Source organism: Xenorhabdus aichiensis, from assembly GCF_028598775.1.
Classification (GTDB): Bacteria; Pseudomonadota; Gammaproteobacteria; order Enterobacterales; family Enterobacteriaceae; genus Xenorhabdus; species Xenorhabdus bovienii.
In genome coordinates this window covers 57,672-110,838 of record NZ_JAQRFO010000010.1, presented here as the reverse complement: position 1 = coordinate 110,838, position 53,167 = coordinate 57,672, and the positions used below count along the sequence as shown (strand labels likewise).

At 46.3% G+C, this 53,167-nt stretch carries 60 protein-coding genes and 2 pseudogenes (1 of these 62 running past the window's edge); 13 read left to right on the top strand and 49 right to left on the bottom strand.

Annotated elements, in window-relative coordinates; translation table 11 throughout:
- From PSI22_RS06985 to PSI22_RS06965, 5 genes and pseudogenes are all read right to left on the bottom strand, one after another.
- Positions 1-872, bottom strand: a pseudogene (locus PSI22_RS06985) (phage tail protein); the annotation flags it as partial.
- Positions 865-984 (bottom strand): GpE family phage tail protein, encoded by a 120-nt coding sequence (locus PSI22_RS06980; protein ID WP_010845423.1) that lies wholly within the window; start codon positions 982-984, stop codon positions 865-867. The pseudogene PSI22_RS06985 and the gene PSI22_RS06980, both read right to left, overlap by 8 nt.
- Positions 985-998: 14 nt before the next feature.
- Positions 999-1,316: a phage tail assembly protein gene (locus PSI22_RS06975; protein ID WP_012987900.1), complete on the bottom strand. Its 318-nt coding sequence runs from the start codon at positions 1,314-1,316 to the stop codon at positions 999-1,001.
- 105 nt (positions 1,317-1,421) lie between these two features.
- A complete protein-coding gene (locus PSI22_RS06970; RefSeq protein WP_012987901.1) occupies positions 1,422-1,940 on the bottom strand; it encodes a phage major tail tube protein in 519 nt (172 codons plus the stop codon).
- An 11-nt stretch (positions 1,941-1,951) separates the two neighbouring features.
- The gene (locus PSI22_RS06965) at positions 1,952-3,124 is read right to left on the bottom strand and encodes a phage tail sheath protein (RefSeq protein WP_038201953.1); all 1,173 of its coding nucleotides are present in this window, start codon (positions 3,122-3,124) and stop codon (positions 1,952-1,954) included.
- A 365-nt stretch (positions 3,125-3,489) separates the two neighbouring features.
- Between PSI22_RS06965 and PSI22_RS06960 the strand changes: the two genes are divergently transcribed.
- Together PSI22_RS06960 and PSI22_RS06955 are read left to right on the top strand one after the other, a co-directional pair.
- Entirely contained in the window at positions 3,490-5,133 is a 1,644-nt protein-coding gene (locus tag PSI22_RS06960) for a tail fiber protein (RefSeq protein ID WP_273579130.1), read from the top strand.
- A gap of 2 nt (positions 5,134-5,135) precedes the next feature.
- Positions 5,136-5,564 (top strand): tail fiber assembly protein, encoded by a 429-nt coding sequence (locus tag PSI22_RS06955; RefSeq protein WP_273579129.1) that lies wholly within the window; start codon positions 5,136-5,138, stop codon positions 5,562-5,564.
- Positions 5,565-5,590: 26 nt separating this feature from the next.
- On the opposite strand, the gene PSI22_RS06950 is transcribed toward PSI22_RS06955, so the two are convergent.
- The 15 genes and pseudogenes from PSI22_RS06950 to PSI22_RS06880 all read right to left on the bottom strand — a co-directional run bounded on the left by PSI22_RS06950 (position 5,591) and on the right by PSI22_RS06880 (position 16,081).
- Positions 5,591-6,208, bottom strand: coding sequence for a tail fiber assembly protein (locus tag PSI22_RS06950; protein WP_273579128.1), 618 nt, complete (start codon positions 6,206-6,208; stop codon positions 5,591-5,593).
- Positions 6,208-7,809, bottom strand: a complete 1,602-nt coding sequence (locus PSI22_RS06945; RefSeq protein WP_370689009.1) for a phage tail protein — start codon at positions 7,807-7,809, stop codon at positions 6,208-6,210. The genes PSI22_RS06950 and PSI22_RS06945 overlap by 1 nt, the downstream gene beginning before the upstream one ends.
- A pseudogene (locus PSI22_RS06940) lies at positions 7,804-8,670 on the bottom strand (phage tail protein); the annotation flags it as partial. The pseudogene PSI22_RS06940 and the gene PSI22_RS06945, both read right to left, overlap by 6 nt.
- Entirely contained in the window at positions 8,667-9,275 is a 609-nt protein-coding gene (locus PSI22_RS06935) for a phage tail protein I (protein ID WP_038201971.1), read from the bottom strand. The pseudogene PSI22_RS06940 and the gene PSI22_RS06935, both read right to left, overlap by 4 nt.
- Positions 9,268-10,176: a baseplate assembly protein gene (locus tag PSI22_RS06930; protein ID WP_038201973.1), complete on the bottom strand. Its 909-nt coding sequence runs from the start codon at positions 10,174-10,176 to the stop codon at positions 9,268-9,270. Before PSI22_RS06930 ends, PSI22_RS06935 begins: the two co-directional genes overlap by 8 nt.
- An 8-nt stretch (positions 10,177-10,184) precedes the next feature.
- Positions 10,185-10,535: a GPW/gp25 family protein gene (locus PSI22_RS06925; protein WP_038185717.1), complete on the bottom strand. Its 351-nt coding sequence runs from the start codon at positions 10,533-10,535 to the stop codon at positions 10,185-10,187.
- Positions 10,532-11,167, bottom strand: a complete 636-nt coding sequence (locus PSI22_RS06920; protein WP_038201976.1) for a phage baseplate assembly protein V — start codon at positions 11,165-11,167, stop codon at positions 10,532-10,534. The genes PSI22_RS06925 and PSI22_RS06920 overlap by 4 nt, the downstream gene beginning before the upstream one ends.
- Before the next feature lie 169 nt (positions 11,168-11,336).
- Positions 11,337-11,837 carry a lysis system i-spanin subunit Rz gene (locus PSI22_RS06915; protein WP_038201979.1) on the bottom strand — a complete coding sequence of 167 codons (501 nt, stop codon included), beginning with the start codon at positions 11,835-11,837 and terminating at the stop codon, positions 11,337-11,339.
- On the bottom strand, positions 11,834-12,373 hold the full coding sequence (locus tag PSI22_RS06910; protein ID WP_038197092.1) for a lysozyme: 540 nt from the start codon (positions 12,371-12,373) through the stop codon (positions 11,834-11,836). The genes PSI22_RS06915 and PSI22_RS06910 overlap by 4 nt, the downstream gene beginning before the upstream one ends.
- A gap of 1 nt (position 12,374) precedes the next feature.
- Positions 12,375-12,650 carry a hypothetical protein gene (locus PSI22_RS06905; RefSeq protein WP_038197093.1) on the bottom strand — a complete coding sequence of 92 codons (276 nt, stop codon included), beginning with the start codon at positions 12,648-12,650 and terminating at the stop codon, positions 12,375-12,377.
- A gap of 9 nt (positions 12,651-12,659) precedes the next feature.
- Positions 12,660-12,863 carry a tail protein X gene (locus PSI22_RS06900; protein ID WP_273579127.1) on the bottom strand — a complete coding sequence of 68 codons (204 nt, stop codon included), beginning with the start codon at positions 12,861-12,863 and terminating at the stop codon, positions 12,660-12,662.
- A gap of 235 nt (positions 12,864-13,098) precedes the next feature.
- Positions 13,099-13,335, bottom strand: coding sequence for a DinI-like family protein (locus tag PSI22_RS06895; RefSeq protein ID WP_038197096.1), 237 nt, complete (start codon positions 13,333-13,335; stop codon positions 13,099-13,101).
- A gap of 18 nt (positions 13,336-13,353) precedes the next feature.
- Positions 13,354-13,566, bottom strand: a complete 213-nt coding sequence (locus PSI22_RS06890) for a hypothetical protein (RefSeq protein WP_273579126.1) — start codon at positions 13,564-13,566, stop codon at positions 13,354-13,356.
- Between the two features lie 114 nt (positions 13,567-13,680).
- Positions 13,681-15,663, bottom strand: a complete 1,983-nt coding sequence (locus tag PSI22_RS06885; protein WP_273579125.1) for a replication endonuclease — start codon at positions 15,661-15,663, stop codon at positions 13,681-13,683.
- A gap of 82 nt (positions 15,664-15,745) precedes the next feature.
- Positions 15,746-16,081 (bottom strand): DUF5347 family protein, encoded by a 336-nt coding sequence (locus tag PSI22_RS06880; protein ID WP_273579124.1) that lies wholly within the window; start codon positions 16,079-16,081, stop codon positions 15,746-15,748.
- Between the two features lie 209 nt (positions 16,082-16,290).
- On the opposite strand from PSI22_RS06880, the gene PSI22_RS06875 reads away from it, so the two are divergent.
- The gene (locus PSI22_RS06875; protein ID WP_273579123.1) at positions 16,291-16,908 is read left to right on the top strand and encodes a phage repressor protein CI; all 618 of its coding nucleotides are present in this window, start codon (positions 16,291-16,293) and stop codon (positions 16,906-16,908) included.
- A gap of 81 nt (positions 16,909-16,989) precedes the next feature.
- Here the strand turns inward: PSI22_RS06875 and PSI22_RS06870 are convergent, their stop codons facing one another.
- A complete protein-coding gene (locus tag PSI22_RS06870) occupies positions 16,990-17,532 on the bottom strand; it encodes a GNAT family N-acetyltransferase (RefSeq protein WP_273579122.1) in 543 nt (180 codons plus the stop codon).
- A 111-nt stretch (positions 17,533-17,643) separates the two neighbouring features.
- Positions 17,644-18,135, bottom strand: a complete 492-nt coding sequence (locus PSI22_RS06865; protein ID WP_273579121.1) for a bactofilin family protein — start codon at positions 18,133-18,135, stop codon at positions 17,644-17,646.
- Positions 18,136-19,656: 1,521 nt separating this feature from the next.
- On the opposite strand from PSI22_RS06865, the gene PSI22_RS06860 reads away from it, so the two are divergent.
- Positions 19,657-20,472, top strand: a complete 816-nt coding sequence (locus PSI22_RS06860) for a helix-turn-helix transcriptional regulator (protein WP_273579120.1) — start codon at positions 19,657-19,659, stop codon at positions 20,470-20,472.
- Between the two features lie 365 nt (positions 20,473-20,837).
- On the opposite strand, the gene PSI22_RS06855 is transcribed toward PSI22_RS06860, so the two are convergent.
- Both PSI22_RS06855 and PSI22_RS06850 read right to left on the bottom strand, forming a co-directional pair.
- The gene (locus tag PSI22_RS06855) at positions 20,838-21,518 is read right to left on the bottom strand and encodes an epoxyqueuosine reductase QueH (RefSeq protein WP_273579119.1); all 681 of its coding nucleotides are present in this window, start codon (positions 21,516-21,518) and stop codon (positions 20,838-20,840) included.
- Positions 21,519-21,664: 146 nt separating this feature from the next.
- On the bottom strand, positions 21,665-22,414 hold the full coding sequence (locus PSI22_RS06850; protein WP_273579118.1) for an SDR family oxidoreductase: 750 nt from the start codon (positions 22,412-22,414) through the stop codon (positions 21,665-21,667).
- Positions 22,415-22,698: 284 nt separating this feature from the next.
- Between PSI22_RS06850 and PSI22_RS06845 the strand changes: the two genes are divergently transcribed.
- Both PSI22_RS06845 and PSI22_RS06840 read left to right on the top strand, forming a co-directional pair.
- A complete protein-coding gene (locus PSI22_RS06845; protein ID WP_273579117.1) occupies positions 22,699-24,309 on the top strand; it encodes an AMP-binding protein in 1,611 nt (536 codons plus the stop codon).
- 568 nt (positions 24,310-24,877) lie between these two features.
- Entirely contained in the window at positions 24,878-25,624 is a 747-nt protein-coding gene (locus PSI22_RS06840) for a phosphoribosyltransferase (RefSeq protein WP_273579116.1), read from the top strand.
- Between the two features lie 202 nt (positions 25,625-25,826).
- On the opposite strand, the gene PSI22_RS06835 is transcribed toward PSI22_RS06840, so the two are convergent.
- The 22 genes from PSI22_RS06835 to PSI22_RS06730 are packed head-to-tail and all read right to left on the bottom strand — an operon-like array spanning position 25,827 to position 43,393.
- Positions 25,827-25,934 (bottom strand): recombinase family protein, encoded by a 108-nt coding sequence (locus PSI22_RS06835; RefSeq protein ID WP_273579134.1) that lies wholly within the window; start codon positions 25,932-25,934, stop codon positions 25,827-25,829.
- Between the two features lie 40 nt (positions 25,935-25,974).
- A complete protein-coding gene (gene cobT, locus PSI22_RS06830; protein WP_273579133.1) occupies positions 25,975-27,036 on the bottom strand; it encodes a nicotinate-nucleotide--dimethylbenzimidazole phosphoribosyltransferase in 1,062 nt (353 codons plus the stop codon).
- Positions 27,037-27,050: 14 nt separating this feature from the next.
- Positions 27,051-27,653 (bottom strand): adenosylcobalamin/alpha-ribazole phosphatase, encoded by a 603-nt coding sequence (locus PSI22_RS06825; RefSeq protein WP_273579115.1) that lies wholly within the window; start codon positions 27,651-27,653, stop codon positions 27,051-27,053.
- A 31-nt stretch (positions 27,654-27,684) separates the two neighbouring features.
- Positions 27,685-28,443, bottom strand: coding sequence for an adenosylcobinamide-GDP ribazoletransferase (gene cobS / locus PSI22_RS06820; RefSeq protein WP_273579114.1), 759 nt, complete (start codon positions 28,441-28,443; stop codon positions 27,685-27,687).
- Positions 28,440-28,985, bottom strand: a complete 546-nt coding sequence (cobU, locus tag PSI22_RS06815; RefSeq protein WP_273579113.1) for a bifunctional adenosylcobinamide kinase/adenosylcobinamide-phosphate guanylyltransferase — start codon at positions 28,983-28,985, stop codon at positions 28,440-28,442. The genes cobS and cobU overlap by 4 nt, the downstream gene beginning before the upstream one ends.
- Before the next feature lie 59 nt (positions 28,986-29,044).
- The gene (locus PSI22_RS06810) at positions 29,045-30,586 is read right to left on the bottom strand and encodes a cobyric acid synthase (protein ID WP_273579112.1); all 1,542 of its coding nucleotides are present in this window, start codon (positions 30,584-30,586) and stop codon (positions 29,045-29,047) included.
- A complete protein-coding gene (locus tag PSI22_RS06805) occupies positions 30,583-31,395 on the bottom strand; it encodes an ATP-binding cassette domain-containing protein (protein WP_273579111.1) in 813 nt (270 codons plus the stop codon). Before PSI22_RS06805 ends, PSI22_RS06810 begins: the two co-directional genes overlap by 4 nt.
- A 36-nt stretch (positions 31,396-31,431) precedes the next feature.
- Complete coding sequence (locus PSI22_RS06800; protein ID WP_038243719.1) at positions 31,432-32,109, bottom strand: energy-coupling factor ABC transporter transmembrane protein; 678 nt, start codon at positions 32,107-32,109, stop codon at positions 31,432-31,434.
- Positions 32,096-32,377: an energy-coupling factor ABC transporter substrate-binding protein gene (locus PSI22_RS06795; protein WP_273579110.1), complete on the bottom strand. Its 282-nt coding sequence runs from the start codon at positions 32,375-32,377 to the stop codon at positions 32,096-32,098. Before PSI22_RS06795 ends, PSI22_RS06800 begins: the two co-directional genes overlap by 14 nt.
- Before the next feature lie 12 nt (positions 32,378-32,389).
- A complete protein-coding gene (locus tag PSI22_RS06790; RefSeq protein WP_273579109.1) occupies positions 32,390-33,121 on the bottom strand; it encodes an energy-coupling factor ABC transporter permease in 732 nt (243 codons plus the stop codon).
- A 3-nt stretch (positions 33,122-33,124) separates the two neighbouring features.
- Positions 33,125-33,838 (bottom strand): cobalt-factor II C(20)-methyltransferase, encoded by a 714-nt coding sequence (locus tag PSI22_RS06785; RefSeq protein ID WP_273579108.1) that lies wholly within the window; start codon positions 33,836-33,838, stop codon positions 33,125-33,127.
- Entirely contained in the window at positions 33,838-34,632 is a 795-nt protein-coding gene (cbiK, locus tag PSI22_RS06780; RefSeq protein WP_273579107.1) for a sirohydrochlorin cobaltochelatase, read from the bottom strand. The genes PSI22_RS06785 and cbiK overlap by 1 nt, the downstream gene beginning before the upstream one ends.
- A 14-nt stretch (positions 34,633-34,646) precedes the next feature.
- Positions 34,647-35,441 (bottom strand): cobalt-precorrin-6A reductase, encoded by a 795-nt coding sequence (locus PSI22_RS06775; RefSeq protein ID WP_273579106.1) that lies wholly within the window; start codon positions 35,439-35,441, stop codon positions 34,647-34,649.
- Entirely contained in the window at positions 35,438-36,163 is a 726-nt protein-coding gene (locus tag PSI22_RS06770; protein ID WP_038185795.1) for a precorrin-3B C(17)-methyltransferase, read from the bottom strand. Before PSI22_RS06770 ends, PSI22_RS06775 begins: the two co-directional genes overlap by 4 nt.
- A complete protein-coding gene (cbiG, locus tag PSI22_RS06765; RefSeq protein WP_273579105.1) occupies positions 36,157-37,221 on the bottom strand; it encodes a cobalt-precorrin 5A hydrolase in 1,065 nt (354 codons plus the stop codon). The genes PSI22_RS06770 and cbiG overlap by 7 nt, the downstream gene beginning before the upstream one ends.
- Positions 37,202-37,996, bottom strand: coding sequence for a cobalt-precorrin-4 methyltransferase (locus PSI22_RS06760; RefSeq protein WP_273579104.1), 795 nt, complete (start codon positions 37,994-37,996; stop codon positions 37,202-37,204). The genes cbiG and PSI22_RS06760 overlap by 20 nt, the downstream gene beginning before the upstream one ends.
- The gene (locus tag PSI22_RS06755) at positions 37,989-38,585 is read right to left on the bottom strand and encodes a decarboxylating cobalt-precorrin-6B (C(15))-methyltransferase (protein ID WP_273579103.1); all 597 of its coding nucleotides are present in this window, start codon (positions 38,583-38,585) and stop codon (positions 37,989-37,991) included. Before PSI22_RS06755 ends, PSI22_RS06760 begins: the two co-directional genes overlap by 8 nt.
- A complete protein-coding gene (locus tag PSI22_RS06750; RefSeq protein WP_273579102.1) occupies positions 38,575-39,195 on the bottom strand; it encodes a cobalt-precorrin-7 (C(5))-methyltransferase in 621 nt (206 codons plus the stop codon). The genes PSI22_RS06755 and PSI22_RS06750 overlap by 11 nt, the downstream gene beginning before the upstream one ends.
- The gene (cbiD, locus tag PSI22_RS06745) at positions 39,192-40,367 is read right to left on the bottom strand and encodes a cobalt-precorrin-5B (C(1))-methyltransferase CbiD (RefSeq protein WP_370689008.1); all 1,176 of its coding nucleotides are present in this window, start codon (positions 40,365-40,367) and stop codon (positions 39,192-39,194) included. The genes PSI22_RS06750 and cbiD overlap by 4 nt, the downstream gene beginning before the upstream one ends.
- Positions 40,360-41,013 carry a cobalt-precorrin-8 methylmutase gene (locus tag PSI22_RS06740; protein WP_273579101.1) on the bottom strand — a complete coding sequence of 218 codons (654 nt, stop codon included), beginning with the start codon at positions 41,011-41,013 and terminating at the stop codon, positions 40,360-40,362. The genes cbiD and PSI22_RS06740 overlap by 8 nt, the downstream gene beginning before the upstream one ends.
- Positions 41,014-41,027: 14 nt before the next feature.
- Positions 41,028-42,002, bottom strand: coding sequence for an adenosylcobinamide-phosphate synthase CbiB (gene cbiB, locus PSI22_RS06735; RefSeq protein ID WP_273579100.1), 975 nt, complete (start codon positions 42,000-42,002; stop codon positions 41,028-41,030).
- Positions 41,999-43,393 (bottom strand): cobyrinic acid a,c-diamide synthase CobB, encoded by a 1,395-nt coding sequence (locus tag PSI22_RS06730; protein WP_273579099.1) that lies wholly within the window; start codon positions 43,391-43,393, stop codon positions 41,999-42,001. The genes cbiB and PSI22_RS06730 overlap by 4 nt, the downstream gene beginning before the upstream one ends.
- A gap of 795 nt (positions 43,394-44,188) precedes the next feature.
- Between PSI22_RS06730 and cobA the strand changes: the two genes are divergently transcribed.
- From cobA to PSI22_RS06695, 7 genes are all read left to right on the top strand, one after another.
- A complete protein-coding gene (gene cobA / locus PSI22_RS06725) occupies positions 44,189-44,989 on the top strand; it encodes a uroporphyrinogen-III C-methyltransferase (protein WP_273579098.1) in 801 nt (266 codons plus the stop codon).
- A complete protein-coding gene (cobD, locus tag PSI22_RS06720; RefSeq protein WP_273579097.1) occupies positions 44,989-46,062 on the top strand; it encodes a threonine-phosphate decarboxylase CobD in 1,074 nt (357 codons plus the stop codon). Before cobA ends, cobD begins: the two co-directional genes overlap by 1 nt.
- A complete protein-coding gene (locus tag PSI22_RS06715; protein WP_273579096.1) occupies positions 46,055-46,915 on the top strand; it encodes a GHMP family kinase ATP-binding protein in 861 nt (286 codons plus the stop codon). The genes cobD and PSI22_RS06715 overlap by 8 nt, the downstream gene beginning before the upstream one ends.
- 129 nt (positions 46,916-47,044) lie before the next feature.
- Positions 47,045-47,398 carry a tRNA-binding protein gene (locus PSI22_RS06710; protein WP_038195605.1) on the top strand — a complete coding sequence of 118 codons (354 nt, stop codon included), beginning with the start codon at positions 47,045-47,047 and terminating at the stop codon, positions 47,396-47,398.
- Between the two features lie 69 nt (positions 47,399-47,467).
- Complete coding sequence (locus PSI22_RS06705) at positions 47,468-47,872, top strand: VOC family protein (RefSeq protein ID WP_273579095.1); 405 nt, start codon at positions 47,468-47,470, stop codon at positions 47,870-47,872.
- 193 nt (positions 47,873-48,065) lie between these two features.
- Entirely contained in the window at positions 48,066-48,344 is a 279-nt protein-coding gene (locus tag PSI22_RS06700) for a type II toxin-antitoxin system RelE/ParE family toxin (RefSeq protein ID WP_038185829.1), read from the top strand.
- Positions 48,344-48,637 (top strand): HigA family addiction module antitoxin, encoded by a 294-nt coding sequence (locus PSI22_RS06695; RefSeq protein WP_238100352.1) that lies wholly within the window; start codon positions 48,344-48,346, stop codon positions 48,635-48,637. The genes PSI22_RS06700 and PSI22_RS06695 overlap by 1 nt, the downstream gene beginning before the upstream one ends.
- Before the next feature lie 443 nt (positions 48,638-49,080).
- On the opposite strand, the gene PSI22_RS06690 is transcribed toward PSI22_RS06695, so the two are convergent.
- The 3 genes from PSI22_RS06690 to PSI22_RS06680 form a co-directional block, all read right to left on the bottom strand.
- Complete coding sequence (locus tag PSI22_RS06690) at positions 49,081-51,912, bottom strand: RHS repeat domain-containing protein (RefSeq protein WP_273579094.1); 2,832 nt, start codon at positions 51,910-51,912, stop codon at positions 49,081-49,083.
- Positions 51,913-52,739: 827 nt separating this feature from the next.
- Positions 52,740-53,141: an SMI1/KNR4 family protein gene (locus PSI22_RS06685; protein WP_273579093.1), complete on the bottom strand. Its 402-nt coding sequence runs from the start codon at positions 53,139-53,141 to the stop codon at positions 52,740-52,742.
- Between the two features lies 1 nt (position 53,142).
- On the bottom strand, positions 53,143-53,167 hold the end of the coding sequence (locus PSI22_RS06680) for an RHS repeat-associated core domain-containing protein (RefSeq protein ID WP_273579092.1). It continues 4,493 nt past the right edge of the window; only the last 25 of its 4,518 coding nucleotides appear in the window; its start codon lies off the right edge, out of view; it ends in the stop codon at positions 53,143-53,145.

The window sequence follows — 53,167 nt, the reverse complement described above, 5'->3', positions numbered from 1 at the left end:
GCAAATACATCCAGGGGAGCGGTTAATTTATTCAGGGCCTGAATTCCCAACTGCACAAATGCATCCAGTGTGGATTTTAATTTATCCAGAGCCTGAACACCTAATTGTGCAAAGAAATTCAGACTGGCTTTTAATTCTTCAAAAGCTTTAAGCCCCAACTGTGCAAATGCATCCAGACTGGATTTTAATTTATCCAGCGCCTGGATTCCCAACTGCGCAAAAATATTCAGACTCACTTTTAAAGATACAAAAGCCTGAATACCCAACTGCGTAAATATATTCAAACTGACTCTTAACGAGTCGAATGTTTTTATACCAACATTTCCAAATAGTTGTATATAACCAACCAGAGTTTGAAATACTACTTTTACTGCACCAGTAGTTACATTCAAAACCGCATTAATTTTATTCAGAATACTAAATAAAATTGTTATCTTTGGATTGATATTAATGACCAACTTATCTAACAATGTAAAATTGTTAGTCATATTCCCCGTTACACCAAGATTAAATTCGCTTTTTTTACTGGATGAATTTTCCTGTTTGATAATCTGGGTAGTTTGAATAATATTAGCTGATTGACTGGCAGCACTAACCTGCATCGTTCTTGTCGAATTCTGCCGCACAGATAAAGATTGTTTAATTGTTTGATTATAGGCTTTAAGATCGGTGCGTATACGCGCAGTTTCCTGCGCATAACCCACGATAGGCTTTAAGCTCTCAACGGTCTTATTGAGTTTTTTGAACTGGTTATGAATTTTATCGACTGAATTTTCCAGCTTTTTATGATGCCGTTGAAAAGATTTAAAGGAACCGGTCAGCTTTCCAACGGTACTCAGCACCTTGTTTAGCTGTGACTGTATATTACTCATTTTCTGCACCACTTCTTAAAATGGCCCGATGTCGCCAATCCAACAGTTCCGACAATGACATTTCATCTGTCACTGCCGGTGACCAGTGAAAAACGGTGGCGATATCCGCCACCAATTCATCAACGGTTAATTGTTCTGGGAATCGGACTTGACCGACTTCGGCAACAAAAAATTGACCACCTCCACACTGAGATTAATCAGATCACCAGGTGACATCATCATTAGGTCATTTTTGGTCAATACAGGAGTGGTAACACGCGGCAGGACAAGCAGCATAGAATCCACATCCATTTCCAGCAGCGCCTGTAAACGTGCACCGCGCAACGCACCACTGGTAGGTTTGCGTACCATCACTTCCGTGATTTCGCCGTTACCTCGCGCCAATGGAGCTTCCAATTCGATGGTGCGCAGATCGTCATTTTGAGTGTTCAGTGTTTCTGTCATGGTTCAACCTTGTTTATCCGATTAAAAACCTGTCCCAGCAGGCATGATTCAAACTCCAATGAGACAGGAAATAAGTTTTAAAAAATCTAATTGCTAAAAAAGCGATTAAAAAAGACCGATATTGCGGCGATGCTGCTCCAGACGATCTTCTCCGCCCACTTTCTCAACCATGTTGATGGTGTCGATTTCAATCAGCTCTTCGCCATCCCATGTCAGTTTGAAATAAGTGTTTTTCGCGGTGATTTTGGTCTGAGAGTTATCACCTTGTTTATAAGTGCCGTGATCAAACTCCTGGAAGCGACCACGCATCACAACTTCAACCGCAACCACATCACCGGTATCTTCGCGCTCAAAAGAGCCAGCAAAGCGCAACATAACGCCATCTGCTGTCGCAATGCCCCACTGCTTATACAGTTGAGATTCAATACCGCCCAGAGTGAATTCCGCATCCAATGCGCCTTCATCCAGACCCAGATCCACCATTGCGCTGCCGTTCATGCCGGCGCCACGATAAGCTTCCAGCTTGCGGCTTAACTTAGGAAGAGTCAGTTCTTCCACGATCCCCTGATAGTTGTTGCCATCATTGAACAAATTCAGGTATTTAAGTTTGCGAGGTAATGCCATCAGTTAGCCCCTTATTTATTGATACTTTTAGCGAAATTCATCAGGTAACTATCTGTAATGCGCTGGCGTAACATCATGTTTTCCAGTGGCGGTACAGGTGTATAGTCGTAATCGATGGTCAGTTTGCCTGCTTTCAGCGTGTCTTTGTCGTTGGCTTTTTCGTCATACCAGCAACGGCCATCGATGATGTAACCACCAGATTTCAGTTCGCGGAACTTGGCATTAATACCTTCGATAATGTCGCGTACCAGTGATGGTGTCAGTGGTTTGTCGATTGCCCACATATGTGCATCAGCCATGGTGTCAGCCAGAACTTGAGCGGTACGGGTATAGCTTTCGAACTGGAACAGTGTGTCATCAGAGCAAGTACGGGAGCCCCAGAAACGGAAGCCGTTTTTGCGGATCAGCGTAGTGATGCCACTCTTGTTCAACAGATCAGCGTCAGTTGCGGTATCTTGCAGATCCCAGAAGACATCAGCAGACAGACCGGTGACACCGTTAACACCCACGTTGGACAGTGTTTTGTGCCAGCCAGTTTCCTCGTCGATTTTGGCACGCAGGCCCAGAGCACGAGCGGTCGCATAAGCGATAGACTCGCTATTGGAAACAGTATCCCAGCTCAAGAAATCCGGCCAAATCAGCATCAGCTCACGCTGATTGAAGTTGTCGCGGTATTTGATGACTTCAGAGATATTTTTGCTGCCATAAGCGCTGACATAAGCCATTGCTTTCAGTTTCTGGGCAACGCTGGCCAGTTCAATTGCAACCGCTTTTGAATCCAGACCCGGAACACCCAGAATACGAGGCTTAACACCGAGCTGGCTTTGTGCTGCCAATAGTGCCTGCATACCCGTTTTCTTACCTGCATCAGTGACACCACCGATGATGTTAGAAACGGTTACTTCTTCAGATTCGCCCTCAGCCACACGAACAACGACGGTGACAGGCTGAGCCTGATCAGCAATCGCTTTCAGTGATGAGTACAAAGTTCCCTTTTTCCCTGCTTTGCCACTGGCGCTCATAACGTCAGTAATCAAAACTGGAGTGTTTAATGGAAATGTTTTTTCGTCTGCGTCAGGACCAGTACAAACCATACCCACGATAGCTGTGCTAACTGTGGTGATGGTGCGAGTACCTTCATTGATTTCCTGTACACGGACACCGTGATGATAATCTTGTGCCATTTTAGCGTTCTCCTGTTAAGGTGTGCCGCTATATTGACGGATTGGGTAGGGGAAATCATTCGATGGGAAATGTGTGGTAGTGGATACAAATGCGTTTTGGTATTTTTGTTTTAAATCAATTAGTTAAATGAATAAATATTAATTCTCAGGATGTTTTTGAGGATATTTACAGGTGCTATTGGATAGAAATCCAAATTACTCAAATAACACACTCAAATTGATTACTTTTCACACGCCAATTAGTTCATTATTTATACTTATCCACATTTTTATAGGCAAATTGCTATTTTGGTTATTTTTTGATAGCCAAAAGTGGCTTATTTGAGACGTTGTTTTTTGGTTTTCAAGGTGTGTGGGAGGTGATTTTGGCGTCGGATCGTCGGGATCAAGGGATTGTAGAAAACCTCGGTTTGGCGGAAACCAAAAACCAAGCACAAAATGCGTTGCCACGCAGTGGGGGCGAAGTCACCGGTGATATCACGATTTCTACTGACAGTGAGATATCTTGGCGCAGAAATACAGATATGGCCGCAATTGGTTTTAAAAACACCGGAGATGGTGATACCGATTCTTATATGTGGTTTAAAACCGCAGATAATGGTAACGAGTATTTCAAATGGCAGCATAGCCTCTCTGGGGGAGGAACCAATGAGTGGATGAGCCTGAAATCAGATAATCTCCGTGTGAAAGGGCATCAGGTCTATCATGAAGGACATAAGCCAACTGCTGAGGCAATTCAGGCCGAACCGCGTTTTAATACAACGATTGACCTGACTGGATTGAGCAGTGATCGCTATTACCCGGTATGGTGGCGATTTCCATCGAATGATGGAGCGAATTCTTGGCTGACTATGCATCGCTACTATGCAGAAGACAGAGAAAAAGAGCCATTTGGGAAAGGAGTGACTCACCTTGCTGGACTGTCGTTGCAGATTGAAGGAGGCGATACTCCATGGGGAGGTGATGCTCATTATCTAAATATTAAACGTATTCATCAAAGATACCGTAATACAGTAAAAAATATTCGTTATGGCATGATGAGCATTGCCAGACCGATTGAGGGTAAATATCCACTCTATCAAGATGCAAAGTCCGGGGATATTGTTGAATGCTATACTCTTAGTGGCTGTTATTTACGAGGTGGTTTAACTTACCATGTGACAAGTAATTTTTCCGGTATTCGTTATTCTCGTAATGAAGAGGAAGTTGAAATCGATAGTTCCTTGCAGTCCTATAATAACTTTGAAATCAAATGGATGGCAAAATCCTATGCGATTGATGATCCTATATTAGGAAAAGAGTATGACGATACCGTTCTACCTTATGCACATGATTACGCAGAAACTATCAATTTGGCTACTAAGAATGCCGTGTCTAAATCAGCGATCACTCAGTTTTCAGGAAATTCGGCTGAGCAGGTAATGAGTCAAAAAGTAGTGACATCTCTGATTAGTGAACGGATCACGAAATCAGAAGCTGATGACAAATACCTGCCTAGATATAGTAAACTTGACACACAAGTTGGACTTTTAAGTATTAATAATGGAAGTAACTGGCCAGGATTGGTTTATGTTGCTGAAAATGGTCACCGTATAGGTATAGAAGGAAGTCAAGGTAAAATTCTCACAATCTGGGCTAATGATCCTGCTGATAATCGGCTCTACAATTTACAGACTCCACAAAAAAGTGGAACACTTGCAACATTGGATGATATTGTTGCCACAAAAAATACGTCTAAGAAAGATCCTAATGGGTGGTGGAAATGTGGTGATACAGGTCTAATCATTCAGTGGGGAATTGTAGAAAATGAAATTGGAGCAGGTACTATTGATGTTCCTTTGTCTATTAATTTTCCAACAAGAGGGTTATGGGCAATCGGTTATGTAAATGATGCTATAGATTACGAAAGGGATAATTGCTCATCCTCTGCAAAACTGTTAAACAATGAAAAAATAAGAGTTACTGTTGATAATAGTCTTCCTTCAGTTTGGCTCGCAATGGGGTATTAATCATGTATTTCTATAGTGCTAAAAAAAATGCATTTTTTCCAAAAGTATTAATGCAGGATTATATCAATGCAGGTTCATGGCCAGATGATGGTATTGACGTTAGCGATGATGTTTATTCGGAATTTGTAGGTAATATACCCCCTAAAGGTAAGATACGTATTGCTGGTAAGGATGGCTTACCGGCATGGGAAGATATTCCTCCTCTAACCCAAGAAGAACTATATAGGCAAGCAGAAGTAAAGAGAAAACAATTAATGATTTACGCCAAAGATATAATTGCTCCTCTTCAGGATGCTGTTGATCTAGGTATTAATACGAGTATAGAAGAGTCGGCGTTAAGTGAATGGCGAAAATATAGAGTAAGACTTAATCGGATTGATTGTAGTATTGCCCCAAATATCGAATGGCCTAAACAACCAAAAATAAAATAATTACAGGGGCATTATGCCCCTTATTGTTATTCCGGTTTTTTAGGCCAACCAAATTCTTTGATATTTGAAATATCAACATCGATCAATTTAACACTATAAATTTCCCACTCGCGCAATAGTGAAGTTTCCTCATTTGATGCCATATCAAGTCTAGTTTTACGTTCCAACTGAATAATTCTTTGTTCAGCTTCATGTAACAGTGATTGCTTTTGACTCTCCAATTGCTGTAATTCATGTTGTTTCTGTGCATTAATATCTGTCACCCATTGTTTACCGTTCCATTTATCGAATGATGATTTAGGCTCTAGCAGAGTTAATTCAGAAGGTAATTCTCCAACTGACTGTATTTTATGGGATTGTCTGGTTTTTATATGATAAGCATTTTTCCCACGATAATCCGGTATATTAATCCATGACTTTCCATCAATACTACGACAAACAGCGATATCTACCGATTCTGGTAGTTCTGGAGCATCTGGATAAGCCCCAGCAGACAAGCTAACGCCAACGACAGTGCGCTCCATATCTGCACAGGTATATTCTCTTGTTTCGGTATTAGTCCGATAAACCATTACCCAGCCATTAGAAGTTGCAAAACCATTTTTATCAAATTTTGGTGTTTTAATATCAGTTGTATATTTCATTATGCTGCTCTCACTATATATATAAATGCGACATTACGGGGACGAGCTGATACATAAGCCCACCAGTCATAACGTTGAGATAAATTAGGGGAAGAAATCCATTTTTTTTCTTTAATACTTGCCCATTGTGCGTCAGTCATGGGATCTCCAAATACAACGCCGGGAGAACCAACAAAACTAATATCCCCTGTATCGTTATCATCTAAACCTGAAATGATAGTACCTTCTTGGTGCGTTAATATTCCCCTATTTGGATCTGCGTTCCGTCCATTATCCAGTCCACGAACAAACTCACCACGTAAATCTGGTACAGTGCCGGAAGGATATGCCATTGCCAATTTTGGGTATTGTGATTTATCAAACTGTTGACCATTACATTCAAAATAACCTTCAGGTGGATTAGTATGAGACCAAGGTAGGGGGACACCAACAGGAATATTAGTTAATGGATTGATATCTTCTTCGGTTAAAATACGCTTACTTCCTCTGAAATTACCTTGGTCATCAAAAGCATATGTAGATAACCTAAAATAACCTGAATATCCTCCATAAGAAAAAGAAATTCCTCTTGCATGTTGAGCACTTTGTTCATTAGGATGAGCTATATGAATTGCCAATGCACCAAGCCCCTCTAATCCCTCATTAGGTCTTAAAAATCCTGATAATCCTAAATTGCGTGAATTCGTATCTTCAGCATAGTTTGCGGCTTTAGATAAAATATAACCTGTTGTTTTTGTATTTGTATTCAGCTGAATATATCTACCATCAAAATTCCCATAGTCACCCGGTACAACCTGTCGTCCTACTTGCAGCCCCTCTCGGACATAACACCCACCTAATGTATCGATATTTGTAATACCCTGTCCACGTAGATAGTGGCTAAACGCTGGCTTTGACGGAGTTCCATGGTTATAGCCTAAATAGGTTAATGCATCACCTATATTGTTATCGTCTGACCGAGTAAAAACACTAATTGCTCCAGTACCATTCTTCGTTCCATAAAATGTAACTGGTTGTTGAATCTCTCCACCGGAATTTTTATTAAGCGCATTCTTGGCTAGATTGATAGTTTCCTTATAATGTGAATCAAAATTTGAATAATCTTTCAAATCAATCTTAGCAACGTCTAGCGTACCATTAGGGAATAGATTCAACGCTCGCTCATTATTAATATTGATTCCGTAGCCCAAAATATCTGTATCACCACCACGAACAACCCCAGTTTGAACTGAATTAGTATACCACTCGTATTGGGAGTATGATGCGAGTTCTCTTGCTGGTCTTCCTTCTTTGCCTGCTAAAGACACTAACATGGCTTTATTCTGTTCTGTTGGTACAGTTTCTACCTGTCCAAATGAGAAATTTCCCATATATCGACCACCGTTGGCTGATACAGCATTCTTGGCTTTTTCGACGGTTTCCGCCAAACCGAGGTTTTCTACAAACTTCGGCTTGTTCGGAATATCTGCACCATTCTGGTTTTTCTCCAAACGAGTATTCGCATTATTATTTGCATTAGCCGCATTCTGGTTTGCAGTATTAGCCAACGCTTTTGCTTCATCAACCCGAATATCTGTCTCGCCTTTGGAATATGCACCCACATCCCCAGAATTCAGCGCAATATCCGCATTCAGCGCTTTACCATTAACCTTACGTCCCGTTGGAACGCGGCCATCGGCATTATCATTCGCAGCTTTCGCCTGCGCTTTGGCATCATTCACCCGTGCATCGGTTTCAGTTTTGTTATATGCATCTACATCAGAAGCCTTAAGATGGATGTCTTCCGACAATGCTTTCCCATTCACCTTGCGACCAGATGGCACTCGACCGTTGGCATTATTATTCGCCGCATTAGCAAAGTCATACGCCGCCTTCACCGCTTTCGGTGTTGCCGCATGGGTTTCGCTGTTGCTATCCACTGCGCTGCTCAGGATCACAAATCCCTTCTCTTTCAGCGTCGCGTCAGGATGATTACGGCTGTTCGAATGCTTCTGAATGGAGTCATCAACATATTCGCGAGTTGCCAGAACCACAGACGGGTCAACTTTCAAGGTCACCGACTCGGTACTACTGACAATCAAAATCATGCGGATTGTCTGGGTACGGCCGGAACCTTCCTGTAATTGTGGTTTGTAGCTTTCCGCGCAGTTCCCGACAGCAATCAGAATGCCATCTTTGTCAAACAGGCCGATTTCACGGATCCACCAGCCACCTTCGCTTTCAGGAATAACCTGTTCAGAGATGATCTGGTTAGTGTTTTTGGGATCGATGCTCAACGTATTGATCGCTGCACGACGCTTTTCATTAATCAGTTTGGTCTGCTTAGTATCTGGTGTTGGCAGGCTGCCACCACCATCACCGACGGCCATATGGGTGATTTCAATTTTTGTACCCAATGCCGCAGCATTCGCCAACTTATCTGCGCCTAGCTGCGTCAGCAGCGCAAAATATTTGGTACTCATGGTCTAATCCTCATGTCATCAATAATATGTATGCCCATACCCACAACGTCTGAGCCGGATACTGTTACTTGTTCTGGGAAATAGGGGTAAACCGTCAGCTCGTCACCGCTGTAACTGGCTGCCGAGTAGTAATACTCACCGCGTGTATCCAGATTGATGTCTAACCCAATCAAATGACGGCTGACTGGCTTGGCATCAGAAATCAGTTTTTCCAGTTCTTCGAACATTTCATGGGTGATGCCGTTTTCCAGTACACCAATATCCAGCCGGAAGGTGCCTGGTACATCATTGGTCTGCCACCATTCCTTTACTCGAATGAGATACCCCAGCGGTTCAACGACCCGCCGAATTGCACCAATCGTTCCTTTATGTTTATGCAGGAATAGCGAGCTTTTGATCACTTCTCTTTTGATGCTCTCAGACCAGTGTTCGTCCCAGCGATCCACTGACCACGCCCATGCCAGATAAGGCAGCAACGTTGCCGGACAGGTGTCTGGGTTCCACAGTTCACGCAGCGGCACTTTAATCTTCTGCAACTCGGCACAGGCTTTGGCCGCAGCAAGTTCTAGCTGGGTTGAGCCCATCGGCAGAAGGCGATCATTCATCTGAACCTCCCATCATCAGTGTGGTTTTGGTGCAGTAAGACACCTGAGTTTTATCCAGCACCACATCTTTCAGCGGGGCTTTCAGCTCCACACGCTGGATGCCTTCCACATGCAATGCGGCATAAATTGCCGACAAGCGAATGTCACGCCCCAGACGATGCTGTGCTTCAACGTAGTATTTCAGCTTCTGCTCAGCCGCTTTGCGGATCGGTTCTGATTCCGGTGTCGGGAAGATATACAGCACCGCATCAATTTCATATTCCACAATACTCGCCGACTGGACTTGCAGGCGATCCGCCACCGGACGTACGTTTTCGTCGTTCAGCGCTTTTTCGACTTTATCCAGCAGCTCTTTCGATGCCACGCCTTTATCTTCACGGGACATAATGGTCACGGTGACATTGGCTGGTGACGGGCTGATAGCCGAAGCATCAGCAACCCGACCGTCCGCACTGCGGGCATGGAATTCATAGGAACCCACTGGCCCAGCCACACTCAAACCTTCAAAAGCCTGTGGGATGCGAACACGGTAGTCGTTGTCAGATTCCATTAGCGCTGGTGTCGGTGGTACGGTGGAGTTATCCGCAGGGCTCAAAACCATTCGGGCTACGTTATTGTTCACACCTAATTGATCCAGATCGCTACCTGTCGAATAGGCCACCATCACCGCACGGGCGGCTTCGTTGACGCGTTGACGCAAGAGCAATTCGCGATAAACGTTCTCTTCCAGCAATTTGACCAAAGGTTCTGATTCCAGTTGCAGAGTTCGTGCAATCGCATCCTGCTGTTCTTCTGGATAGAGCGAGATCAATCCTTCTTTGCGCTCTTCCAGCAGTTGTTCATAATCTAGTGGTTCCACCACATCCGGTGGTGGCAACTGGCTTAAATCGATTGTTGGCATGACTTACCTCACCGGGAATGGCTCACCGGAATAGAAAGTGAAAATTCTTTGGCGGATTGATGATAAGTTCCCGCAATATCCACCACCATTTCACCGTTCTGCCGGGTCTCCATTGTGATTGACGTAAGCATCACACGTGGCTCCCAACGGCTGATGGCGGTATAGCTGGCCGCCATGACCTGAAGCCGGAGCGCCGGGTTCTGTGGCCAATCGATCAGTTCTGGCAGCAACGAACCGTAAGTACGGCGTGCTATGCGGCTGCCCACGGAAGTTAATAAAATATCGCTGACAGATTGCCGGACGTGAGCCAGATCTGTCAGTTCTCGGCCCGTTTGCCGATTCATTCCCAGATACATCATACGGGGCCTCCTGATGTGTCACCGCCTGACCTGACGCCGGTGTGTTTATGGGAATCCACGACCACGCCGTTGGAACTGAATGTGCCGCCGGTGTGTTCAATATTGCCCGTCATTTTGCCGCCATTGCGCACGATCAAATTCCCCGTGCTCATTAGCTGTGTACAGATGACTTCCGGTGTATCCAGTGTGATTCTGGTACTGGCGACACAGGTGATTTCCGGGGCGGTAATATGGACGGAATCCGAAGCAGTCACTGTCGCGGTTTTGATGCCGGTCACAGTCAATGCGCCTGATTGCGGTTCATATTCCATCACTGCACCATCCGGAAACTGGATATGCGTCGCTTCTGATGATGTCGATGGCGCCGGAAACTCATCTGAAAAAATCGCAGGCAATACAAAGGCGGTAGTCAGTTCTCCGCCTATGGACAGTAATAAAACCTGCTCACCGATACTGGGCGCCCACCAAGTGCGGGAGTTTCCCGCCCTGGATGTCAACCAGTTCAGCCAGTTGGTTTCAAGGTTGCCTGTTGCAACCCGGCACATACCCTTTGTGGTGTCCACTTGGGTGATGACGCCGGTTCGGATCAGGTTGCGCATTAAGCGCAGCAGTTCAGTGAGTTGTGTGTTCATGACGTAAGAATGCCATGAAAAAACCGGGCAGACATTAAACGGGATTTGTAGGAAATGTCATACAAACCCCGTTTAAAAAATACGTAAAATCAATAGAATAAAAGCCTTCTTCCAACGTGAAAAAAGGCTTTTGGGGTCTGCTGAACGATGTTTAAGTGAAGGACAATATTTACGGTTTACATTGACGAACGACTTCAAGTACATATTGTTGCAGGTAATCTAATTTGGCCTGATCGCTGATGATTCCGGCTCGGATATCGTAAATAGCACGTCCAGCTTTTGCAGTGAGTTCGACTTGGGTTTCATCGCCCACGCTGCGGGAGCCGGTATCTCGGTTTTGGGTGAGCTGACAGGTAGCAAGATTGGCGGCGGCGATTTGCACCCGACGATGACCAGCGGCAATGTCAGCGCGTAAAGCGGCATTTTCTTCGGTAACATAGGTTAATTTTCCTGAATAATAATCATCCAATTGCGCAACCCGACTCTGTGCATTCTTCATCTGTTGGATGGCGGCCAACGTCTCCGAATGCGCCTTCTGACTGATAGTAACAATTTGAGCAGCATGTTGCTGTTTCAAACCCGTCACTTCACTGAGGAACAGTGAACGGTGTCCCCACCAGCCAAAACATCCCCCAATGACAAGGCTGACAAGTAAAGGTACTTTCTTCATCGATCTAATCCCCAGCAAACCAGTTCAGCCTCCTGATCACGCCGCAGAACCTGGCCATAACAGCCATTCGGCTGTCCTTGGGTTTTTCGACAGTCACGTCCGCCGTCATAGACCCAGCGTTTGATCTCTGCACATGCGCCTTTTTTATCGCCGGCGTTGAGCTTGCGATAAAAGGTGGAAGAAAAACATTTTCCGGGGCCGATGTTATACGGGCAGAAACTGGCAATACCGGCAATTTGCGGCTCAGTCAGCGGGACGTGGACGTTTTTCTTCACCCAATCAATCGCCCTGTCGGCTTCAATCCGGTTCAAAACATCACATTGTTCAGGCGCTAGTTTCATTCCTTTATATACCGCTTTGCCATCAATGCGCGTCACGCCGCGACATATTGTCCAGATGCCGCCGCCATCCTGATAGGCAGACAGTCGATTGCCTTCTTTCTCATCCAGAAACTGCGAAAGAATGACAGAAGAACTGGCGCCACCAATAATAAGACCAATAACCACCCGACTGAGTCTGGTTTTGATATCCTGCATATCACAGTTCTCTTGGTGCGTGATGTATCAGCTCGCTGACTATCTTGGCTGATTTCGACGCAGACTCGATATCCAGATTTTCCAGAATGTTTTTCAGGATATTTTTCAGAATCAAGGTACGTTTCATCTGCTCCCGACGGTTAAGTCGATAAGTCAGGATACCGAGGGAAATGCTGGCGAACGCCCCGAGCAGAAAACTCCACTCATATAAAGAAAGGCCAGAAAAAATGGCTGTGATGCTGGCGCAGGCATAAGTTGCGTGACTGTATTTATCCATGCAGACCCCTTAATCCCAGAGCTGGATAATCGGCTTGGTGGCAGTGGGCATGAACTCCGGCATTTCAACTTTCGTTCCATGAGGCAATACCGCGCCAAAATCAGCCAATCCGGGGTTTGACAACAGCACACGTTCCGTCATCCCCAGCGTTCGGCCATAATGACGCCAGCACAAGGCATCAACCGTCTCATTTTGTTGTGCGATAACTTGCATACACTCTCCTTTTCTTTGCAGAAAATAATCAGTAAATCGGAGAGTTATGATCGAATAATCAGAGAAATACCTCAATGAAGTGGCATTGTTGGGAAAATAGTACAAATGAACATCGACGGATGTTGTAAACACATATTATGTAGCACGGGGGCAGGTAATAATTTCCTGCCCCCGTGCTACATAATCCATTATAATAATTTGTCATCCATTGAAGGATATCAACACTCTGTCGGGTTTAATCTGGCAGCCAGCTATCATCTTCCCAGACGCTTTGAATAAGTTCCATCATCTGGTCATGTTCACTACTGTCTTTGGTTCCTGTCACTCTTACGGAGCTACTGCTGCTAACTGCAATTCTAAAATGCGTATCGGGATACTGCGGTAAAATTCTTTTTTTCAGTTCACTTTCAAGTGCAGACATCACTGATTCAGAAACATTAGCTCGTTTATCGAAAAGTATCTCCACTCTCATCATTTTCACCTGCAAAATTTATTCGTCTGTTGAACCTGAATTTCTTAACGCTTTCTCGATCAATATATCGTTTTTTAAACCATTTTTATGGGCGTTAAGTCGGTTTTCATGAGGTTCAGATAGCTCAGCTATCCAGACCAACGCCAGTTCTTTGTCTTCCGCATGATTGCATTCGCAACTTGTTGCCATTCTGGCAATAAAATTAATACGTTGCGCTACCAATGATTCCATAAGAAAGTCCACTGATATACCCGCCTCCATATAAAAACTGTATGTATATACAGTACACGTAATGGGTGAAAAATTAAAGAAGTTTTTACCTTTTCTAGTGACTAAATGTGATAATTAATACCTATTATGTACTGTTTTTGCAGAAATATTTGCCATATTGATTATTTTATCATCCTCATCAATCCTGTAGTTTACATACCTCTTCATTGACCTATCTACCTGTCCATCCGTACAGTTATTGACAGAACTCCAAGAGGGCCATTTAGTGTTTCTTTTATAGACAATCCGTCCTAATGTCGAAACAGCATCAGATTTAGGTACAATAGTCCATTGGTGAATACGTGTGCAGATAAATTCCACACATGACAGAAATGGTGATGTCACCCCTTGTATGGTGTAAACATCTTCCCCATAAGGGCTACCAAACGGGATGTGTTTATAAGACAAACGAATAACCAGATCACGACGAGCAACCCACGGCCCGCCCTGTGCCTGAATATAAGCTGCCCAATTGCCTTCATCGGCTGCCTGCAAAACCGCATTGACTTTGTTATCCGTTAAACACACTTCTCCAAGGCGACGAAGTTCTCGCCAAACGGAAACCGGCGCTCCACCGATTTGCTGAAATTGGCGAATGCGCCAGCGACTCGCCCATGCCGTCACCGATTTCGCCATATCGCGCAGAGGTGCCCCGGTTTGATGATCTTTTTCATCTTCCAGCGCATAACCATCAATATTTTTGGATATATACTTAGCGATATAGCCTGTCGCACTCCCTTTATCAGGATCTATCGTTCTGTAATCAAAACGCGCTTTTTTGGCATCATCGCGCTGTAATTCAGCTTTCTCTTCCTGACAAGCATAATGCTCAAGGATCGCCCTGACCTGCCGCTGATGTTCCGGCAGCATAAACAGCAAAATATGCCAATGAGGAGTACCGTCATGGTGCGGTTCCACAACGCGAAAACCGAATAGATTAATGCCGGCACGGGCGATTGCGGCACGGGATTTTGCCCATATGCCACACAAATAGCGTTGAGTATCGCGAGGAGTCGCACCATTCCAATGCCTGACAAACCCGCCCTGATGCTGAACGGCATGGTATTTTGCTGGTGCCGTAATGGTATAAAATTCACCGATACACCCCATTTTGTCGGCAACATCTTCGAAACCGCGCATTCTGACCATCAATTCACAACGTCGAATAGCAGGATTCGCATTGCTATGAACCACTGTTTCTGCCAGCGAAATCCGCTCTCCGTTCTCATTTTCCAAATCGAAATGTTTAAAAAACTCGCGGTTACGGCGTTTCTGTTCCAACCATTCACGCAAAGCATGGTTCGAAACATAAGGCGATGCGGCTTTTTGTACTTGCCCAACCGCAATTGCCATATGTTCAGACTGGATATCACGCAGACGTTTTAACCGAAAATACCACCAGCGGGCAGACATCATCCGCAACATACCAGCACAAAGTTGATCAACAGACGGAGTTTTACGTCCATGATTAAAACGCTGCCAGTAAGGAGGATTTGTCCCACATTGTAAAGTCAGCTTCGCCAGTAATTGGTATAACTTAGCGACACGGGGGAACAACTCGCTTTCGCTGTCAACAGGCGCAGCTTGATATTGTTGAGAAGACTGCAAGGAATAATGTTCATAGTTGCCCGTAATAAAAATGGATATTTCATGAGCGAGCTTCAAAAGCTGTTTGCGATCGCATGTCACCACCTTTTCCAATTGCTCAATAAAAGGAAAAGGTGTTATGCCTGATATATGATGGGTGAATGAATATCTTGCCTTAACCAACTGCAACCGCGGCAAGACATTTTGTCCAACCGTTCTTCTCAGAAAGGTGTTCGCATCGCGGCGGCCCGAATGGTTAAAGATATCAACATAACGGCGGCTGAAGTACTTCGCCAGAAAATCCGGCATCTGCCCGATATATTGGTGGCGCCATTGGTGATCTTCCGCGTTGACTTCCCATAATAAACGTTCAGCCATTGACACACCCTGCGGTATGCTTGGCTGAAACAGGCCAGACTGTCTGCCTTTGGCAATAGGATAATCACCGTTATGTTCAAAGCCATTATTCATCAATTTCACCATATTAAGGATGTGCGAGTGCCTGACGTACTCATGCCATTTATACAAAAATGTGTTCAAAAAATGTGATTACTTAAGATAACTTCAGGTACTTCGGAAACTGACTGACAACGACTTTAATATGATTCATTGCTTTGATCAGAGCCTGTTTTTCCTCTTGGGTAAAATGTTCAAGCTCACTCTCGTGGCGTGTACGCGGAATATTTGCCAAATAAAAAATGGCGGATAACGCCCGCTTGTTCTCTTCGTAATAGCTATCCTTTTTGTCGCGCATATCAGCAAAAAACCGGTTTAACTCTTTTTCATCGTCACCCCAGTATGTTGCCCTGATCCGCGACAAATGATTCAACCCTTCCAGCCGTTGGCCGAGGTTAATCTGGGCAAATTTTTCTTTTTCCGTATTCGCCATTTTTTCCCTCACTATTTTACCTCCAGCACTCTTCCCAGAATCCTGTAAAGCATCCCCTAATCGCTGTCGATATCAGGTATAAAGATTGAAATCTGGGCGTTCATGATGCAATATCTCTCAATGGTTTTCAGCTTAACCAATCCGGGCTCATGAAAGATCTCAATTCAAGAACTTTTGTGGGATACTAATACCCCTTATCTGTACTGTCAATGAAAAATACCAATATTGAGATAAAAATGGGGGCTGATAGTGGGGGAAGACCCGCTATTGAGCGTCTTGTCCGCGCGTATGGATTTAAGTCACGCCAAGCCCTGAGTGACCATTTAGGCGTTTCCAAAAGCACAATGGCAAACCGCTATCTTCGTGATAGTTTTCCAGCGGATTGGATCATCCAGTGTAATCTCGAAACTGGCGCTTCACTGCTGTGGTTAAGCACGGGTCAGGGAGAGATGTTTCCGGATGGAGAGAGTGGCAAAACAGAACGGCTGGAAGATATCATTGCGCCATCAATTCCTCGTATAAAGTTATCGGGAGGTAAACTAAACGAGGCCAATCCTGTGATCTTGGACAGCGAATTGATTTCCAAAGAGCTTAACAACCCGTTGGTTGTTGATGATGGCGCGACATGGTATCTGCTTGATACTCAGGGAGACAATATTCAGGATGGCTTATGGCTGGTGGATATCGAAGGTATGCACAGTATCAAGAGGATTGCCAAAATTCCTGTCAGTAAAATCCGTGTCAGCGACGATGACGTCACTTTTGACTGTTCAATCAGCGACATTCAATTCATCGGCCGCGTGGTTCTGGTGATATCCAGACAATAACGGTCTGGGCAACAAAATGGTTTCCATCAAGGTTATCCCGCCTGTCGGGATAACCTTAATAATGTTTACTCCATCATACCATCAACTTGAACGCCGAATCCGATACAGAACATGTTCCCTCAATCGGTGGCCTTCCGGCACCAAAGGATGTAGAAATGTTTTTTCATCTCTGATCATGCCCAGTTTTTTCATCACACTTTCTGAGCGGTAATTAAGTACGGAAGTGAATGCTACAACTTCATCCAACCCCGCTTCTGTAAATGCGAAATCAAAAATCCTGCGAGCCGCTTCACATGTATAGCCTTTGCCCCAAAAAGGTTTATCAAGCCGCCAGCCAATTTCGACACAGGGATAGCAGGGTAACGCTTCACTGGGAATATTCAGCCCAATCATGCCGATGAATTCACCATCCTGTTTTCGCTCAACCGCCCATAATCCCCAACCACCCTGCGTTTCAAACTTACGGATAAAATTATCAACAAGAGTATTATTTTGCTCTTTATTCAGTGTGTTAAAGAAAAACTCCATCACTTCAGGATCGCTATTTAAGCGAAAGAAAGGCTCACGATCTTCTTCTTTCCAGCCACGGAGCAGCAATCTTTCTGTTTCCAGTGTGATAATCATAACGCCTCCTTAAAGATTCAGGATAAAAGTCATTTAGCCGCCAAAATAAAAACCGCCGGAAAATCATACACATTTTCCGGCGGTTATGGCATGGATTTTTATTATCCAATATTAAGCACTATTTTTGGCTTTCGCTTTATCTGCCTGATTTTCCTTGATGGAAACAACTCGCTCAATATCCGGCTTTTTCTTGTTTTCGACCTGTTCTGACTGACCGACAAATAAACCGCCACGCCGGATTGACATACTTCCACAGCGGCTGATACCACGTAGTTCGCCGTGCTCCAGGATATCCAGCGTTTCCGCACAGCACGTACCGTCAACATGGCCATCAATAATAATTTCTGGCGCATTAAGCTCACCTTCAACTTTTCCGGCATGCATGACACGAATCGCACCACCTTTTACGCGAATATTACCAACGACTTTTCCCCAGATCTGAATATCGCCTTCCATCTCAATATCGCCTTTAAATACCGAGCTTTTCGCAATAATCGTATTGGAACGAGTTTCAACACTGAGGTTTTTTTTCTCTTCAGGCTGTGTAGAAATGATTGGCGTGACAGGGCTGGCAACAGGTGCCTCAGTTTTTTTTCCAAACATAGCATTTATTCTCAATTTCATATTTGTGAAGTAAAGTACCAAGGCTAAAAAAGATAAAATTGCTGTTATGGCACAACTGAGATGAGCGCCATACAAATATAGCCCTAAGGCAATACCCCAAAGGAGCCATACACTGTATAAAAAAGCGTTATCTGAAAAACGATACTTTTCCATATCTTTCTCGTTCTTGTCGTTTTTTCTTATCTTTCATCAGCAAATATATCTATGCATACGCCTTAGCAGGTAACGAGGAAAGGCTGTGAAAATTCATCCTAGCATTATACCAGTATAAAAAACAATCTACCTAGCTATAACCGAGGCATTTATAGCGCTATTACACGGATAACGTTACCATTCAAGTTTAACACTCTGAATTCTCGTTTAATTATCCCATATTCTCGGAATAAAAAAATCCATCTTTATAGATTTAACTTATTATTTTGAATAAAAAAAACAGATAAATTAATAATATTGAAACAATATAAACAAAATATTAATAATTTAGTCACAAGCCTACCAACGCCAGCATCGGGATCTGTTTATCTGGAAAACCGGTTACTATTGACAGGCGCACTTTTTATCAGGGACTGGCAGAATGCGCGACGATAGTATTAACATCATGGCAATCGAAATTAAATATCACTCTTCAGCCTCTAGAATTATACTTTTGATCCCCCCAGAAAAATTCAGGATAACCATCTGACATGAATGCCTCTCTTTCGTCCTGAAAGGAATTTTTTTAAGAGATAAAAAAGGGCGAAAAAACACGCTTGATTTTTAAAAAATGGCGAAATAGTGTTTTAATGTTAACTTATAAAAATAACAGACACATAAAAATCAGATCACGTTCTCTTATATATTCAAAATCCGCACACTCAGTTTTGTTAACTTTCTTTTCAATACCCCCGTTCATTTTTACTAAAATTGGCTAGCTAAATTTAAAAGTCATCTATCAGTCCCTTGCCTGCTCTATTTACTCATTATACGAGTAATGGGAGACAATTGGCCTACCCAATAAATTACATAAATTATAATTAATTTTTAAAATCAAATAATTACAAATATTAACCGGAATATTTTTAATGATAAAAAATATCATTCCGCGTGGTTAAATAGGATTAAAAGTATAAAATCACCCAAATGACAGTAATGAACATGTCTCCACCAAGTGAATTATCCGAGTATTAAAGACCATTAGGTAAAAAACAAACAAGTCATAAATAAACTTGCTTTAATACCTTTTAAAAACATGAAAATAAATTTACAGCACAGATTTCAACACTGAAACCTAACACAAATATTAATTTAGAGATATAATACCAAAAGCGATTTAATTAATGTTACACATGCTATTTTGATATCTATCAATACGGTTTCGCTCCGCACTCGATGTTATCAGTATAAATTCGAGTGCCAAAGGAAAGGCTTTTTCAACATCTATTAATTAATTAATAAAATAAATACACCATGCACTCATCACAAAAAATGATTACTCATGATACGGAAGATTAGGAGTAGTACATGAAAAGGACGACAGGCTTAAATCAGAAGAGTATTTATACTCACCTATTGACCATACCGGATTTCAATACCCTCGAACATAAACAAAGAGGGCTGTATATTTTACTCGATGGTGAAATGATATGGAAAGATTGCACCAATACTTACCATATCACATCGAATGAGATCCTTTTTACCCACCCGGGGAGCTACGTAGCCAAAACCAATACAGAAAACTGTCAGGTATTATGGCTACCCTTACAGATGGAGTTCCTGCGCAATTTTTTAAAACGTTTCGGGTCGTTGCTGAGTAAAATTGAACGACGTGATTTTCCGGCTCGCAGGCTAATTCCCTTCAATCAGTTCCCTTTACTGACGGAAAGTATCCGTGGATTGGCCAACCTGCTGGCTCATGATTCCCCTCCTGCACTGATTCAGCTCAGGGTTGAAGAACTGCTATTACTGCTTTCTCTTAGCAAACAGGGGGCATTACTGATGTCGGTATTGCGACAGTTGAGTAACCGTCAGGTAGAACGCCTGCAAACATTTATGGAAGCACATTATCTCAAGGAATGGCGGCTCAATGACTTTGCCCGCGAGTTCGGTATGGGATTGACTTCATTCAAGGAGCTTTTTAACAGTGTCTATGGTACATCTCCCCGCGCCTGGATCAGTGAACAGCGTATTCTTTATGCGCATCAATTGTTACTGAACAGCGAAATGAGCATTGCCGATATCTCATTGGAATCTGGTTTTTCCAGCCAGTCCTATTTTACCCAAAGTTATCGTCGGCGTTTTGGTTGTACCCCCAATCGCGCCAGATATGGCAAAGATTAGTCACTCACATAACTATTTATCGTTTGTTGAGTAACAATAATTATTATTAATCAAGGCTTTCCAGGTTTATGTAAAGATATTTAGATCAAGCTGAAAAGCCGTAAACCCCTTGCCCAACTGAAAAAATCAGCTCTTTCCTGTTTGATAGATCAAAAATGATCGTTTTTATCGATCAATTTCCCTTGATCGATCTGTGCAATCCATTGGACGGCGATATCTTATCTCACATATAGTCGGTGTGACTCATCACCACTAAGTCACCACCAGGGTTTTTATGCTTCACCGTATCCTTTGGCCTGTCTATGCAGGCCCTTTTTTTTGCTTTTATATTTTCTAACAATGAATAGAAAATATGACATTGAGCGTCAATTTGATTCGTGATCTTTTTTATCACTCTCTGCTTGATAGAATACTGTACCCAATTTTATTCTTTCCCGTCCGGTGGCTAAACGATGTCGGTTGCTATCCCGCAGGGAGTAAACACAGCCACAATATTCCTGCTGATAAAATTCCTCACGTTTACTGATTTCTATCATGCGGGAAGAACCGCCGCCCTTGCGCCAATTATATTCCCAGTAGGTTAAGTCAGGATAACGGGAAGCCGCACGGACGCCGCATTCATTGATCTGCTGCATATTTTTCCAGCGTGAAATACCCAGCGAGCTGCTAATGACAGGAAAACCATGCTCATGAGCATAAAGAGCTGTCCGCTCGAAACGCATATCAAAACACATGGTACAGCGAATACCGCGTTCAGGTTCATTTTCCATGCCTTTCGCACGTTCAAACCAGTTATCACGATCATAATCAGCATCAATAAAGGGGATCCCCATCTGCTCCGCAAAACGAATATTTTCATCTTTGCGTAGTTCATATTCTTTTAGAGGATGAATATTCGGATTATAGAAAAATATCGTGAAATCAATCCCTGAAGCCAGCATGGCTTCCATCACCTCCCCGGAACAGGGAGCACAGCACGAATGCAGTAACACTTTATTGTGTCCGTTTGGCAGCGGAAGCGGGTTACGTTCATAGTTCAGTGACATAATATTCTTTACCTGATTCAGACAACAAAAAATCAGGGAGAGAACATAATTCCTCTCCCTGTGTTTATTGGGTGATTATCTTATCTTTTTCTTCTGCCTTACGACAATGGCGGAAAAGAAAAAACGGTTTTTATCACATCAAGGTTTTAAGCACCCTGTACTTCTGGCAGTATCTGACCGCCATCAACCACAATCGCCTGCCCGGTAATATATTTCGCTTCATCGGAGGCAAGGAAACAGGCCGTATAGCCGATATCTTCCGGCGATCCCAAAACGCGCATCGGCGTTGTATCTCGAATGTGTTGTAGATAGTCTTCACCAAATGCCTGCAAGCCTTCAGTCATAATTATACCCGGCATAATGGCATTAATGGTGATACCCTGACCTGCATATTCCAGCGCCGCACTGCGCATAAATCCCAACTGACCCGCCTTACTGGCACCATAATGGCTGTAACCCGGAATACCTGTCATTTCCCCTGTCACCGATGACGTAAGCACGACCCGGCCATAACGCTGCTTTTCCATAACATTCAATGCAGCCTGAACCAATAAAAATGTTCCCTTGAGGTTGACGGTATTCACTAAATCCCAATCTTCAGCCGTCATGTCTTTAAGATAATGTTGTGGAAAAATACCAGCATTGGAGCAGAGAATATCAAGCCTGCCATATTTTTCGACAATCTCATCAATCACATTTTTACATGCCGCCTGATCCGTCACATCAAGAGGAATAAAATCAATATCCAGCTCTTTTGCAATCGCCTCGCCTCTTGTCCTGTCAGTGCCGGAAATAATGGTAATGGCACCCGCTCGCTTAAAGACCTGAGCAATGCCCTTGCCAATACCTTTCGTTCCTCCGGAAATAAACGCAATTTTGTCCGTTAAATTAAACATGGTCGTTTCCCTTTACATGAGTGGATATAGTATTTTTGTTACAAAAAATATAATCTTTCAATATATTTATAATAAGTTATATTGACAATAATAATAAAGATAACAAACATATTAAAAAATATAAATAACAAATAAAACATCGAGATAAAAATAATAGCTTCAGCATTATTCCATTTAATTCGAGATTTCTTAAAAATAAACAGATTAGCCATTATTTTTAATAGATTGCTTATTTCAAAAATAACAATTACTTTTAATTAAAATGAAAAATACAGGATAAAAATATGACTCTCAATAATTCATTCTTATATGAATATGATGGTACTGCATTATCACCCATTTTATTTCTCAAAAGAGCCGTATTAAGTAACAGTGATGATATTGCTGTGATAGATGGAGATCATTGTTGGACCTGGCGTCAATATGCTGAACGATGTGAAAAAGTGGCAATCGCACTTCAACAAATGGGCATAGGTAAAGGGAGTGTTATATCGGCACTACTGCCTAATATACATGAAATGCTCGAATTACATTTTGCTGTCCCTTTGGCAGGTGGAATTTTAAATACGCTGAGTACTCGAACAGATTCAGCAACGTTAAATTTTATCTTCGAAAAACTTAGCCCACAAATATTATTGATTGATAGAAACTATATTTCATTGTTGGATAATGTCGCTATTAATAATCAAATGAAGATAATTATTGTTGACGAAAACGATTCATGCATTCCGGAATCAACCTTTGATCATGAATACATTCAATATGAATCACTGATAACGCAATACCCATCGGCAACCTTGTCTTTTCCTCAGATTGACGAACAGGAAGCCATCAGTATCAACTCGACGTCGGGAACCAGCGGGCAGCCTAAACTGGTTGTTTATTCTCACCGCGGTGTATTTCTCAATGCCGTTTCCAATATTTTGGATTGGGATATGCCCAAACGACCCACATTCTTATGGACTCTCCCCATGTTCCACTGTAATGGCTGGTGCTTCCCCTGGGCAATCGCAGCACGAGCAGGTACGCATATCTGCATGCGCCGGTTTGATGCAGAGAAAGCTATCCAGCTTATGCAACGACACCAGGTAACCCATTATTGTGGTGCACCGATTGTGCATTATTCTCTGGGAAAAGCAGCACAAAACCAGGGCATCGATTTTGATAATAAAGTTTACGGGCTCATCGCAGGCGCACCGCCCACAGCAATGGTATTTTCCCTGCTGGATGCTGTTGGCATCGCAGTGACACATGTCTATGGTCTGACAGAAACTTATGGGCCTGTCGTTGTTTCTGAAGATAAACACGATTGGAAAGCACTGCCAAAATCGGAAAGGATATTAAAGCGCATGCGTCAAGGGATCGTCTCCAATTTACAGGGGCAGGTCAGCGTTATTGACGAACATAGCGGATTACCCGTTCCTTTTGATGGAAAAACTGTCGGCGAAATTGCTATTCGCGGAAATATCGTTGCAGCTTATGATCCTATTCGCCATGTGACTCCCAGTACAACAAGCCAATGGTTTTTTACCGGCGATTTGGCAGTCGTCGATAATGATGGCTATATCAAAATTACTGATCGGAAAAAAGATATTATCATTTCCGGTGGTGAAAATATTTCCAGCCTTGAATTGGAAAATGCTCTGTCAGGTTATCCCGGTATTTTGGCCGTCGCTATTGTGGCAAAACCCGACCCGTACTGGGGAGAAGTTCCTCATGCTTTTATCGAACTTGATCAACATACATTAGTGACTGAACAAGAACTGGATGATTATATTTGTACCCTAGTCGCACGTTATAAACGCCCTAAAGGCTATACTTTTTCAACATTACCCCGTAATGCAAACGGGAAGATTATCAAAGAACAACTGAGAAATATTGTCCGAAATTTATGAAGATTAAAGAACAGACAGGTATAGAAATTCATTCAAAAAATAATATTTTCTCAGAGTTTTACATAATATAAAGGTGGCTACCTAAACAGCCACCTTTAAACCATTATATCGATATCTTTCATTAATATCGGAGCTCATATTAAAAATTTAGTATGATAGAAAATCTTGCGTGAGGTGTGGGAAAGCTTGATTAAATAATTTTCATGTAATTTCTTCAGTACCTTCACCTTGTACTGCATGGAGCATCATGGCCTCTCCTACTCCTATAAAAATGCCATTAGCTGCTCTGGTTTTTCACTGATCCATCAATGGTTCTGAACCCAAACAAACTATCGAATGATGGATAGTCTATCGCCGTTTTTGTACAGCCATAATCAGGACAGGGACATGAGTGAGGTAAGGTGATTTTTTATTCGCAGTTCAGATATTACGATGCATTAGTAGCAGTAAGCCTACTGTAAGCAGTACAGACTTTCTCTATCCTCTATCTTGATGTTTTTCTCTCTGGTTTAAACCTCAGTCGTATGGAAGAATAAATTTAAGAATTATTAACTCGTTGGGGCTAACAATGGGCTTTGTTGTAGACAAGGAAAATAACCGTGTAACAGTCGATCACTCTCATAATCGCTTTTGCATTACCACACCGGAAGGGAACCCATCGACTCTCACGCTAAATAAAGTGCTTAAAGTTACGTCAATTTTTACCCGAACTAAAGGCAAACGAGATAAAGACGCGCCAGGTGATAACAGTCCAATGCTTTATGCCCTAAAAGGCTTACACAACCTGAAAACCACACGTAAAGACATTATGCGGTTGAATGAGAGTTATCGACTGATTCTGGAAACATTTCTACAGGATGGTTTCCAATGGGATTGCATCATACCTCTGCCATCTTCCAGCCAGCTAACCTCGCTCTTTGCTAAAAAGGTCTGTAAAAATACCCGCATGGGGGTTTGCTATAATGAGGCCTTAGTGAAGATTACCGCCGCGCAGATATTGAGAGACCTTAATACTCTCGCCATTGGGGCAAAGGACAGATCCGCAATACACGAAGATATTAAGCGCTTCATCCGGTACAATTCCCCCGAAGCACCTTTCCAGATTAAGTCAATCAAGAGGGTTCACTTGCGTCAGCATATTAACCCTCTTATGTGGGGGGGATTACCGTCTGGCACTGCGGAACCGCGCAATATTTTACTCGTCGATGATATGATTACATCTGGTACATCACTACTATGTGCGCTCAATGCTATCCAGAACTATTACCCTGCCGTTAACGTGCAAGCATTAACATTATTTGGTTCGTCGAAATAGTAGAACACTACTACCAAATCGTTTGCATTCGACGATCATAAAAACTATAATTTTCTCAAGAGCTGGTATGAGCGGCCCTGCTCTATAAATTATCGAACGTCGCCCGCGCTGCGCGTGTGTAGCCTGTCTGTAAGGGACAAATTCACTTCTTAGAAAGCGGCTAGGACAACGGCAAGTTGTAAAATGCAAACCAATGGGCACCTTATCGGTGCCCTTTCCTTTTATGTTTACGTGCTGCCTTCAGGCCGTTCTTAGTTCTCTCGTGTAGCATCGTACGCTCAAACTCGGCAAACGAACCGACAATCTGCATCATCATTCGCCCCGTGGGGTAGCGGTATCGATGGCTTCAGTCAGGCTTTCGAAATCTGCTCCGGCAAACTGATCCCACTGCTCGTCAGTTGCCCCATATTGCAGTAGATCACACAAGCGGCATCAATCAAAGACATCGCAATTGCCGCTCCACTGCCTTCACCAAGGCGCAAATCCAGATGAAGATAAGGTTGCAGACGCAAATGCTGTAATGCCAGCACTGCGCCTTTTTCTGCTGACAGGTGTGAAGGGATACAGTAATCCCTTGCAATAGGCGCCATCTGGCAGGCGGCCAATGCAGAGGCATAAGAGAGAAAACCATCAAGAACGACAGGAACACCTGACGCTGCTGCTCCGAGAATCACTCCCGTCATACCGACAAGGTCAAACCCGCCTACTTTTGCCAATACATCAAGCGCATCATTCCCATTCGGCTGATTGACGATAATCGACTGACGCACAACGGAACCTTTGTGCATAAGCCGCTTAATGGGCAAATTAGCACCCTGCCCAACCACATCATGGGGATCACTGCCCGTCAGCACGCTGATGACTGCCGCGGCCGGCGTGGTATTGGCAATCCCCAACTCTCCCACACCCAATACGGAAACCCCTGCGGCAATACGCTGTTGTACCAGTTGTGCGCTCGCCAGCAACAGAGTTTCAGCCTGTGCATATTCCATGGCCGCACCCTGTGCAATATTGCCACAGCCACGTGCCAATTTTAGGGACAACAAATTGTCAATCGGATCACCATCGATCCCAATATCCACGGGCAACACATGGGTACCGCTGTTTTTCGCCAGTACACAGACCCCAGTTATCCCTTGCAGCATATTCCGTGCCTGTATAGCCGTGACATTCTTGGGTGAAATTGCCACACCTTCGTCATATACCCCATGATCGGCACACATGACGATGATCTCTTTTTGCAGATTGCGAAGATCCCGGATCCCCGGCATGCCTGAAAGCTGGATCGCCAGTGCTTCAAGACGCCCCAAACTGCCCAGCGGTTTGACCAGACTGTCAATGTGTTGCACCGCTGTTTCCATTTTCGCCTGATTCAGCGGCTGGATTGCATCAAGTAAAGATTGAAGAGTCATATGCATCATTCTGGCTATTCTTCAGGCCGATATTCTGCCCGCCCATTGAAGATACGCAATGTGATAAACCCCGTGTGATTATCGACGACGCTATAAGCACCTTGCTGAAAGGGGAAAGACCACATGGCTTCTGTCGGCAGATTGAGCAGCCTGGTCAGTAGCAGTGCCAGGGCTCCCTGATGTGCAACAATCAGTTGATTTCCCTCTGCCGTGGCAGAACGCACTTCATCGGCATAACTTCCCACCCGGGCAGCAAAGTCCCTGAACGCCTCTCCTCCCGTTGGGCAGGCATTTTGCCAGTCAGACAACCAATGTGCCCACGCCTGCGGATCGTCTTTGGCAATCATTTCATGATGACATAACTCCCATGCCCCAAAATCCAATTCATTAAGGCGATGCTCAGGCTCTATTGCAAAGGGGGAAATAATGCGTGCCGTATGCTGTGCTCGCTGCATCTCACTACAGTGGACCGATTGGAAATCGACGTGTTTCAGCGCAGCAGCGACCTGTTGCGCCTGTTTGATCCCCGCCTCCGTCAATGGCAAATCTGTGCTGCCACAAAAAACGCCGTTAATGTTGGCTTCCGTTTGCCCGTGTCGAACGAGAAAAAGCCGCATTGGATTATTTTCTCCAAATTGATTACCCAATCTATTTCCAGATCATGACCAGCAGAAAAATGACTTCCCCTGCTTCAATTGAAGCACCCAGCGTATCGCCGGTCTGACCACCAAGACGATAATTAAAATAGAAGGCCAATCCATAAATGACGATCAATGTCACCATCATGGCAATTAGCCCTTGCCAGTCTCCGAGCGCGATGACTAATACTGTGCCACTTAATAGGGTGAGAACCGTGGAGCGTGGAGTCATTCGACCAATATAACTGCTTCCCATGCCTTCACCTTCACGGGCGTAACGCTGTTCATACATCAGCAGCACGACGGCAGTGCGCCCGACAATCGGTGCGCACGTCAGCAAGGCAAATAGCTCAAGAGGAGGATGATAAGAAAGCTCTGCCACGGCGAAAACCTTAAGGAAAAGACAGAAAATCAACCCCAGACCGCCATACGTACCGAGACGGCTATCGCGCATGATCGCCAGCATTGTTTCTCGCCGGCGGGCAGAGAAAAGGCCATCACAGGTATCGGCCAAACCGTCTAAATGTAACCCGCCTGTCAGCAGTGCCAATGCCAGCACATAGCCAATGGCACCGATATACATACCGCCGCCAGATTGACTAATCGAGAGCGAAATCAGGGCAGCCAACCCGCCAATAATCAGGCCAATCACCGGAAAATTCGGCACGCCGCGCCAATACTGGCTGAAATCAACCCCCTCCGCCCATTTTGCAGGCACGGGAAGCCGTGTCATAAATTGCAATGTCGCCCAAAAGAGATTCAGCTTCATTTAATTCTTACTCCAATCCCTGAGACCATCAGCCAGACCTCTTTAGCCGCCTGCGCCAGTTTTTGGTTCACGCGCCCGGCGATATCGGCAAAATGACGTGCCAGCCGGTTTTCAGGCATAATGCCCATGCCCACTTCATTCGTCACCAAATACACCGGAGTCGGGCAATGCAGGCCAGCCGCGATCAAGTCATCTATCTGACGCTGAATAAATCCCTCCAATGATGCAAAATCCCATTCATCGGGTGATGCCCCCGCCGATTTGTCAAACAGCAGGTTGGCAATCAACGTTGTTACACATTCAAGTATCACGCCCTCTTCGGGTTGCCGATGCTGGCGGATCACGCTGGCCAAGTCTTGATAACCCTCCCAAGTCCGCCAGTGTGAAGGGCGCTCCTGCCTATGCCGCTCGATACGAGCCGCCATTTCTTCATCCGTAACCTGCGCCGTAGCAATATAAAGTACCTGCTCACACTGCCCCGCAATTAGCCGTTCTGTGTAGGCACTTTTACCGCTCCGCGCACCTCCCGTCACCAAAATCATTTTGTGATCCCAAACTCCGTAAAGCCACAATGCTCACACGATACGCTCTGTTTTTGCAATCAGTGATGCTCTTCATGCTCTTTCATTAACTGATAGATACGATCAATATCGAGATGCTCACGCATACTGGCGGCCAGAATATTGAACTGTTTTTCTTTGTGCTGGACGTAATTGAACGTCACATTTTCCAATGGCACGAGGCCTTTTTGGCGACGAAGCTGGTTCAGTAATGGGCGAGTAAAGGTATTCTGATCAAACAGGCCATGCAGGTAACTGCCCATTACCGATCCTGACTGATTGACTGCGCCGTCAAACCAGACTGTCTCCTCTCCATTACGCAGATGCATTTTGGCAAATGGCCTTGTCTGCTCGCCAAGCTGTGTAATTCCCATATGAATCTCATAGCCTGCAATCGGCTGCTCGCTGCATGAATTCAGCATTCCCGTCAGCTCAGGCATGACAACGCCCTTAACCTGTGCAGTGTGTTTTTCATTGGCAAACTGAGTGTCAGCATCCAGTAATCCCAAGCCTGCCATCCGGTTTAAGCCTGATTCAACCTCATCAATGATCTGTTTTCCCAGCATCTGATAGCCGCCACAGATCCCAATGATCGGAATTCTTGACTGGTGCGCAGCGATAACTGCCTGATCAAGCCCTTGGATCTTTAACCATGATAAGTCACCCAAGGTATTTTTGCTGCCCGGCAGAATAATCAGATCAGCTCCGTGAAATGCCGAGGGATCAGAGACATAACGTAGATGAACATCAGGTTGTGCCGCCAACGCGTTAAAATCCGTGAAATTGGCGATATGAGGCAACTGGATAACCGCGATATCCAGCCAATTTTCTGCGTGCTTACCAGAGTGATCATATTTGCCGACCTGCAAGGCGACGCTGTCCTCATCTTCCAGATCGAGATCCAGCCACGGCAGCACACCCAATATCGGCACTTGTGTCAGATCTTCGATCTGATCAATCCCTGATTGCAGTAAAGCCGGATCGCCACGGAACTTATTGATGATCACGCCTTTGACCCGTGCTCTTTCCTCTGGCCTGAGAAGTGCCAGCGTGCCATAAATCGCGGCAAACACGCCGCCACGATCAATATCCGCGACCAGAATGACCGGAACATCCGCCAACTCTGCCATGCCCATGTTGACGATATCGCGATCGCGCAAATTGATTTCAGCCGGACTCCCCGCACCTTCCAGTACCATAATGTCGGTTTCCGCTGCGAGGCTGTCATAGGCAGCCAAAATCTGCTGTTGGAGCTGTGGCTTATATTCGTGATATTCCACGGCGTTCATGCTGCATACTACTTTGCCCATGAAAATCACCTGCGCTTTACGATCGCTGGTGGGTTTCAGCAAAACCGGATTCATACGCACATCCGGCTCAATACCTGCCGCTTCTGCCTGAAATATCTGCGCCCGCCCCATCTCTTTGCCATCGGCGGTAATACCCGAATTGAGCGCCATATTTTGCGATTTGAAAGGAATGCAGCGATGGCCGTCCTGTAAAAAGATCCGGCAAAATCCGGCTACCAGCACGCTTTTGCCCACATCAGAAGCTGTTCCCTGAATCATCAGAGATAATGTCATTGTCGTTCCTCCCTTGTTCTATGCAGGATAGCAAAAAACTCCTGCTCTGTTTTGCACAGAGGCAACCCGGCTTCACTGTGTACTTTCACCAGCCACGGCTGTACCAAGCCTGCCTGTTCCAACAGATCTTTTTGCAGTAAGACGATTTCTGGTTTACCTGAACTGATCACCCGACCCTTTGCCAGTACATATAAACCATCACAGATCTGATAGATCAAATCTATATCATGGCTGGAAATAATGATCCGCTTACCCCCTGCGGCAATCATGGCGATGATCTCCAGCATTTGCTGACGGCCAGAAGGATCAAGCCCCGCTGTCGGCTCATCCAGCAACAAGTAATCAAATTCCATCACTAATGCCCCCGCAATCGCCACCCGCTTTTTCTGACCAAAACTCAAGTATTGAATCGGCTTGTTGCGGAAAGCATGGGCGTCCACCAATGTCAGTGCACGTTCTATCCTGCGCTGAATTTCGGCCTCCTCCACACCCAGATTACGCAGGCTGAAAGCCAAATCGCTGTCAATGTCGGTATAAAAGATCTGTTGATCCGGATCTTGAAATACCGTGACGACCCGCTGACGCAACGCCATCAACCTTTTTTTACTGTAATCCAATGGCGCATTATCCCACCAGACAGCGCCTTGTTGTGGACGCAGGATACCGGAAAGGTTCATCAGCAACGTCGATTTACCACAACCATTCGCCCCGATAATTCCGGTAACTTGATGATGGCTGAAATCAAGTGTCAAATCCTGCAAGATAGGCTCATCCTGATAACTGAAATGCAGTGCCTGCGTCGCCAGCATAATCGCCTCCTTTTATCGAAGCCACAATTCCCCAGGTTATAGATGAAAATCACCCTGATACAGTTTGAGTGTCAGCGCCACACTCATCTGCTGATAACGGCTCATCACCCGCGCAAACAGCATACCAACCAGCATCGCCAGTGAGCGGTAGCCCGTTCGCAGAGAACGATAACCAAAGCGCAGTGATTGTGCGCGGTGGATCGCGGCCGCTTCCTCCACAAAGATAAAAATAAAGCGCCATGTCAACAGGATCTGTTCAATCAAGAGATGGGGAACACGGCAGAATTTCAGTAACTTAATCATCTGCTCAAAGGGCATATTCAGCATAAACCAGAATGTTGCCGCCAACGTTGCAAGGCTACGCCAGAGCGTCTGATTAGCCATGTTTACGCCCTGTGAATCAATCCCCAGCCAATATTGCCCTACTTTAAATCCCCACAACAGGCTGTCCGGCTGCAAACTGGCGGACAGTACGATAGCAATCAGACCAATGCCGAGAAACCCCAGCGGGATCAACAGCCATTTCAGGTAGCGCAGCAGGCTGATCCGCAGCAGATAGCAGGTGAATAGGGCAAGGCCAAATAACAGTGCGGCCTGCCATACGGGGGATAGCCCCATCGCCAGCACCATAAACAGCAGATACAGGGCGAATTTCGCCCTGGGATCTTTATTGCGCCAACGGCTCTGGTCGCTCAGTTTATCAATGCCGATCATGATCTTTACGGCCACGACGATAATAACCAAGGATGTAGAAAATCACGGCAGTACCGAGGCTGCCCTGTAATGTGAACAACAGGCTTTCAATTTCGCCGCTGGCCGGTTCATATAAGGATTCGAACCAAGGGGTATAATTGGGCGCAATTTCCATGATTTGCGCTTCAGCCTGACCATCCGCGCCACCAAACTCCCCACCGTGATCGATGAAAAACGGAATAACGCACAGGGCAACCAGCAGAGACAGCAATATTAATGTCTTTTTCATCTTCAACACTCCTTAAAAACTGCGAGCCTGAATTAATTGTCTTTTCACTAACTGATCGTAAATCAGCACGGTCAGTAAACCTTCAGCAACCGCAATCGGTAGCTGGGTTATGCAGAAAATGCCCATAAATTTGATGATGGCTGCCCCCATGCCAAGTTGTGGATCGGGGAAAGCGACACCCAACTGAATGGAGGTGACGGCATAGGTGACAATATCGGCGATAAAAGCACAGAAGAAGACACCGATATCTTTGCGTACGCCTATTTTGCAGGAGAAACGCCATACCAGATACCCCACCAGCGGGCCAATCACGGCCATTGACATGCCGTTAGCCCCCAGCGTGGTGACGCCGCCGTGCGCCAGCAGCAACGCCTGAAACAGCAGGACAATCGCACCCAGTACCGCAACAACAGAAGGGCCAAACAAGATCACCGCCAGCGCGACTCCGGTCGGATGAGAACAGCTTCCGGTGACAGAGGGGATTTTCAACGCAGACAGGACGAAAATAAATGCACCACACAGTGCCAGCAACACTTTCTGGTTACTGTCTTCCTGCACAATCTGACGCAGCCTCATAATGCCTGCCGCCAAAAAGGGCAGAAAAGCCAGCCACCATGCAATTGCCCACATCGGGGGCAAAAACCCCTCCATGACATGCATGGCGAACGCTTCCTGCGGGGCCAACGTTAAAAGCAGTGCGATAGCCGCACCAGATAACGAAAACTTCGTTAGTTTCTGTTGCATAACTCACCTCGATAATTGCCAGTTTTTATTAATCAAAATCGTTGAGAAATACGATAGCCCCTGCCCGCTATCCAATGCGTCGAGATGCCGCCAGCACTGTTCTGTCGGCAAGGTCGCATCAGCCATCATCAGCGCGTGTTGCAGGAGTTGGTGGCGCTGGAGCAGCCCGCGTATCCGTTCAAAATTCGAGTAAACTTTCATCAGGACGATGCAGTCATGATTGAGCAAGGCTTGCTCCAAAACCGCATCGGGAGCCGTACCGGCGATAACGGACAAGGTTTGATTTTCCATCGCCAATGGCATTGCACTGCGTGCCGCAATCGCCGCAAATGAGGTAATTCCCGGTACGATTTCCAGCCACGGCGGATTGCCGATCCGCTCCAGCAGAAACACCCACGTACTGAACAGCATCGGATCGCCCAGTGTGATAAAGCCGACTTTTCTGCCTTTCGCCACTTCTTCTTGCAGGGCTTGTGCGACTCTATCCCACACGACTTCTTTTTCTACCCGGTCTGATTTCATTAAAAAATGGTAAGTGCACACTTCAGTTTCAGGTGAGAGATATTCTTCAACGATGGAATGAGCGAGGCTCTGAACGCCTTTTTTGCCAGAAGGAGCATAAATGACATCCAGCCTGGCCAGAATACGGGCAGCCCGTACAGTAATCAGATCACTCGCTCCGGGGCCAACCCCTATGACATACAGTTTTCCGCTCATCACGCGTCCTCCCTGACCTTTTCATTCATGGCATCCGCAAGATGAGCAACAAACATCTGCCGGATCATCGGGTTTTCGCCTAATCCCTGCAACCAAGGGATGGCAGTCATACCGGCCTTTTCCAACTGTGATTTCCAAGAACCACTTTCACCAGAAGCCATATCATTAATGGCATGATCCCCTGCCACCAGCATCAACGGCATCAAGTGGACTTTACGGATGCCTTCGGCTTTCAGTCCCTTGATAATCAAAGCAATTTCCGGGTAGCTTTCCACTGCCCCCACGCGAGCCGGAAAGTGATAATGCGTCATCAAGTGATCCAGACAGGCATAAGCAGAAAAAGCGGGGTGAGTCGTACCGTGTCCCATGAAGACCACACACTCTTTGTCACCCAATCTGGGGAGCTGGTGGTGCAGCGCTCTCATCAATTGCAGATAGTCTTCAAAATTGCTCAGTAAAGGGGCTCCCAGTACCAAACGTTGAAATTGCGGACGGAATCTTTCTACTTCATGGAGAACTTTTTCATACTCGTCACCTTTGATGATATGCAGGCACTGAACCGCGACATCGTGATAACCGGCGTGATGCAGTCTGGTCAGCGCCTCGAGAGGCGTATCAATGTGAATGCCATCGCGCTCCCGCAATTTGCGAATAATCATACCGGAGGTAAAAGCGCAAAACAGTTCCCTATCAGGAAAGACAGAAGCCAACTGCTGCTCACAGGCTTCAATATTATTTTTTCGCGTTTCTGGATAACTGGTTCCGAAACTGATCACCAAGAGTGCTTTTTTCATCGCGTTATCCCTTATTAGTTAGCTATCACGGGGAAACTCGCCAATAGCTGCGCCATCTCTTCCAGACTATTGGCCTGCATAATTCCCTCACCGTTAAACGGATGTACCGGACGGCAGATCACGATGCAGGGCAGTCCCAGCGCAAGGCACGGCTCGACTTTATCCTTGAAACCGCCCTGTTCACCGGATTCTTTAGTAATGACCACATCCGCCTGACAAAATTGGTAAAATGCCCGATTAAAATCGGCACTGAATGGGCCTTTCAGGGCAAAAATCTGATCAACCGACAGGCCGCAGGATTCACATAGCGCCAAGACTTCTGCCGTCGGCAAGACACGCGCCAGCACGGTTTTTCCCGCCAAACGGCTAACATAATCGGCCAATTGTTTGCTGCCGGTGGTCAGCAAAATCCGTTCGCCTAATCTGGCGGCCACTTCGCACGCCTGATCAAGGGTCGTCACTTTATGGATCAAGGCATGTTCGACATCATCAATATCACTCGGACGGATATAACGGATCAGGGGAATATCCAGCTTCTGACAGGCCTGCACGATGTTTTGGCTCAACCGCTCGGCATAAGGATGAGAAGCATCAATGACCCTCTGCGTTCTCTGTTTTTGCAGATAATCCACCATGCCCTCCGCTTCCATCCGGCCAATCACAATGTCACCGCGGATATCAGCCGCCTGCTGCGCTCCCGTGGGCGTGGCAACAGACAGGCGATAGCCAATGCCAGCGCTATCCATCATCATGCAAATCTGGCGGGCATCACTCGTGCCGCCAAAAATATGGATTTGTGGCTGTTTCACAATCTGTACCCCCTTGGTGTGATCATCAGCCCATCACGCACGTAAGTGGATTGATTGCCGACAATCACCAGACTGCGCATATCAACGCGGGAAAAATCCATCTCGCCAAAAGTGGTCAGCCATTTTTCTTCTTTCTTACGCCCCGCCGCCTTAACCACACCGACGGGTGTTTCTGCCGGCGTCCACGGTGCCATCAACGCAAAGGCTCGTGCCAGATGGTCTTCGCGGCCACGGCTGCGCGGATTGTAGAAACACACCACGAAATCCGCTTCCGCGGCTGCCCGTACCCGTTTTTCAATCACCGCCCACGGAGTGAGCAAATCGCTCAGGCTGATATGACAGAAATCGTGCATCAGAGGAGCACCAAGCAGTGAAGCGCAAGCGGTACTGGCCGTCACGCCAGCCACCAGACGCACTTCTACATGACGTTCATGCTGACTGACTAGTTCCAGAACCAGCCCCGCCATGCCATAAATCCCCGCATCACCGCTACAGACCAGCGCGACGTTTTTGCCTTCTTCTGCCAGATCAATCGCCACCTGACAGCGCTCAATCTCTTTACACATGCCGGTTTTGATAATCTCTTTATCGCCCACCAGCGGCTTTACCAAATGGGTGTAGGTTTTGTAACCCACCACGATGTCCGCGGCTTTCAGTGCGGCTATCGCTTCCTGCGTCATCATGGCTTCACTGCCGGGGCCTATTCCAATGACGGTTAACATGGCTGCAATACTCCTAATGTGATAGTGACGCCCTGCTCACGCAGGGTATGGCCAACCAGCTGCCCCTGGCTCATCAGCCAGGCAACGGGTTGGGAGACACAACCGACGCCCACGGTTTTGCGCACGAATTCAGAGGCAGGGAATGCCTGTTCACATTGGGCGAGCTGGTTAACAGAGAAAATTTGAAAAGGAATGCGGCGTTTTTCCGCCAGTTGAACTAAAGCCGGCTCTTCTTGTTTCAATTCCACACTGCCGATGGCTTTTAATGCCAGAGGGTCAAAATCATATTCTGCCAGATGACGATCCAATAATTGCGCGACCCGTTCAGCGGCGACCCCGCGTCGGCAGCCAATACCCGCGATAATCCGGCGTGGCACTAATTTGAAGGTCGGGATCGCCAATACGGGTATTGCCCGTCGGTGGCTGACGTAAACTAAAGCATCGAGTTCCGGCAGATCATCAAGGGACTCCACCGGAATAAATCCACGGGTATCACACTGCCCTTTTTCGTCAATCAGCGCCGGATGCCACCATATTCCCACTCGTTTGCCATTGACCAGCATTTGGTTCACTGTCTTGACGCTGGCGCGAAAATCTGCCATTTCGCCATCAATTTGCTGGGATAACACATCAAGTGCAGCGATTTTGTTGACATCCGTTGCAGTTGTGATAACCGCCTGTCCGCCAAGCAGATCCGCAACCTGTCGCGCCAGATCATTCGCACCGCCCATATGCCCCGATAACAGGCTGATGGCAAACTGGCCTTTTTCATCCAGCACAACAACCGCCGGATCAGTCAGTTTGTCCCTGAGCAGTGGCGCAATCACGCGGATGGCGATCCCCGTCGCACCGACCATAACCAGCGAGCCATATTGGATGAACGCATTGCGTACCGTATTGGCAAAGCCACTGTCGAAAGCCCTGAACCCCGTTTCCACCAGTTCAGGGGAAGTAAAACAATCCACGGCCAGATGAGATTGCAGACGGCGCGCTAATGCCATGCCGCCGAATGTCAGGCAGAACAACGCGATCCGCTCATCATGCTTGACGATATTCATGGCTGAACCCCGCATCATACAGTTTTGAGTAGTGGTACTCCTCGCCAAGAAACGCACCGACCAAAATCAGGGCGGTTTTCTGAATACCTGCCGTGTGTACCTGTTCAGCAATCGTGTCCAATGTGCCGCGAACAATCTGGCAATCCGGCCACGTTGCTTTGTAAACCACCACGACGGGGGTTTCCTGCGGATAGCCACCCTGCCTCAACCGAGCAGCGACGCCAGCCATATCCTGCACCGACAGGAAGATCGCCATAGATGTCTGATGAGCCGCAAAGGCTTCCAGTGTTTCCCGTGGCGGCACCGGCGTTCGGCCAGCCATGCGGGTGATGATCAGGCTTTGCGCAACTTCGGGGACGGTATATTCCACCCCCAATTGCGCAGCCGCACCAAGAAAGGCGCTGACTCCCGGCACAGAGACAAAACCTGTGCCCTGACGGGTCAGCATTTCGGCCTGCTCACGAATAGAGCCGAATAGCGATAGATCTCCCGTTTGCAGGCGCACAACTAATTTTCCAGCGTTGACGCTGCTCACCATCAAATCAGTAATTTCCTGTAATGTCAGACGGGCGCTGTCATGGCACTCTGCATCCGCGCGGCAATATTCCAGCAGTTCCCGATTAATCAGCGATCCGGCATAAATCACCACTTGCGCCTGTTGCAACAACTGGTACCCCTTCAAGGTGATCAGAGTTTTATCTCCCGGCCCCGCCCCAACAAACCAGACTTTTCCGGCATCAAAACGCGCAGGTTCGGTATCAACATACTCAGTCATAAGCACTCTCCTTTGGATCGGACAGGTGTTCGAAAAACTTCTGGCAGGAAATCAAATAGGTGGGGTTGTTAGGTTTGAAATAGTGCCCCTGCCCCAACGGGGTCAATTCCCCAATCTGAATTTCACGGCCATCAAGGGACACCACCTGACAAGATTGCAGGTGCGCCAATGCCTGCATAAAGTTTTCCAGCAGGATAAACGTCATCACCAAACGCCCACCTTGATGCAGATGTTCCAGCGCCCAATCGATTAATTCCGTCAAGTGCCCACCCGTTCCGCCGATAAAAATGGCATCGGCGGCTTCTTCCAAGGGCAGCGGTGCAACACCCGCCTGAATGCGGACAGTGTGACAGCCAAAGTGTCGGACATTTTCATAGATCAGTGCCAGCGCCTCTTCCTTACGTTCAATCGCGAGGACATCCAGCGTGGGATAACGTAATGCAGCTTCAATACTGACGCTGCCTGTCCCCGCCCCGACATCAATCAGACGTCGGGCTTTTGCCAGTTCCAGCCGTTCCAGTGCCAGCGCTCTGACAGTTTCTTTGGTCATGGGAATGCGATGACCACGCAAAAACAGTTCATCTTTCATTAAGGATCACCACCACGTTCAAGCCATAATTAATGTCACCGCATTCGGCGACCTGTTGCGCACTCAGACAAACAATCCGCTCGTTTTCCTGTGACAAGTTTTCACCAATCACCATCCGGCGATGCTGCCCGCGTGCCAAAATCTCTTCCGCAATCTGGCGGGGGCCAATCACCTCATCCGTCACCATTGCGATTTTTTCGTGCCGGAGCAGCCAGTCAAAATCCGGTTTTCGACCGTGGCTGCTGGTAAGGTAGATATCGTTCATATCCAGCAGAATTCGGGCGCACAGATATTGAATGGCACTGATGCCAGAAATGATGCGAATGTTTTGCGGCTCGCCGACAAAATGTTCAGCGATGCGTTTACCAATGCCATAAAACAGGGGATCGCCCGACGCCAGCACGACAACCTGCTGATATTGGCGCTGTTCAAGCCATTGCATCAATCCGTCCATATCGGCATTCAAACGGCGGGTTTCGCCACGGAAATGGGGAAATTCAGCCAGATGACGTGCGCCTCCCACCAAGATTTCCGCCTGTTTGATGGCGGCCAGCGCGGCCAGCGTCTGATTTGCGATGGCGCCGGGGCCGATGCCAACGACCGTAATCATCGGAACCCCTCCACAATCTCATCCACTGGCCGATTGCAGCCCAGGACTTGATTATCAAAGGAGAAAAGAATGGCATCGCACTGTGGCCTGCCGCTGGAAAAACGCAGCATTTGATCAACGCGTCCGCAGATCTTCCGGGCAATCTGCTGATGCACCGCCTGCCAGCCACGTTCCGCGATCAGTTCGATGGCGGCTTCGGTGGTATCACAGTGATCAACGGCCTGAATCAATTCGAAAGGCGCACCCATTACGGCAAGGTTGGCGATCAGCGTTTCCATACGGCCATCCGCGATATGGCTGTGGGTATGGAAAATACCCGCTGCGATTTTCACCAGCTTGCCGACATGCCCCACCAGTACCACATGGCTAAACTGTAAACGCACCGCTTCCTGAAGCATGTAGCCGACAAAGTTACTCATCGTCACCACATAATTTCCGTCAATACCCAACTGCTGACTGACAAAACGCTCACCGTGATTACCCGGCACAAAGATAATCCGATCCAACCCGCTGGCGCGTTTAGCTTCCAATTCCAGCGCCAGCGAACGCTTCCAGCTCTCTTCTGACATCGGCATGACGATGCCCGTCGTACCGATAATCGAAATTCCCCCTTTGATCCCCAGCCGGTCGTTATAGGTTTTCTTCGCCCGCTCCTCCCCCTCTGGCGCAAAGATCACAATATCCGCCCCACGCTGAAGACCAATCACCTCACGCACCGCTTCTTCGATGGTGTGCCGCGGCGTTTTATTGATGGCCGCCCAGCCTATTGGCAGACCGATCCCGACCCGCGTGACTCTGCCAACCCCTTCACCGCCATCCAGCGTGATAATTCCGCTGTCATTCAGGGAGACGCGAGCAAAAATCAACATACCGTGGGTGGCGTCAACATCATCACCGCCATCTTTGCGGATCGCCGCAACCGCCTGCTGACCTTCAATCAGCGGCTGTTCAACGTTCAAGGCCAACGTGACGCCGGAAGGAGTTACGATGGAAACTTGATGGATAATCTGCTGGCGCAGGATCATTAACGCCGCCACCCGCGCAGCAGCCGTGGCACAAGAGCCGGTGGTATAACCTTTGCGGTACTGTTTCCCCCGGTGCCAGACCGTACCAAGGCTTTCTGCCTGCGTGTTCGGTGTTCCATTCAACGTTTCATTCAACGTATCATTCATGCCGCACCTCCGGCATCCGATACAAAACAGCGTTGATAATCGCCGCGGCAATATTGCTGCCGCCTTTGCGCCCTCTCGCCGCAATGCAGCTCAAGCCGCTATGTATAAGCGCGTTTTTAGACTCTTCCGCCCCGACAAACCCCACCGGAACCCCGACGACGGCAATAGGCGCGGATTGATGTTCCAGCAAGCGAAACAGCGCAGTGGGGGCATTACCAAAGACAAAAATCTTCTCCCCTGCTTCTTGTAAAGCAATATCGACCGCCGCCATTGAACGGGTGATCTGCTGCACTTTCGCCATTTGCACGACACGGGGATCGCTGACATAACAACGACATTCACTGCCATATTGCGCCAGACGGGTTTTATTGATGCCGGATAACACCATCGTGGTATCGGTGTATAACGTGCAGCCGCGCAAGATCCCATCGCGAATACGATGCAGGGCATCCGGTGAGAAATGGAGGATATCGAGCCAGTCAAAATCAGCGGTGGTGTGGATCACCCGTTTAATCACCGCTTCCTGCCCGGCATCCACAAAACGATAATCAGGGCGCGATTCACGGATAATCTCCGTGATAATGTCAAAGCTATGTTGCTCAATCTGCTGAGGTTGTTGAATATACGAGCGTTGAGGATAGTTCATCTTGTTTCCTCTTCTTATAACACTGCGTTGAATGGCGTTACGCTGACCAGGCTATGCAGCAGCGCAAACAGCAGGAACGCCATCACCGATGCCACCCACATCATCTGCACGGACTGCGGGATATCTTCCGGTGTGACTTCACGCCGTGCGTCACCGATCCACGGTTTTTCAACCCGCTGATTAAAATAGACACTCGGCCCGCCAAGCCGGATACCCAATGCGCCTGCTACCGTGGCTTCCGGCCAGCCACTGTTGGGACTCCGGTGTTGGTAACGGTCACGCCAGCCGATACGCAGTGCCTGACGAAAATCCAACCCCTGCCACTTCGCCGCCAGCGCCAGCAAAAGCCAGCCCAAACGCGCAGGTATCCCGTTCGCCACATCGTCCATGCGAGCCGAGAACATGCCCAGCGCCCGATAACGGGGCGTCTTATAGCCCACCATCGAATCGAGGGTATTTACCGCCTTATAAGCCATCGCGAGTGGAGCGCCGCCAATCATCAGGAAGAACAACGGAGCAATCACGCCATCCACGCTGTTTTCTGCCACCGTTTCAATGGCGGCACGGCTAATTTGCGGCGGTTGTAACTGTGACGTCTCCCGTCCAACAATCTGAGCCAGTTGTTGACGGCTGGCCGCCAGATCGCCCTGTTTCAATGGCTGATAGACCGCATTGGCCGCATCACTCAGGCTACGTCCGGCCAGCACGGTATAAATCAGCCAGACTTCCACCAGCATGCCGAACCAGAACGCCACACCATAAGCCAACCACAGAACCAAATAACTCATCAGCCAGACACTGCCCACCACCACCAGCCACAATGCCACCCCGCCCCATTTCAAATCAGCTTCGGTTTTGCACCGCCGACGAATAATGCGCTCGGACTGGCTGATCAGCCGGCCTATCCAGCGCACCGGATGCGGCCAATGAGGGGGATCGCCCAGTTTCATATCGAGGACAAACGCCGCAAACCAAAGTAAAACGGTCATGATTGCCCCCTTGCCATCTGCTTGCGGGCTATCGTCAACCAGCGATGGAGCAAATCAGGGCATTGGGCAAAATGAACATGCAGATACCCCGCCAGCGTATTGCCGTTTTGATATCCGCCAAACCAGCTTTTCTGCGCCATGCCGCTACGCTGTTTGGTACAGTGGAATACCGGCGTCTCGGCGGACGTGAAATCAGAATAATGGAATTCATGCCCGCGCAGGGTTTCCCCCTTCGCCACCAAAAGCGTGTCGCAGATCGCCGTCGCCTCGCAGTAACCAAAGCGTTTCAGACTCTTTCCCATCTGGCTTTCACCGGCAATCAAACCCACCATAGGGTGGCGAACGCCCTCTGTATCGGTCAGGGCTTCACCGAGATACATCAGGCCGCCACATTCCGCATAAATGGCAATGCCTTTTCGTTGCGCCTGACGCAATGCCTCATGCATAGCGTGATTGGCCGCCAGTGACTGGGCATACATTTCAGGATATCCCCCGCCCAGATAGATCATCTGACACTCCGGCAACTGGCTATCGTGCAACGGACTGAAACGTTTGATGACCACACCCGCTTGTTCCAGCAACAGCAGGTTGTCGGAATAATAAAAATGAAAGGCTTCATCTTCCGCCAGTGCCAGCGTCAGCCCCTGACCGCTGGCCGGATCGACAAGGGAAGCAATATCGCCTTGCGGTAATGTCGGTAATGGAGTCAACGCCAGTAGCTTGTCCAGATCGACCGTCGTTTCTATCTGGTGCGCCAGATTCTGCCACTGTTCATCATGTTGGTTATTTCGCTCTTGGGACGGGATCAGCCCAAGATGACGGGAAGGCAGTGCGATATCCGGCATGACGGGAATATGCCCCAAGACGGGAAGGCCGCAATAGTCTTCAATCGCCTGTTTCAACAACTGAAAATGGCTATCATGGTTCACCCGGTTGATCAGCACACCCGCAATATTGACGGAAGGATCAAAGTGCTGAAACCCCATCACTGTGGCAGCAATGGACGTAGAAACCGCCTTGCCATCCACCACTAAAATCACCGGACAACCAAGCTGCTTTGCCAACGCCGCGCTACTGCAATAATCAGGGTCTGAACCATAGCCATCATATAGCCCCATGACGCCTTCAATAACGGCAACATCCTTATCGGCTACAGCCTGATTAAACAGGCCATTCAGAACAGGGACAGGCAGCATAAAAGCATCCAGATTGCGGGAAGCCACTCCTGTCACCGCACGATGCCAGCCACCATCCAGATAATCAGGCCCCACCTTGAATGGCTGAACCCGTAGCTGGCGGCACATTAGTGTGCGCATGATCCCCAGTGTGACGGTGGTTTTGCCACATCCGCTGCCTGTACCTGCAATGACAAAAGCATATTTCTGCCGCATAGGATTTCCCCAGACTATTTACTTCAAACTATTTACCTGAACCATTTAGCTAAAACTATTCCCTGCCATTAGAACTGGAATATCCAATCTCTCTCATTGATATTTATCAAATAAAACAGATTCAACCTATTTTAAATAACCAAATACACGCATAGCCTTAATAATAGGAAAATAAATTTATTTCATTATTATATTAATAAAACACCCAATAGGGTCTTAAAACAACCGTTTATTGATCACACAAGGAATACATTAACACTATCATTACAAACTGGAATTTTATATTAAAATAACGGAGAGTCATTAATCAATTTTCAAAATACACAGTTTTCATATTTATAAAAATACACATGATAACTTTTGTGATCTTGTTCATACTTATTGAATTTTAAACACTATTTTTATTCATGGATAAATAAAAATAATTATAGAAAAACAAATATACAGACAACAAAAATAAACATAACATATTGAATAATATTTATTTTTTATATGAAAATAATAAAACAAACTAAAATATAGATCATTAATATGACAAAAAAACTTTCATACAGATAAATATTTTCGGGTAATTATTATATGAATCAAAAGAATCCATTATTTTTAAATAAACGAATATTGACCTAAATCAAATTCATTTTATTCACACTCACGTAATAATACGTTAAATTAAAAACCAGATTGAATTGAGATTAAAAGAACGAGAAAAACACAATCCGGTCATTAAATATCATTCATACCACCCGCGTTCCTCTATACGCTTCTATATAAGAAGGAAAATATAAAGGGAGTTCTATGAATAAAGGCAAAGTATGGCTAATCGGAGCAGGCCCGGGCGAAGCCGCGTTAATTACTGTTAAAGGGCTGCATTACATTCAATCTGCGGATGTCATTGTGCATGATCGTCTCGTCAATCCTGAGTTGATTGCACAGGCACCAGAACACTGCGACATCATTAATGTTGGCAAAGAGCGCAATCACCACCCGATCCCGCAGGAAGAAATTAACCAGATTCTGGTTAAACACGCTCTGGCCGGGAAACAAATCGTGCGCCTGAAAGGCGGCGATCCTTATGTATTTGGACGCGGGGGCGAAGAAGCAGAAACGCTGGCACAACAGGGCATCGAATTTGAAATTATTCCGGGTATCAGTTCCGCCATTGGCGGGCTGGCTTATGCCGGCATTCCCGTTACCCACCGCGATTATGCATCCAGCTTCCATGTGGTGACCGGCCACCTTTCCCAAGGTAACGAACCACAAAACTGGCGCGCATTGGCCCAATTGGATGGCACGCTGATTATTCTGATGGGCATGAGCCGTCTGGCCGAAATCTGCCAGCAATTGATACAATTCGGTAAACCTCCCGCTACGCCCGCCGCGGTAATTATGTATGCCAGCCAGCCCAGACAGGAGATGACCATCGCTACACTGGCAACGCTGGCCGCAGAAGTTGAACATCACCAACTGCATGCGCCCGCATTGATTGTGATTGGTAATGTCGTCCGGTTAACTGAAATACTCGCCTTTACCTCCACCCCCATCACACTCAGTTCAACCGCAGTCATGATGAACCCTCTCACCCGGCAGGTGACATAATGAGTGAACACGGCGGCAATAGCATCGAAGTTGCTCAACGGTTCGGCATTCCAGCCAACGAACTCGTCGATTTCAGCGCCAATATCAACCCGTTGGGCGCACCAGAACGGGTGAAGGCGCTGATCAAAGATAACCTTGCCTGCATCGAAAAATACCCCGACGTAGAATATCGCCATTTGCATCAAGCGCTCGCTGACGCTCATCAGTGCGATACCGCTTCTGTGATAGCAGGCAATGGAGCGACAGAACTGATCTACGCCGTTGTCCGTTACCTCAACCCGAAACGCGCCCTGCTCCTCACCCCCGGATTCGCTGAATACCGCCGAGCCTTACAGCACGTTGGGGCTGAGATCATCGCGTATCCATTAACAGAAGACGCAGGATTTCAACCCGATCTACGCCTGCTAGATACACTGACAATGACCCAACCCGATTGTATTTTTATTGCTACGCCCAATAACCCAACCGGTTTAATGCCAGACAACCGGTTTCTGCAATCGTTGGTGCAACATTGTGAAGAGCACCGCATAGCGCTGATTGTTGATGAAGCCTTTATGGATTTTTTGCCCGATAACCGAGGTCTGATCCCGCACATTGCCGCCACCTGCCACCTTTATGTGCTGCGATCACTGACAAAATTTTTCGCCATTCCGGGATTGCGACTAGGCTATCTGGTCAGCGGGGATCGCGCAGGAATTGCGTGGATGAAAAGCCAGCGCGAACCGTGGTCTATTAATGCCCTTGCGGCACGGGTGGGTGAAATCTTGTTGGATGATCAGGCTTATATCACCGCTACCCATCAATGGCTAAAATTACAACAACATTATCTCTGGACGCACCTTTCCTCCTGCCCTGAACTCACCGTCTGGCCGCCTTCTGCGAATTTCCTGTTCTTTCGCTGCCATCAGCCCAGTCTTGATTTATGGCACACACTGCTTGAACATCGGCTGCTGATCCGCCATTGTAAAAACTATGTCGGCTTGGACGCGAGTTACTATCGAATCGCCGTGCGCAGCGAACAGGAAAACCAGCGCCTGATCGCCGCCATACAGCACATTTTCGAGCATGGCTGAAGCCTACTGCCCGGCTTCCTGCGGAGAACTGTTACAAGGGTGGCTATTCGGCGGAGAAAAATTGATCTCCTGCCCCATTAACTGGTTCAGTTGTGTCGCGGTCAGCGAAGGCCGTCCCTCTGCTGATGAACGGCCACGTATGCGCCAGATGGTGGAATTGCTGCTGGAACACTGGAGTGAACCGGCTGAATTATCGGCCTGCCTGCGCATCGAATACCAATCGACGATCCCAATAGCCAAAGGCATGGCCAGCAGTACCGCAGATATTGCCGCCACTGCACACGCCACGGCCAAATTACTGGGTAAATCGCTGAACAGCACCACCCTCGCGCAACTCTGCGTCAAGCTCGAACCGACTGACAGCACGGTGTTTGCACCATTAACGTTGTTCGATCACCTGACCGCCCAAACTCAGATCCCCTTCTCATGGCAGCCGAATATCGATATTTTGCTGTTGGAAAGTCGGCAAACTATTTTGACAGAAGAGTACCATCGGCGGGATCGCCATCAACTCTTGCTGGAAAGTGCGCCGCTGCTCCAACAAGCATGGCGGCAATTTCGTATAGCAAATAAATATCATGACAACTATCGTCTAGGGGAAGCCTGCACACTGAGCGCCATCGCGAGCCAGCCAATACTGCCTAAGCCCCGGTTTTATCAATTATTGGATTTAGTCGAACGAAGTGGAATTTATGGCCTGAACGTCGCCCATAGTGGCAGTGTCATTGGCTTGCTATGCAACAGCCATCAACACGATATGGATAATCTTCGCTGGCAGTTAGGCCAGAAACTTATTTCTGACTACTACCCACAGATACACCCTGTCAAAATGATTACGGGTGGCGTGCGTTAACAGGAATAATTTGCCAAAGAACGGATCATTGCGATCAACATTCCATAAATCAGAAGCTATTTTGCCCTGAACATTTTTTCGCATTATGCTTATGTTAAATAATATTATTTGAACAACCCGTCATACATTATGGAAAATATACATCTCGAACCTGCCACCTTTGACGCCTTTATGTCGCTCGATATCCGCGTAGGCAAAATCATCAAAGCAGAAAAAAACGAAAAAGCCATTAAGCCAGCCTATAAACTTTACATCGATTTTGGCAGTGATATCGGTGAAAAACAGAGCTCCGCCCAGATATGCCAAAACTACACAGAAGAACAATTAATCGGCAAACAAGTATTGGCAGTCGTCAACTTCCCACCAAGAAGAGTGGCGGGGTTTAAGTCAGAAGTCCTCGTTCTGGCCGCCGTCTGTGACGATCAAGGCACTGTACTGCTCCAGCCAGAACGAGACGTGACTCTGGGAACCCGGATGCTGTAATTTATATTTCCGTAAGATAACTTCCCGTGAAAGAGTAATGTGTCGGGTGTCAAAGCTAAAAGGAATAACATGAGAACACAAAAAAGATGTCTAGGTTATGTTGCCATTGTTGTTGATGATTACGACAAAGCTATTGATTATTACACAAATAAATTAGGATTTACGCTGGTAGAAGATACCCCACAGCCGGGTAAAAGATGGGTTGTCGTGACACCCGATCCTGAGAGTGATTGTAATTTATTATTGGCAAGGGCTTCCAACGAAAAGCAGGAAGCGTTTATTGGTAATCAGTGTGGTGGACGAGTATTCCTTTTCCTGCAAACTGACGACTTTTGGCGTGATTACCACAAAATGAAAGAAAACGGCGTTCATTTTTGTGAAGAACCCCGTCAGGAGGAATATGGTGTGGTGGTGGTATTTGAGGATATTTACGGGAATCGGTGGGATTTGTATCAGAATACAGTTTTACAATAGATAGCCATATTATTATCAACAGGTTTAGCCCAATCAAATGCCCCTTTACGCCCCGGCAAATGTGGCTCAAGTAAGTTCCAAATATGATCTGAAATATCATGACGACACTGTATAGTGATTAGTAAAAAGGTGTTGCGTTTCAGGGAACAGGGGCATATATTGTTTCTTGTGGCGCAACAGGGAGCATTAAGGAATGATCAAGAGTTTCAAGCATAAGGGATTACGTCTGTTTTTTGAGACGGGGAAGACATCTGGTATTAATTCTCAACATGCAAAAAAGCTCAAGCAGAGACTTGCTGTGATCAATGATGCGGAAGTTATAGGAGATATTAATCTACCCGGATACAGACTACACCCGTTAACTGGAGATAGAGAGGGTCAGTGGTCAGTTACTGTGTCAGGAAATTTGCGTGTGACATTCGAGTTTATTGATGGTGACGCATATATTGTTAACTATGAGGATTATCACTAATGAAGATGTTTAACCCACCCCATCCCGGTGAAGTTATTGCCGATGCTTTAGAAGAGTTGGGATTAGGTATTCGTGATCTTGCTAGGGCGTTAGATGTTGCTCCCTCTACAGCGCAACGTCTCGTGACATGTAAAGCATCTGTCACGCCAGAGATGGCTGTGAAGTTGTCCAAGGTTCTTGGTAGTAGCCCTCGGTTGTGGTTGAAATTGCAAGAGTCTTATAGCCTTGATAAAGCCGAAAAGACAGTTGATGTTTCAAAATTAACACCGCTCTTTACGCCGATAAATTATTAGTAAATATAAGCCACTAAAAAGTGGACTTTGTTTACGATTTTGTGGAATCGACATTTCACTCCAACTGGTTGGATATGTGACCAGTTCCTAATCTCTCATGCAACGAATAAATTGAACTGCCCTAACTAAAAGCCAGCACTTACATGCTGGCTTTTAAGTATCATGTTTTAATCAAGAACTTTTACTGACGTGATAGACCCAATAGGGTGAAAATCAGGAACTGTAGTTCTTATGTTTCCGTCAGGCAGGAAGTAATTCTGCGCAGCACCACCAAATACTAATAGCGATAGAGGAAAACGCGCATTTGGGTTATGAAACACCACTTACATCCAGCATGATAAAGCCAAAAACGGCCGAACCTAGGGTTAGCAGGCTCGGCCATTGGCGCTATTTCACCGTTATTGCATTGCTAATGCGAGAAAATCTTCTTCAATTACAGAAAATTAAGATGCCGCCCGTGGTTGAGCAACGACACGGCCAAGGCGGTATCGCTCAGCTGTATAGTCATGATCTCTCACCTCACTGTTACTGCTGATGATACGCAAAGCAAGATTTCCTACTCTAGGTAATTCCGCACCTTCATCACGTGTGGGTTCAGAAACATCACTGATAATAGCCGCTTTCCGCTGTTGATCTTGGCCGACAATGGTTCCCAATACCGCCATAAAATGGAAAGGATAACTCCCTTTATATTTCTTATTTCCACTCGTTTCCGCTAACATCAAGCCTTCGCCTATGTTGGGTACAGGTGTATCATCAATATCCCTGATCTGCTTACTATTCAGCGGTAACTGACCGCCTTCATCCCCAGCAAAATCATCATCAGAAGCATTAAAGGAAAAATGGCCTCCAGTGTGGGTTTTAAATTCTGGCTGTATGGAAACCTTATCGCTGGTTTCTTCTCCTTGAGCCTCAGCGGCATAATTAAAAGGCCTATCCCTGCCATGCAGACGATCAATAATATATTCCGTCGCACTGATACAGCTTTTTGGTATATCCTCTTTCAAACGGAACTGCGTAACATTGTTTGATAACCCCGGTACTTTTTCAAATAATTCTTCAGGCAAGAGTAACGCAGAAGTCTTGAGATCCTTGACCGTCCTATCCCCCGACACCAAATAGCCTTTATCATCTTTCACCTCAATCGTCGAACGCTTTTTGCTCAGAGTTAACCTGAATTCCACACCTTCAATGTTTTCAAATTCCGGCTCACGCTTACGTTTTGGCATCCTACCGTCGCTATCTTCCCAAGTTATCGGATTGTTTCTCACCATCCTGAACAAGTTCAGTCCATCTACCGTTCCCGCCGGATCGGCGCTCAACCATCGACCTGCCCAACTTTGGTAATAGCGATAACCGTAGTAATACAATCCCGTCGCATCCCGCTCCTTACCTGAATATCTGATGGTTTTATAATCCGCTTCCGTCTGGTTTTTTGCCGTCCATACTGACGTCCCCCCGTACGGATAGTATTCCTCCTGGCTGATCACCATCCCGGCACTGTTGACTTCCAGATTGCTGCTGCCTATTAAATTGTCATAGCTATAGCGTATCTGGTCGTTATTTATGCCATCTGGCAGCCCGTTTTCCCAATGCAGCACCCGAACTTGTGCCCGACCTGCCTCTCCGACCGTGATAGTGTGCAAAGCTTCTTTCAAGGTGCTGCCACTCTGAGTAGTGCGTAACTCTAGCCCCGGCAGGTAAATCACCTGCTGCATCTGGCTTCCGCTGCCGGTCTGTTGCGTACTCACTTTCACTATGCGCTGGCTGTCAGCATCATAGCGGTAAGTTTCTTTATCTGACTGAGCGCCCCTGCTAACAGGCGTAACCTGCTGTAGCTCTCCCCTGCCTGTCCAGATAAGCGGCTGCCCCGGCAAGAGCTGTAGCTGATGTCCCCCCTGATCAAACAACGCATCCACTTGTGCGGGATCTTTCGTCAGGGTATTAAGCACCGCCCGATTACTGCGGTTTGATACGGTGATGTCATTCGTATAATTGTTATTGCTTATCGGTGCGCTATGGCGAATTTGCGTCAGGTTGCCTCCTTCGTCATAGGTATAGTTGCGGGTGTAGTGGGTATAACTGCTGTTGTCTGTCGGCAATGGAATGACAGGATGAGGCAGAGAAGTGTTCTGTTGACCGATATTGGCGAGTTCTCTACCGGTAGCCACAACCAACTGGTACAGGCTGTCATAGGTGTACGTGTTGGCTGCATCTACTTTCTGATTGCGCCAGAAGCGGGTGGCTTCCGCATCATTAACCACGCTGAGTACATTCCCCACCGGATCATAGTCATAGCGCAGATCCAGCAGAACTTTCGCTCCCGCAGCATGGCCTGCCGGCCGTTCGGTTTTAATGCCAATCAGCCGTTGCGTTTCCACTTCATAGCGGTAAGTCGTCACCAGCCCATTGCCATGCTCCTCCCGCAGTTTTTGCCCGGCTGCTGAGTAGGTCTGGGATTTAAGAATCACCTGCTCAGTTTGCCCTTTCAGGGTCAGCCAACTGCCACGCAGTAAGCCCGCTACATCATAGGCCATGCGCTGTCTATTGCCTTTCGCATCGGTCTGGGTCAGCAACATCCCCGTGGCATCGGTCGTCGTCGTGGTAGTAAAGACCTCTGGCGATAACAGGGCATTCCAAGCCGGCTCGTCATTTCCCTGCCAATCTGCATTGACATCATCTTTCAGTAACTGACGGCTGACAGACTGGGGAACATTCGTCAGAGAAATACTGTTTGTCAGATTCAAACCCGCAGTATCGTAGTGTCGGGTATAAGCACCTGCCAAATTCTGAGCTTGCTCTGACGGGTTATTACCCGCCCAAACGAAACGCCCGGTTATCTGGGATGTGCCCTCTTTCGGTTGTTCGGTGATACTTAGGAGGCGCCCCGGCAAGGTGCTGTCTTCATACTGCCAAGTCCGAATAACATTGGTTGCATTCACATTCAGCACCGGACGATTAGCAATATCATCCAGCGAGACGTTGCTACCTGCATCCACACTATCAGTACGCAGCACTTCTCCCGTCAATGCGTGAAAATAGGCGAAATTGGGTTTAACGGTCGCGTCTGTCTGCTGTAACTCAAACAGACGTGGGTCAATACTCTGAATCAGTTGCCCAAGGGCGTTGAACTGATGGCGGGTAATACGATTATCGGTGGTTTGCGGCGTATCCGGATGACGGTGGTAATGGATGTCTCGAACCGTCTGACCGCGATTATCCAATACCATTACCGTCGGTGTTTTGCTGTATAACGTGTAATCGGTATGACTCATAATTGTTTCTCCTCAAGGGGCTGTGTGGGATATGGGTTCGGCTTGGGGGGAAATTCTGTAAGAACTGACATTGTTTTCATCCTTAATGTCATAATAGGGGTAATATTGGTCGCTTTATGATACGGTATATTCAAGAAAAAACGTTGTTAACTGTTACAGAATGCGAAGAATAAATTATGTTACAAATATCTCATTAATATGCTACTAGTAAATTTTATTATTGCTGATGAAATATTTATTTACATAATATAGATTTATTTTTATCATAATAAACATTTATAATATAGGATATCTTTCCAATTATTAGTTGTTATTAATATATAGAAAATACAATTTTTAAATATTATCAATCTGGTAATAATATAATTTCATCTGAAATAGATAATAATTAAAAAATTTGACTTATCTAAATTTAACACACAGAAATACGCAATTAATTAATCCCAAGAAAATAGCATCAAGTTATCCATTGATAATGTCAAGTAAAAGATAAAAATCAATATATTTATAAACAGCATCCATATAGTAGGATCCCCCCTTTAATCTCATCTGAATATTCGAAAGATCATATCTGTCACTACATACCTATTTTTTCAGGTTTTATTGCTTAACTTTAGAGATAACTTCTGTGTCAACTATTGCCCTACCATACCACCAGATTATTTTAACTGAACAACATTTTACTTTAATTCAGCAGCTCTTCAATATCTCCAACCCAGGGTGTTCATAAATAAGACCGGAAGATTACGCGAATTTTCCGGCTTTACAATCAAAGACTATTGCATTGATATTTTTTATATAAATCTATTTCTGCCAGAATATATTCACTAAAAACATACTCCGTTTTTTTTTATCTCGTCACCCTCGGTATAACAATAAACATAAGGGTCGTCGTCATTCCTATCCACAAAAAACAAAGCAGAATAACCCTGATGCAATGAAAATGAAAACATCTTATCAGGTAATTTAATGTGATTCTCCTGCATTAATTCAATAGTCCATTCATTTATATCATCTATATCTTTAAATAAAGTATCTGTACCTTTTCTAAAATCACCAGAATCAGCCCCAATAAGTGATAAATATATTTTATAATATCTGGGCAATTTGCCATATTTATCTTCTAGGTTTAATATTTGGTGTTTGTCACACCCTTTAACAACTAATCCTTTTGAATCTAATATATCAGTTAGTTTCTTAATTTCATTAACAAAAAAAATCTCTTCCATATCACCATCCCCAAGTTACATCAACT

Bases quoted from the DNA above. Each gene is read 5' to 3' on its own strand.
- PSI22_RS06715 (WP_273579096.1), top strand. From the start codon at position 46,055: ATGGCTGAAGCCTACTGCCCGGCTTCCTGCGGAGAACTGTTACAAGGG.
- cobD (WP_273579097.1), top strand. From the start codon at position 44,989: ATGAGTGAACACGGCGGCAATAGCATCGAAGTTGCTCAACGGTTCGGC.
- PSI22_RS06760 (WP_273579104.1), bottom strand. From the start codon at position 37,996: ATGACTGAGTATGTTGATACCGAACCTGCGCGTTTTGATGCCGGAAAA.
- PSI22_RS06710 (WP_038195605.1), top strand. From the start codon at position 47,045: ATGGAAAATATACATCTCGAACCTGCCACCTTTGACGCCTTTATGTCG.
- PSI22_RS06770 (WP_038185795.1), bottom strand. From the start codon at position 36,163: ATGTTAACCGTCATTGGAATAGGCCCCGGCAGTGAAGCCATGATGACG.
- PSI22_RS06885 (WP_273579125.1), bottom strand. From the start codon at position 15,663: ATGAATAATGGCTTTGAACATAACGGTGATTATCCTATTGCCAAAGGC.
- PSI22_RS06895 (WP_038197096.1), bottom strand. From the start codon at position 13,335: ATGAGAGTGGAGATACTTTTCGATAAACGAGCTAATGTTTCTGAATCA.
- PSI22_RS06705 (WP_273579095.1), top strand. From the start codon at position 47,468: ATGAGAACACAAAAAAGATGTCTAGGTTATGTTGCCATTGTTGTTGAT.
- PSI22_RS06925 (WP_038185717.1), bottom strand. From the start codon at position 10,535: ATGATGTATCTGGGAATGAATCGGCAAACGGGCCGAGAACTGACAGAT.
- PSI22_RS06930 (WP_038201973.1), bottom strand. From the start codon at position 10,176: ATGCCAACAATCGATTTAAGCCAGTTGCCACCACCGGATGTGGTGGAA.
- PSI22_RS06950 (WP_273579128.1), bottom strand. From the start codon at position 6,208: ATGAAATATACAACTGATATTAAAACACCAAAATTTGATAAAAATGGT.
- PSI22_RS06935 (WP_038201971.1), bottom strand. From the start codon at position 9,275: ATGAATGATCGCCTTCTGCCGATGGGCTCAACCCAGCTAGAACTTGCT.
- PSI22_RS06740 (WP_273579101.1), bottom strand. From the start codon at position 41,013: ATGAACTATCCTCAACGCTCGTATATTCAACAACCTCAGCAGATTGAG.
- PSI22_RS06905 (WP_038197093.1), bottom strand. From the start codon at position 12,650: ATGGATAAATACAGTCACGCAACTTATGCCTGCGCCAGCATCACAGCC.
- PSI22_RS06800 (WP_038243719.1), bottom strand. From the start codon at position 32,109: ATGATCGGCATTGATAAACTGAGCGACCAGAGCCGTTGGCGCAATAAA.
- PSI22_RS06955 (WP_273579129.1), top strand. From the start codon at position 5,136: ATGTATTTCTATAGTGCTAAAAAAAATGCATTTTTTCCAAAAGTATTA.
- PSI22_RS06860 (WP_273579120.1), top strand. From the start codon at position 19,657: ATGAAAAGGACGACAGGCTTAAATCAGAAGAGTATTTATACTCACCTA.
- PSI22_RS06865 (WP_273579121.1), bottom strand. From the start codon at position 18,135: ATGTTTGGAAAAAAAACTGAGGCACCTGTTGCCAGCCCTGTCACGCCA.
- cobT (WP_273579133.1), bottom strand. From the start codon at position 27,036: ATGACTCTTCAATCTTTACTTGATGCAATCCAGCCGCTGAATCAGGCG.
- PSI22_RS06845 (WP_273579117.1), top strand. From the start codon at position 22,699: ATGACTCTCAATAATTCATTCTTATATGAATATGATGGTACTGCATTA.
- cbiB (WP_273579100.1), bottom strand. From the start codon at position 42,002: ATGACCGTTTTACTTTGGTTTGCGGCGTTTGTCCTCGATATGAAACTG.
- PSI22_RS06975 (WP_012987900.1), bottom strand. From the start codon at position 1,316: ATGACAGAAACACTGAACACTCAAAATGACGATCTGCGCACCATCGAA.
- PSI22_RS06910 (WP_038197092.1), bottom strand. From the start codon at position 12,373: ATGCAGGATATCAAAACCAGACTCAGTCGGGTGGTTATTGGTCTTATT.
- cobU (WP_273579113.1), bottom strand. From the start codon at position 28,985: ATGATTTTGGTGACGGGAGGTGCGCGGAGCGGTAAAAGTGCCTACACA.
- PSI22_RS06970 (WP_012987901.1), bottom strand. From the start codon at position 1,940: ATGGCATTACCTCGCAAACTTAAATACCTGAATTTGTTCAATGATGGC.
- PSI22_RS06890 (WP_273579126.1), bottom strand. From the start codon at position 13,566: ATGGAATCATTGGTAGCGCAACGTATTAATTTTATTGCCAGAATGGCA.
- PSI22_RS06835 (WP_273579134.1), bottom strand. From the start codon at position 25,934: ATGCAGATTGTCGGTTCGTTTGCCGAGTTTGAGCGTACGATGCTACAC.
- PSI22_RS06695 (WP_238100352.1), top strand. From the start codon at position 48,344: ATGAAGATGTTTAACCCACCCCATCCCGGTGAAGTTATTGCCGATGCT.
- PSI22_RS06810 (WP_273579112.1), bottom strand. From the start codon at position 30,586: ATGACATTATCTCTGATGATTCAGGGAACAGCTTCTGATGTGGGCAAA.
- PSI22_RS06870 (WP_273579122.1), bottom strand. From the start codon at position 17,532: ATGATTATCACACTGGAAACAGAAAGATTGCTGCTCCGTGGCTGGAAA.
- PSI22_RS06840 (WP_273579116.1), top strand. From the start codon at position 24,878: ATGGGCTTTGTTGTAGACAAGGAAAATAACCGTGTAACAGTCGATCAC.
- PSI22_RS06855 (WP_273579119.1), bottom strand. From the start codon at position 21,518: ATGTCACTGAACTATGAACGTAACCCGCTTCCGCTGCCAAACGGACAC.
- cbiG (WP_273579105.1), bottom strand. From the start codon at position 37,221: ATGAATATCGTCAAGCATGATGAGCGGATCGCGTTGTTCTGCCTGACA.
- PSI22_RS06795 (WP_273579110.1), bottom strand. From the start codon at position 32,377: ATGAAAAAGACATTAATATTGCTGTCTCTGCTGGTTGCCCTGTGCGTT.
- cobA (WP_273579098.1), top strand. From the start codon at position 44,189: ATGAATAAAGGCAAAGTATGGCTAATCGGAGCAGGCCCGGGCGAAGCC.
- PSI22_RS06875 (WP_273579123.1), top strand. From the start codon at position 16,291: ATGAAAAATACCAATATTGAGATAAAAATGGGGGCTGATAGTGGGGGA.
- PSI22_RS06730 (WP_273579099.1), bottom strand. From the start codon at position 43,393: ATGCGGCAGAAATATGCTTTTGTCATTGCAGGTACAGGCAGCGGATGT.
- PSI22_RS06900 (WP_273579127.1), bottom strand. From the start codon at position 12,863: ATGCAAGTTATCGCACAACAAAATGAGACGGTTGATGCCTTGTGCTGG.
- PSI22_RS06785 (WP_273579108.1), bottom strand. From the start codon at position 33,838: ATGAGCGGAAAACTGTATGTCATAGGGGTTGGCCCCGGAGCGAGTGAT.
- PSI22_RS06700 (WP_038185829.1), top strand. From the start codon at position 48,066: ATGATCAAGAGTTTCAAGCATAAGGGATTACGTCTGTTTTTTGAGACG.
- PSI22_RS06850 (WP_273579118.1), bottom strand. From the start codon at position 22,414: ATGTTTAATTTAACGGACAAAATTGCGTTTATTTCCGGAGGAACGAAA.
- PSI22_RS06750 (WP_273579102.1), bottom strand. From the start codon at position 39,195: ATGATTACGGTCGTTGGCATCGGCCCCGGCGCCATCGCAAATCAGACG.
- PSI22_RS06915 (WP_038201979.1), bottom strand. From the start codon at position 11,837: ATGAAGAAAGTACCTTTACTTGTCAGCCTTGTCATTGGGGGATGTTTT.
- PSI22_RS06805 (WP_273579111.1), bottom strand. From the start codon at position 31,395: ATGCTGGCGACGCAGGCACTGCATTTCAGTTATCAGGATGAGCCTATC.
- PSI22_RS06685 (WP_273579093.1), bottom strand. From the start codon at position 53,141: ATGGAAGAGATTTTTTTTGTTAATGAAATTAAGAAACTAACTGATATA.
- PSI22_RS06965 (WP_038201953.1), bottom strand. From the start codon at position 3,124: ATGGCACAAGATTATCATCACGGTGTCCGTGTACAGGAAATCAATGAA.
- PSI22_RS06690 (WP_273579094.1), bottom strand. From the start codon at position 51,912: ATGAGTCATACCGATTACACGTTATACAGCAAAACACCGACGGTAATG.
- PSI22_RS06880 (WP_273579124.1), bottom strand. From the start codon at position 16,081: ATGGCGAATACGGAAAAAGAAAAATTTGCCCAGATTAACCTCGGCCAA.
- PSI22_RS06920 (WP_038201976.1), bottom strand. From the start codon at position 11,167: ATGAACACACAACTCACTGAACTGCTGCGCTTAATGCGCAACCTGATC.
- cobS (WP_273579114.1), bottom strand. From the start codon at position 28,443: ATGAAGCTGAATCTCTTTTGGGCGACATTGCAATTTATGACACGGCTT.
- PSI22_RS06755 (WP_273579103.1), bottom strand. From the start codon at position 38,585: ATGAAAGATGAACTGTTTTTGCGTGGTCATCGCATTCCCATGACCAAA.
- cbiD (WP_370689008.1), bottom strand. From the start codon at position 40,367: ATGAATGATACGTTGAATGAAACGTTGAATGGAACACCGAACACGCAG.
- PSI22_RS06790 (WP_273579109.1), bottom strand. From the start codon at position 33,121: ATGCAACAGAAACTAACGAAGTTTTCGTTATCTGGTGCGGCTATCGCA.
- PSI22_RS06825 (WP_273579115.1), bottom strand. From the start codon at position 27,653: ATGCGGCTTTTTCTCGTTCGACACGGGCAAACGGAAGCCAACATTAAC.
- cbiK (WP_273579107.1), bottom strand. From the start codon at position 34,632: ATGAAAAAAGCACTCTTGGTGATCAGTTTCGGAACCAGTTATCCAGAA.